The following is a 42,914-nucleotide window of genomic DNA, read 5'->3' as shown; positions in this document are numbered from 1 at the left end:
ACTTCAGGGGCGCGGGGAACTGCGCGATCGGCCCCCACCGGCCCGCGGGGAATCACCGGCCGGTCCGGTACCGCCGGATTCCGCCGTCGTGGCTGGTCGCCGTTGCGGCGGGACTGGGCGGGGCGGTCGGATCGGGGGGAGCGGTGATGGTGGGTGGAGTGGCGCCCGGTTGTGAGCGCCGGGGCGGGTGGCCGACTTCAGGGGCGCGGGGAACTGCGCGATCGGCCCCCACCGGCCCGCGGGGAATCACCGGCCGGTCCGGTACCGCCGGATTCCGCCGTCGTGGCTGATCGCCGTTGCGGGGGGATTGGGGTGCGGCGGGATCCGGTGGAGCGGCGGTGGGTTGTGAGCGCCGGGGTGGGCGGCCGACCTCAGGGGCGCTGGGGGAGGAACTGCGCGACCGGCCACGACGGTGCGCAACCCTTTTCGGCGGCGCGAGCACCCGCAGGGAAGCGCCCCGGTGTCAACCCGGTGTACCGCACTCGAAGTACACGGCAACCCGCCCCTACTCCTCGGGGATGGCCCGCTGTTCAGCCCACCGTCGGCATCGGATGTCGGTGCGGGCCCGTACCGTTGAAGCATGGATCTTCGACCCCCCGGCCTACGAGCACTGCTCGGGCGGCCGCGACGGCTGCTGGCCGCCGCGGCCGTCGTCGTCGTGCTCGTCGGCGCCGGTACGTGGACGGCCGTCGCCTCCGACGACCCGTCCCCGGTGCACCGGACCGACCAGGTCATGGCAGTGGACGGGGTGCGTGTCGACACCTCGTTCTTCACCACGTCCGGCACCGGCCGACGCCCCGCGGTCCTCCTCGCCCACGGCTTCGGCGGCAGCAAGAACGACATGCGCGCCGAGGCCGAGGACCTCGCCCGCGACGGCTACGCGGTCCTCACCTGGTCCGCCCGCGGCTTCGGCAGGTCCACCGGGAAGATCGGCCTCAACGACCCGAAGGGCGAGGTCGCCGACGTCTCCAGGCTCATCGACTGGCTGGCGAAGCAGCCGCAGGTGCAGCTGGACAAGACCGGCGACCCGCGCGTCGGCATGGCGGGCGGGTCGTACGGCGGCGCGATCTCCCTGCTCACCGCTGCCTACGACCCACGGGTCGACGCCATCGCCCCCTCCATCACGTACTGGAACCTCGCGGACGCCCTGTTCCCGAACGGCGTCTTCAAGAAGCTCTGGGCCGGGATCTTCTTCAACACCGGCGGCGGCTGCGCCAACTTCCAGCCGGAGCTGTGCGCGATGTACGACCGGGTCGCCGAGTCGGGCAAGCCGGACGCGGCCGCGGTCAAGCTCCTGGAAGAGCGGTCGCCTTCGGCCGTCGGCAGCCGCATCAAGGTGCCGACGCTGCTCTTCCAGGGGCAGACCGACTCCCTCTTCACGCTCTCCCAGTCCGACGCCGCGGCGAAGGCCATCAAGGCCAACGGCGCCCCCGTCGACGTCGACTGGATCGCCGGCGGCCACGACGGCGGCGACCTGGAGACCAGCCGTGTCGAGGGCCGGGTCACGTCGTGGTTCGACCGGTACCTGAAGGGCGACAAGGCAACAGACACCGGGCCCGCCTTCCGGATCACCCGCACCGGCGGCGTCGACTCCACCGACGGCGCCGCCCAGCTGCGCGGCGCCACCGCCGGCAGCTACCCCGGCCTGGAAGGCGACCGGAAGAACATCACCCTGAAGGGCGGCACCCAGCGCGTCGCCAACCCGGCCGGCGCCAGCCCGCCCGGCGTCTCCGCGCTGCCCGGCCTCGGCGGCTCCGGCGGCCTCGCCCAGCTCTCCTCCCTCGGCGTCGGCATCTCCCTCGACTTCCCGGGCCAGTACGCCCGCTTCGACTCGGCCCCGATGACCGACACCGTGCAGATCACCGGCACCCCCACGGCCACCGTCCACCTCACCTCCACCAGCGACGACGCCGTGCTCTTCGGCAAGGTGTACGACGTCGGCCCGGACGGCACCCAGCAGGTGCTGCCCTCCCAGCTGGTCGCCCCGGTCCGCGTCGAGGGCGCCAAGGCCGCCAAGGACGTCACCATCACCCTCCCGGCCATCGACCACGAGGTGCAGAAGGGCCACCGGCTGCGCCTGGTCCTCGCCTCCACCGACCTCGGCTACGCCTCCCCGACCGCCCCGGCCACCTACACCGTCTCCCTCAAGAGCCCCCTGAGCGTGCCGACGGCACCCCGGGTGGACACGGCCGCCGCACCGCTGCCCGCCTGGGTGTGGTGGCTGCCGCTGGCCGGCGCGGTGGCCGCCCTGGCCCTGCTGCTCACCGGCCGCCGCCGCACCGCCGGCCCGGCCCCCGCCCCGGCGCTCGCCGAAGTCCCGCTTCAGATAACGGACCTGAGCAAGCGCTACGCGGGTTCGACCGACCGGTACGCGGTCCGGGAGCTGTCCTTCCGCGTGGAGAAGGGCCAGGTGCTGGGCCTCCTCGGCCCGAACGGCGCGGGCAAGACCACCACGCTGCGCATGCTGATGGGGCTGATCAAGCCGGACGGCGGCGAGGTCCGGGTCTTCGGTCACGCCATCCGCCCCGGCGCCCCCGTCCTCTCCCGGGTCGGCGCCTTCGTGGAGGGCGCCGGCTTCCTGCCGCACCTGTCCGGCCGGGAGAACCTGGAGCTGTACTGGCAGGCCACCGGGCGCCCGCCGGAGGATTCCCACATCGAGGAGGCCCTGGAGATCGCCGGCCTCGGCGACGCACTGGCCCGCGCGGTCCGTACGTACTCGCAGGGCATGCGCCAGCGCCTGGCCATCGCCCAGGCCATGCTCGGCCTGCCGGACCTGCTCATCCTCGACGAACCCACCAACGGCCTCGACCCGCCGCAGATCCGCGAGATGCGCGAGGTGATGATCCGCTACGCGGCCGCCGGCCGCACGGTGATCGTCTCCAGCCATCTCCTCGCCGAGGTCGAACAGTCCTGCACCCACCTCGTGGTGATGGACCGCGGCCGGCTCGTCCAGGCCGGACCGGTCGCCGACATCGTCGGCTCCGGCGACACCATCCTCGTCGGCACCGGCACCCCCGTGGAGGAGCCGGTCGTGGAGAAGGTGGCCGCGCTGCCCGGCGTGGCCTCCGTGACCGGTACGGACGACGGCCTGCTCGTCCGCATGGAGCCCGGCGGCAGCGCCCCGCGCCTGGTCGCCGAACTCGTCCGGCTCGACGTACCGGTGGCGTCGGTCGGCCCGCACCGCCGTCTGGAAGACGCCTTCCTGACCCTGATCGGAGGTTCCGCGTGAGCACGCTCACCGAGAAGGCCGCGGTCGCCTCCGGCTACCGGGCGGGCCGCACCCTGCCGCTCCGCGTCGAGCTGGTCCGCCAGCTCAAGCGGCGCCGCACCCTGGTGATGGGCGCGATCCTGGCCGTCCTGCCCTTCGTGCTGCTGATCGCGTTCGCCATCGGCGGCCGGCCGGGCAGGGAGAACGGCCAGGTCACCCTGCTGGACACGGCCACCGCGTCCGGCGCCAACTTCGCCGCGGTCAACCTGTTCGTGTCCGCGGGCTTCCTGCTGGTCATCCCGGTCGCCCTGTTCTGCGGGGACACGGTCGCCTCGGAGGCCGGCTGGTCCTCCCTGCGCTACCTGCTCGCGGCACCCGTGCCGAGGGCCCGCCTGCTGTCGTCCAAGCTGGTCGTCGCGCTCGGCCTCAGCCTCGCCGCGATGATCCTGCTGCCGCTGGTCGCCCTGGCCGTCGGCACGGCCGCCTACGGCTGGGGGCCCCTCCAGATCCCGACCGGCGGCTCACTCGACACCACCACCGCCGCCCAGCGCCTCGCGATCGTCGTCGCGTACATCTTCCTGTCCCAACTGGTCACCGCGGGCCTCGCGTTCTGGCTCTCCACGAAGACCGACGCCCCCCTCGGCGCGGTCGGCGGCGCGGTCGGCCTGACCATCGTCGGCAACGTCCTGGACGCGGTCACCGCCCTCGGCCACTGGCGTGACTTCCTGCCCGCGCACTGGCAGTTCGCCTGGGCGGACGCCGTACAACCCCACCTGGAGTGGTCCGGCATGATCCAGGGCACGGCGGTCTCGATAACGTACGCCCTGGTGCTGTTCGCCCTGGCCTTCCGGGGTTTCGCCCGCAAGGACATCGTCTCCTAGGTCACCGGACGATCTCCCTCCGGCCTCGAAACCGCTGGTCCGTGGCCTCTTCGAGATTCATCCGCAACGCATTGGGGCGCACGTTCCGGCCCCCTGCGCCGTCACAGTCGACGACAAGCCAGGAAGTCGACTCCGACCGGCACAGGGGGCACAGCGATGAACCGACACCGGACCCGACGACAGACGTGCGCGGCACTGCTCGCCATCACCACCGCGGGCGCGCTGCTGCTGACCGCCTGCGGCGCGGACGAGAACCACGCGAACGGCCCGAAGTACCCGATCTCCACCGGGGCCCCGGCCCCGGCCCCCACCTCGGCCCAGGGCGACGAGACCGCCCCGCCCTCCGACCACCTCTCCACCTTCGCCCTCGACGTCGACACCGCCTCCTACGGCTACGCCCGCCGCACCCTCGCCGACGGCGGCCGCCCCGACCCCTCGACCATCCGGCCCGAGGAATTCGTCAACAGCTTCCGCCAGGACTACCGCACACCCGAGCACAACGGCTTCACGGTCACCGTCGACGGCGCCCGCACCGGCAAGCCGAACTGGTCCCTGGTCCGCGTGGGCCTCGCCACCCGCCCCGCCGCCGACGATCCCGGCGCCCGCCCCCCGGCCGCCCTCACCTTCGTCGTCGACGTCTCCGGCTCCATGGGCGAACCGGGCCGCCTCGACCTCGCCAAGAAGTCCCTGGACACGATGACCGACCGGCTGCGCGACGACGACTCGGTCGCGCTCGTCACCTTCAGCGAACACGCCGAGACGGTCCTCCCGATGACCCGCCTCGGCGGCCACCGCGCCGAGATCCACGACGCGGTCGACGGCCTCGAGGCACTCTCCTCCACCAACCTCGGCGAGGGCGTCGAGACCGGCTACGCCACCGCCGTCGAGGGCCTGCGCAAGAACGCCACCAACCGTGTCGTCCTGATCTCCGACGCCCTCGCCAACGACGGCGAGACCGACCCGAACGCCATCCTCGAGCGCATCGACGGCGACCGCCGCGCGTACGGCATCACCCTGTTCGGCGTCGGCGTGGGCAGCGACTACGGCGACGCGCTCATGGAACGCCTGGCCGACAAGGGCGACGGCCACACGGTGTACGTCTCCGACACCGCGACCGCCGCCGACGTCTTCTGCCGTCAACTCCCGCAGAACATCGACCTGGTGGCCCGCGACGCCAAGGCCCAGGTGGCCTTCGACCCGCACACCGTCGCCGAGTTCCACCTGATCGGCTACCAGGACCGCAAGGTCGCCGACCAGGACTTCCGCAACGACAAGGTGGACGGCGGCGAGATCGGCCCCGGCCACACGGTCACCGCCCTCTACGCGGTCCGCACCAACCCCGGCACCGACGGCCACCTCGCGACAGCCACGGTCCGCTGGCTGGACCCCAACACCCGCTCACCGCACGAGAACACGGGCTCCATGGAGACCAACGCCCTCCACGACGACGTCTGGTCGGCCTCCCCACGCTTCCAGGTGACGGCAGTGGCGGCCTACTTCGCGGACGCGCTGGCGGACGGGGAGTACGACATGCCGGGAGCACCGAGCCTCACGAAGCTCCGGTCCCGGGCAGCCGCTCTGGCCGAGGTGACCGAAGACAAGGAAGTCGCCGAGTTGTCCACGGCGATCGGCGAGGCAACGCCCCTTTAGGGGCGCTGGGGGTCCCCCGGCCGAAGGCTGGGGGAGGAACTGCGCGGCCAGCCACAACGCACCCGCACCCGGCGCACCACCGCATCCCCTACGCCGAAGCCCATTGACCTCCCCTTACTTCCGAGTAAGTTGACGCCCCATGAGCGTACGCAGCGACCTCAAACGAGCACGTCGACGAACCGACCTGGCCAACCGCGGCAAGGTCGAAGTCATCAAGGACGAGGCCGGGGTCGTGCGGGAGGCGCGCCGCCCGCCCCTCGCCGCCCCGCTCACGACGGGCTCCCTCGCCGACCTCCCCCACACCAACGCGGCGGAGGCCCCCCACGCCACGGCGATCCGCCGCAGCGACGGCCCGGTCACCGTAGAGGCCTTCGCCGCCCAGGTGACCTCCGCCGCAAAGGGCCTGATCGCCGCCGGCCTCGCCGCAGGCGACCGCGTCGCCGTGATGTCCCGCACCCGCTACGAGTGGACGGTCCTCGACTTCGCCGTCTGGGCGGCCGGCGGTGTGACCGTCCCGGTCTACCCCACCTCCTCCGCCGACCAGGTGGAGTGGATCGTCCGGGACTCCGGCGCCCGCCACGTCGTCACCGAGACCGCGCAGAACACCGCCACCGTCACCACCGGCACGGCCTCCCACCCCCGCCCCCCGCGCGTCTGGGAACTCGACGGCGGCGCGCTCGCCGACCTCACCCTCCTCGGCCGGGAGATCCCGGACGAGGAGGTGACCAAGCGCCGTGGCGGCCTCACCCCCGACACGGTCGCCACCGTCTGCTACACCTCCGGCACCACCGGCCGCCCCAAGGGCTGTGTCCTCACCCACGCCAACCTGCACGCCGAGGCCGCCAACACGGTCGAGCTGCTGCACCCCGTCTTCCAGGCGGTCACCGGCCGGACCGCGTCGACCCTGCTGTTCCTCCCGCTCGCCCACATCCTGGGCCGTACGCTCCAGATCGCCTGCCTGCTGGGCCGGATCGAGATGGGCCACTTCCCGAGCGTGAAACCGGACGAACTCCGGCCCGCGCTGCGGGAGTTCCGGCCGACGTTCCTGGTCGGGGTGCCGTACCTCTTCGAGAAGATCCACGACACCGGGCGGGCGACCGCCGAGAAGATCGGCCGGGCCGCCTCCTTCGACCGGGCGGAGCGGATCGGCGTGCGGTTCGCCGAGGCGTATCTCGACAAGTTCCTCGGCACGGGAAAAGGCCCCGGACCCGGCCTGTACGCCGCCTGGGCGCTGTACGACCTGCTGGTCTACCGCCGCATCCGCAGGGAACTCGGCGGCCGGATGCGGTACGCCATCAGCGGCGGCTCACCGCTCGACCGCGACCTGAACCTGTTCTTCCACGCGGCCGGCATCGTCGTCTACGAGGGCTACGGTCTGACCGAGACCAGCGCGGCCGCCACGATCGTGCCGCCGCTCGCGCCGCGCCCCGGCACGGTGGGGCAGCCGATCCCGGGTACGGCCGTCCGGATCGCCGAGGACGGCGAGGTGCTGATCAAGGGCCCGGTGGTGTTCGGCTCGTACTGGAACAACCCGGCCGCCACCGCCGAAGTGCTGCCGGACGACGGCTGGTTCGAGACCGGCGACCTCGGCGCGCTCGACGAGGACGGCTATCTCACCATCACCGGCCGCAAGAAGGACATCCTGGTCACCTCCGGCGGCAAGAACGTCTCCCCGGCCGTCCTGGAGGACCGGCTGCGCAGCCGGTCACCCGTCGGCCAGTGCCTGGTGGTCGGCGACAGCCGGCCGTTCGTCGCCGCGCTGATCACGCTGGACCCCGAGGCGGTCGCCCACTGGCTGTCCGTACGGAAACTGCCGCCGGACACCCCGCTCGCCGAGCTGGTGCGCGACGACCGGATGCGGGCCGAGGTGCAGCAGGCGGTCGACCACGCCAACCTGGCCGTCTCCCGCGCCGAGTCGATCCGCGCCTTCGCCCTGGTGGAGGGCGAGTTCAACGAGGAGAACGGCCTGCTCACGCCGTCCCTGAAAGTCAAGCGGCACGCGGTGACGGCCCGGTACGCGGCCGAGATCGAGGCGCTGTACCGGAAGTGAGCACAAGTCGGCGGGCCACCGGAGGAACCGGTGGCCCGCCGCCCGCGGGGCGTGTCGGCTACTTGTTGCCGACGCCGTTCGCGGACAGGACCGCGATGTCGTCCACGATGTGCGACAGCGGCTCGTCGCCCTTGGCCTGGGTGGAGTTCTCCACGCACTGCTGGTTCTGCGGCGCGGACAGGATCGGCACGTCCTGGGCGACGCCGAGGGCGAGCGCACCGATCAGACCCTGCAGGTTCGCCTTGACCGGAAGGCCGACGCACGGCTTGTTGAGCGAGCCCTGGACCAGCGAGAGCTGCGGGCTCTGGTCGCCGAACGTGGCCGAGTTGCCGAACTCCGACTTGGCGCCGTTGCCGCTGGCCGAGGTGGTGCCGTTGTCGTTGCCGGTGGCCAGGGCCTGGGGAGCGGCCGTGGCAGCGAAACCGGCGACGGTGACGGCGACAGCCGCGGTTGCCCACAGCTTCTTCATGTTCGTTCCCTTTCGAAAGGCGGACTCCGGGGAGGAGCTGCGTGATCGTCAACCTACCCGGATTCGCCAAAGTTGCGTGGTATGCCCCGATTGGCGTAGCGCAGTCGGATCAACCGACCGGCGCCCTCGCGCAGGGGCCCGGAGGGCTTCCGGACTACTTGTTGCCGGTGCCGTTCGCGGACAGCGCGGAGATGTCGTCCAGGATGTGCGACAGCGGCTCGTCGCCCTTGGCCTGGGTGGAGTTCTCGACGCACTGCTGGTTCTGCGGCGCGGACAGGATCGGCACGTCCTGCAGGACGCCGACGGCGCCCAGACCGGCCAGGCCCTGGAGGTTCAGCTTCGCCGGGAGGCCGATGCAGGGCTTGTTGAAGGAGCCCTGGATGAGCGCCAGCTGGGGGCTCATGTTGCCGTACGTGGCGGAGTTGCCGAACGCCTGCTGGGCACCGTTGCCGCTGGCGGAGGTGGTGCCGTGGTCGTTGCCGGTGGCCAGGGCCGGCGAGGCGGCGGCAGCGGAGGCGCCGACGACGGAGGCTGCGACTGCGGCGGCGGCCAGAACCTTCTTGATCACTTGTCAGTTCCCTTCTGAGGACACCCCGTCCACCGGAGCGCACTGGTCAACTGCACGCGCTCCGTTTGGTTGCTCCGCTTCACTCCAATGGCCCACGGTCCGGCAATCCCCGGTTTGTGCGCCGGCCCGGGTTTTCGGGGAATTCCGGGCGACCGTCGGTCCGAACGGGTGACGTGCCGTCCGGTGCCGCAACCATTCCGGATGCGGGCGGTTGATGCCGGGCAGGAACGTCCGTCTTGGCCTGGAGCCAGGGCAGGAAAGGAATAGCGAAATGCTGAAGAAGGCAATGGCCGCGGCGGCGGTCGCCGTGTCCGTCGTAGGCGTGTCGGCGGCGGCAGCCCCCCAGGCGCTTGCCACCGGCAACGACCACGGCACCACCTCCGCCAGCGGCAACGACGCCAAGGAGGCGTTCGGCAACTCGGTGACCAAGGGCAAGATGAGCCCGCAGGCCACCCTGGTCCAGGGCTCGCTCAACAAGCTCTGTGTCGGCCTCCCGGCGAAGGCGAACGCCCAGGGGATCTTCGGCCTCATCGCCGCCGTCGGGGTGGCCCAGGACATCCCGGTCCTGTCCGCGCCGCAGAACCAGCAGTGTGCCGAGAACTCCACCCAGGCCAAGGGCGACGAGCCGCTGTCGCACGTCGTGGACGACATCGCGGTCCTCGCGGCCAACGGCGTCGCCAACCAGTGACCCTGGTCCGGTAGAAGCCCGCCCGGGCAGCGCGTGTTCATGCGCTCCCGGGCGGGCTTTCGTCGTGGCCGCGTAATTCCCGCCGTCGGAAGACGCGTCAAAGAAGCGTTTCCTCTCTTTATGTCAATTCTGCGAGGGCGTTCGAGTGAATTAACCGACAGTGGGCGTTCCGTAGTTTCTTCGGCTGTCTATTCCTCGTTCTACAGCCTGCCGGTCATGGTGCGAGCCGTTCATGCTGTGCTCGCTCGGTTTCGGCCGACATACGGGCATGACCGCAGAGAAGGGAAAGTTCATGAAGAAGACCGCCGCTGTGATCGCCGGCACCATCCTGGCGCTGGGCGCTGCCGTCCCCGCCTTCGCCGACGCCGGTGCGCAGGGCACTGCCTCCACCTCCCCGGGCGTCATCTCCGGCGACGTGATCGAGGTTCCGGTCCACGTCCCGGTCAACGCCTGCGGCGACACCGTCGACGTCATCGGCCTGCTGAACCCGGCGCTCGGCAACCCCTGCGTCAACGACTGACGGCGTCACACAGCGCACCAGCCTCCCGGCTGCGTCATGGCCGGCCTCGGACCGCCGATTCTTCGCATCCGCGGTCCGAGGCCGGCTTTCCACTTCGACGAGCAGGAAGACAACGAGATTGCGACAGACCCTCAGCAGGGGAATGCTCGCGGCCGCCGCCGCGACGAGCATCCTGTCCCTGTACGGCAGTCCCGCGCTCGCCGGCACGGACCCGACCGGGACCGTGGCCGGTTCGGCGGGTGCCGTGCCGGGCGGGGCCGTCCGGACCCCGGCGAGCGCTCCGGCCGACCACTGCGCCGACTCGGCCGACACCGCCACCGCTTCGCACCCGGCGGTCGGCAACTCCTGCGGCGGTGACCGGGGTTCGGACGAGCACACCCGCGACCGCGCACGCGAGGGCTCGGGACACGGCTCCGAGGGGAACTCCGGCGGCGAGACCGGCACCGCTCCGCCGCCCGACAACCGCGAGACGCCTCCGGCCTACGGCGACGACGTGCCGCCGGTCTACGGTGAGGAGACTCCGCCCGCGTACGGCGACGAGACTCCGCCCGCATACGGTGAGGAGACTCCGCCCGCGTACGGCGAAGACACCCCGCCCGCGTACGGCGAAGACACCCCGCCCGCGCCGACGTCTCCGCCTCCGACCACGAAACCGCCGACGTCCCCGCCTACCACCACACGGCCCCCGACATCGCCGCCGCCGGCCACGCAGCCGCCGACGTCCCCGCCGCCGGGCCGGACGCCTCCGCACGGTGGGCAGCACCACGGGACGCCGCCCAGCCTGCCGCACACCGGAAGTGCGGCCATGCTCGCGACCTCGGCCGCCGGCGCCGCGCTCCTCGCGGGTGGGGCGGTCCTGTTCCGCCGGGGACGAGCGGCCTCCCGTCGGCCGTAGCAGAAGCCGGAAGCAGGGTGCCGGAAGCAGGGTGCCGGACGCCCGAAAGGCCCGGCACCCGCCCGTCAGCTCCGTACCGTGTCCGGCGCGGACTCCCGCCGCCCGGCCGGCACGCCCCAGCCGGCCGGCCCCGAGCGCAGCCGCCGCCGTACCCCGCGCACCAGCGTCGGAGCGGTGAAGCCGGCGCCGTGCACGAAGCGCATCGCCGGACCGAAGCCCGCCGCCGTGACCAGACCGGCCAGGAACAGCCCGGGATACGACGACTCGAAGTCCCGGCCCACCTCGGGCGCCCCGTCGGCCCCGGTCACCAGGGTCGTCCGCAGGTCGTCGGCGAGCAGCCCGAGCCGCCCCCGGGTCGCCCTGAACCCGGTGGCCGCGATGACGTGTTCGGTCACCAGGGTGCCCACCCCGCCACCGCGCACCGTGGTGTCCAGGCGCACCCCGCCCGCCGTCGCGCGCGCCGCCGTGACCTCGCGGCCGAGCAGCACCTCCACCCCGGACTCCACCCGTTCCCGCACCCACCAGGCGCCGGCCGGACCGAGGGCGTTCGCCGCGATCCGGGTCCGGGTCGGCTCGGCGAGCCGCCGGTACAGTCCGGGCCGCTCGGAGTAGAACCAGTTGCGCCAGCCGGGACCGAGCCCGCTGTGCGGGGCGCGGACCGACTGCCACCACGGCCGCTGCCAGGGCGGCGGCACCTCGTTCCAGAACAGCTGGTCCGCGCGCACCAGCACCCTTGCCCGGCTGCCCAGTTCGGCGAGGAGCGCGGCCGTCTCCAGGGCCGCCTGGCCGCCGCCGATCACCGTGACGTCCCGGCCCCGGAAGCGGCCCAGGTCGGCGTGGTGGCTGCTGTGCGTGACCAGGTCGGGGGAGAGGCCGCGCACGGCCGCGGGGATCTCGACGAACGGCAGTACGCCGACGGCGAGGGCGACCGTCCGGCCGCGCAGCACCTCGCCGTCCGCCGTCGTCGCCTCGAAGCCGCCGGTGCGCGGCGCGATGCGCGTGACCATGCGTTCGTCGACGGGCGGCGCGGCGTTGCGGGCGAACCACAGGCCGTACTCGGCGAACATCTCCAGCGGGATCGGCTGCCCGTGCCGGGCCGCCACTCCGCGGCCCGCGCAGTAGACGTCCAGCCGCCAACGCGCCTCGGGGTCCGACAGGTTGGAGGCCCAGGGCTCCGACTTCAGGAACATCCCGCGGGGCATGTGGTCGCGCCAGGACGCCATCGGACGGCCGAAGACCCGCACGTTCAGGCCCGCCGCGGAGGCGTGGGACGCGATGGACAGGCCGTACGGGCCCGCGCCCACCACCAGCAGGTCGTACATCAGCAACTGCTCGCTTTCTCGTCGTCGGACCGGTCGGGCTGACCGGAGAGGCTGGAGGCGCCGGGCGAGGCGGGGACACCGGCCACACCGGTGGGTTCCTCGTCCCGGGCGGCGGGCACGAGGGGTTCCACGGGCTGGGCGGCGGGCACGAGGGGCTCCCCGCCCTGGCGGACCACGGGGGTGTGCGGGCGCGGTGCCGGGACCGCGGTCCCGTCGTACAGCCGGTCCAGAAGCCGGCCCGCCACATGCCGGCCCCACAGCCCCCACATCGCGAGGCCCGGCCCCCGGTCGTCCGGCGCGGACCAGGCCAGCTCCCGCCCGCGCGGGGCCGGACGCAGCGCGCTCAGCGGCGCGTAGTTCTCCACCACGAACGCCCGCCCGGCCAGCGGCACCCCGTCCGGCAGCGGACGGTGGGTCAGGTCCAGGTGCAGGGCGCGTACGACGTCCAGGCCCGCGCTGTCGGTGAAGAGCCGGAACTGGGCGCCCGGACGGGGGTTGAAGTCGAGGAGGTGGTAGCGGCCGGTGCTGCCGCAGCGCCGGAAGTCCAGGTCGAAGATGCCCCGGAAGCCCAGCTCGCCGGTGAGCCGCTCGGCCATCGCCTGGACCTGCGGGTTGGGCGTCCACAGGCCGACCGCGGTCAGCCCGGCGGCGCGCGGCCAGGCCTGCTGCTTGCGGCCGGGGCCGCCCGCGCGCACCTGCCCGGTGCGGTCGGCGTAGCCGTGGAAGAACCAGTCGCGGTCCGGGCCCGGCGCCAGGAACTCCTGGAGCAGCAGCCTGCTGCCCGCCTCCTCGCCGCGCAGGTACAGCTCCACCGCCTCCTGCTCCGAGCGCACCACGACCGTGCTGCGCAGCCCGGACCCGGCCGGCAGCAGCCAGGGCCGGCTCCACTTGGCGATCACCGGCAGGCCGAGCCGCCGGACCGCGGCGGCGGTCTCCTCGGCGCTGTCCGGGACCAGGGTCGGCGGGTGCGGGATCCCGGCCGCCGCGCACACCTCGGCCAGCTCGGCCTTGTCGGCGACGCGTTCGGGCAGGGTGCCGGGCTGCTGCGGGAGCAGGTAGGAGGGTGCGAGCTCCGCGCGGAGCCGGCCGGCCGCGATGGCGCTCGCGTCGTCCATCGGGATCAGCACCGCGGGGCGGGCGATCCGCGCCGCCACCCGGCGCAGCACGGCCGCGATCTCGGCGGGCGACGCGCCCGGCGCCGGCGGCGGATGCAGCTGCCGGACGAAGCGGGATCTGCGGACCGGGCTTCCTGCGGAGTCGGCGACCACGTGGACCTCCACCCCGGCTCTGCCCAGCGAGCGCACGGCCCCCAGGGTGCCGTGGTGAAAGGGGTTCCGGTCGATCCGCAGCAGAACCGCGGGAACCCGGATGTCTAGCAGCGACACGGACCTTTTCCTTTGATTCGGTTCACCCGTGCGGGCCTTCGGGGCACCCGAAAGCCGCAACCGCACTGGCGGAATTCATATTGATATGACTGAGTGTCAGTAACTGGCACTTCCTCAGGGGTGCTGCGAATGGACGAGTAACTGGTGGAGAAAGGAGCGGGCATGGCCCCACAGCATCGGGAGCGGAAGCGGTTCTGGTGGTATCGGCCGGCCGTGGCCGCCGCGGCCGTCGTCGTCGCCTCGGCGGCCCTGGCGGCCGGCCCGGGATTCGCCGAGAGCGCGGGGGCGGCACGGACCACCGGCCCACCGGCTCCGTCACCGACGACGGCCGTCCCGACGCCCACGACGTCCGTCCCGGCATCGGCGGCACCCCTGCCCACCCCGACCCCGGCCGCCGACGCACCGGCCGTCGGCGCGTCGGCCAAGGCGACGCCCCCGGCCTTCGGGGCGTTCCTCGACTCCGGCCCGCTCGGCGTCGCCCGCATGGCCCAGCTGAGCAGCTGGCTCGGCGGCACCGAGCTCAAGGTCGCGCACACGTATCTGCCCGGCAACCGCTGGGCCGACATCGAGGGAGCCCCCGGTTTCCTGGACGTCTGGGCGCACTGGCGACGGGAGAAGGCCGACCGGACGCTCGTCCTCAACGTGCCCATGCAGGAGCGCAACGAGGAGGGCATCGGGGACGACGAGGTCCGCTCGCTGCTGCGCCAGGGCGCGGCCGGAGAGTTCGATCACCACTTCCGGGCCCTGGCCGAGCGGCTGGTGGCACTGCGGGTCCCGGACACGGTCATCGTGCTCGGCTGGGAGATGAACGGCATTACCTACACCCATCGTTGCGGGCCCGACCCGGAGGCCTGGAAGACGTACTGGAAAAGGATCGTCACCACCATGCGTGCGGTGCCGGGCCAGAAATTCCGGTTCGACTTCACGTCGAGCCGGGGCCGTGACGCCGTTCCGTGGACGCAGTGCTATCCGGGGGACGACACGGTCGACGTCATCGGCATGGATTCGTACGACCAGCCGACCGGACTTTCCTTCGACCAACAGGTGCGGGAGCCCTACGGACTTCAGCAGCACGTCGATTTCGCCAAAGCCCACGGAAAACCCGTCTCCTATCCGGAATGGGGTCTCTTCCGCAACGGCGACGACGCCGAGTACATGCGGCGGATGCTCGCCTGGATGGACGAGCACAAGCCGCTGTACAACACGCTGACCGACTACTGCCCGCACGGTATCTGGCAGTGCTCGGTCAACCCGCGCTCCGCACACGTCTACCGCGAGGCCCTCTTCGGCCGTACCGACACCACGACGCCGGCCACGACCCCGACACCCAGCCCGACACCGTCCACGACCCCGTCGCCGGACATCTCGTCCCCGGCCGAGACCCCGGCCGCCACGCCCAGCGACGCGCCCGCGTCCGGCTGCACGTCGATGGACCTGGGCTCCTGGATCGAGTCCTGGCTCGGCGGAAAGCTCTGCTTCAGCCTCGACTGACGGACGGGTACGCCCGGCATCCCCTACTCCTGCCGGCGTTCCTTCCACCGTTGCCGCACCTCCTTGATCCGCTGCCGGGCGGCGGCGTCGCACAGCGCCGCCGTCAGCAGCGGGGCGGTGCGCCGCCGGGCCAGCAGCAGCCGCTGGTTGACGACCGGCAGGGGCCGCCAGTGGTGCTTGTACGGCTCGTCGCCGCGCAGCAGACTCAGCGCGCCCCGCTCACCGGTGCCGGTGTGCTGGGTGCAGGCGTCCAGGAGCATCACCGCCACGTCCGCCTTGCGCTCCCGCAGTTGGGGATGCGCCCCGTACAGGTAGCCGCCGGCGAGACTCGGCGCCAGCAGGGTCAGGTCGACGGCGACCACCTCGTCGTCGAGCCGGAACTCGGTGACCACCGCGTCCCCGGACCGCACCATCGGCCCCACCGAGCGCACCAGGTGCTCCTGGAACCGGGACTGGAGGTGCTCGGTGGTCACCTTCCGCTCCTGCCACTGGAGCCGGTGCAGGTCGAGGAGGCGGCGCAGCGCCGCGTCCACGCCGTCGGGCGGTACGACGTCCCGGCGCACCCCGAGCGAGTCCAGCTTGCGCAGCTTCGCGCGGACCCGCTGGGCCTTGTTCGAGGGCAGCCGGCCGACCAGCTCGTCCATCGACACGGCCGGCAGCTCCAGGCAGACCGAGTCCGGCACCTTCCGGCACGGTCCGCGCCAGCGCTCGTAGACCCGCTCCGCCGCGCCGCCGGGCCGTACCTCGCGGAAGTCGATCAGCGCCGTCCGGGCCGCCTCGGCCAGTTCCCGGGTGAGGGTGTCCGCAACCCGGCCGTCGTCGGCGTCGGCGAGCAGCACGTCCGCGTAGTCCGAGATCGCCCCGCCGAGCGGCACCAGCGTGGGCAGCGGCCGGTGCACCAGCGTCAGCGGGGCCGCACCGACCAGCTCACCGCCGTAGCGGACCAGGACGAGACGGAGCCGGCCGGGGGTCCCGTAGGAGCGCCACCAGGAGTGCAGCCAGGCGTGGCTCTGGAAGGGGGTGGCCGTGCCGCACCGCCGGTAGAGGCGGCCCCAGGCGGGGGCCAGCTCGGCGAAGGCGCCCTCGTCGGTGACGAGTTCGGTGGTGTACGCGGCGAGCGTCGGGTGGGCCGTCGTCGTCACAGCTGTCCGTGTACGTCGGCGGCGACGGCCGGGCCGGGCACCGAGGCCTGCCGGGCGGACTCCTCCACCCGGCGCCGAGGCCGTACCAGGAGCACCAGACCGCCCAGCAGCCCGCCCGCGCTCGCGCCCACGAGGCCGGTCACCTTCGAGGACGCGGAGGTCGGCGTGGTCGGCTTCGGGGCCCGGGAGAACGGGAGGAGTTCGACGTTCGTGTCGCTCTTGGTGTCGTTGGCGTGCTGGATGAGCGAGCGGGCCACCGCGTTCGCCATGTCGGTGGCCTGGAGGGCGTGCGGAGAGGTGGCCGAGACGGCGACCATCGGCGCGTCCGGCGAGGTCTCCGTCTGCACACTGCTCTGCAGCGTCTTCAACGGCACCCCGGCCCACATCTGGGCGTCCCCGAGCACCGCGAGCTGGGTGGCGACCCGGCCGTAGGCCTGCGCGAACCCCTGCGCGGACGCGGTGTCGGACTTGTCGGCGGTGACGGCGATGACATAGGCGGTCGCCGTGTAGCTGGGCGGCGTCAGCACGCCGTAGGCGCCGCCCAGCAGCCCGCCGGCGAGGACCCCGGCCGCCAGCAGCGACCAGGGCGGGATGGCGCGGGGGAACGGGCGGGGTGCTCGGACGGTGTTCTCGGTCATGGCGTACTGGCTCCCTGGGGTGTGGTGGCGAGTGCGGCCGCGTAGACGTCCATGAGCTGGGCGGCGCTGCGGGTGATGCAGTAGTGACGGGCGGCGTCCGGCGCGCCGCGCGGGCCGGGGCCGGCGGCGCGGGCGGCGGCCAGCGCCTCGGCGTAGGCGGCGGCGCCGCCCGTGATGCGGCGGGCGCCCGGGGCGGCGGCGGGCGGCAGGTCCTCGACGGCCGGGCAGGAGCTGTAGAGCACGGGCAACCCCGCAGCCAGCGCCTCGACGACCGCGAGGCCGAAGGCCTCCTCGGCGGAGGGTGAGGCGAGCACGTCCATGGCGGAGGTGAGGGCCGGCAGGTCGGGTTCCCGCGCGCTGTCGGAGGCGTAGGGCCGCTCACCGGCGAAGAGCACCCGGCCGTCGACCCCGGCCGTCCGCGCGGTGCGCCGCAGGGCGTCCTCCTCCGGGCCACCGCCCACCAGCAACAGCCTGCAGTCGGCGGGGAGCCGGGCGAGGGCCTCGACCAGGACGCCGAACCGCTTGCCGGGCGCGAGCCGTCCGACGGCGCCGACGACCCAGGCGTCCTGCGGGATGCCCAGGCGGTCGCGGACGAGCCGGCGCCGGGCCGGGTCGAAGCGGAACCGGTCCATGTCGATGCCGTTCGGGACGACCTCGATCCGCGGCCCCGGCACCCCCCACCGGCGCAGCCGCTCGGCGACGGTCGGCGAGACGGCCACGGTGGACCGCCCGAGCCGCTCACCCGCCAGGTACAACGCCCGCACCCCGGCGGTCAGTTCTCGCCCCTCCAGCTGCGAGTCGCCGAGCGAGTGCTCGGTGGCGACGACCGCTCGGACCCCCGCGAGGCGCGCGGCGATCCGGCCGTAGAGACAGGCCCGGTAGAGGTGGGTGTGGACGAGGTCGTAGCGGCCCCGGCGGATCAGCCGGACCAGGCGGGGCAGGGCGGCCAGGTCCCGGTTCCCGGCCATCCCGAGGTGGACCACCCGTACCCCGTCCGCGGCCAGCCCGTCGGCGACCGGCCCAGGGTTGGTGAGCGTGACGACGTCGCAGGCGACCGGCAGGTGCCGCAGCAGCAGCCGCAGCTGCTGCTCCGCGCCGCCGGTCCCGAGGCCTGTGATGACGTGCAGGGCCTTCATTCACAGCCCCTGGACGGGACGGCGGCGCAGCCGGTGCAGCCGGTACTTCAGGAAGAGGCGGGCGGCGTGGTCGTTCTGTCCGACGTGCACGCGGGGCAGGGCGTGCGGGCCTGCCAGCGGGCCCGGGTCGATGGCGCAGGCGTAGCCGTATCCGGCGTCCCGCACGGCGTCGACGGCCCGCCGGTCGACGGTGCCGTAGGGGTAGCAGAAGCCTTCGACGGGGGCCTGGACCAGCTCCTCGAGGAGCGCCCGGCTGTCGGCGGTCTCGGCGCGCAGGGTCTCCGCGTCGGCCTTCGTCAGGTCGACGTGGGTGAGCCCGTGGGACCCGATCTCCACCCCGCTTCCGGCGGCCCGCCGGACGCCGTCGGCGGTCAGCAGCGGCTTGCGCGGGCCCAGCGGGTCCCAGGCGTTGTCGCCGCCGAGCCGTCCGGGCAGCACGAAGAGGGTGGCGCCGCAGCCCCAGCGGTCGAGGAGGGGCAGGGCGTGGTCGAGGAAGTCGGCGTACCCGTCGTCGAAGGTCAGCGCCACCAGCCGGCGCCCCTCGCCGCGGGCCCGGGCGGCGAGCAGCCCGGCGACCGACACCCCGCGCAGCCCGCGCCGGCGCAGCCAGCTCAGCTGTTTCTCCAGACGGCCGGGGGAGACGGTGACGCGGTACGGGTCGTCGGAACAGTCGCCCACGGAGTGGTACATGGCGACCCAGGGGACCGGGCCGGTGACGCGTCCGGCCCTCGCGGCGGACTCAATGGAAGACGGCATGCGCGAGCCTTCGGGTGACGGTGGCTACGGAACGGAGTGCGGGTGCGAAGCCCTGGGCGTCCAGGGCCCGGCCGAGCAGGACGAAGAGGACGGTGACGACGGTGGCGCCGGCGGCCAGACCGGTGAACGGGTCCGCAGGCTGCGCGGCCACGAAGATCCCGACGGTGGTCGCGGCCACCGCCGCCCGCACCGGCCGGCTCAGCTCGACGAGCACCCGCCGGGTACGGATCGGGACGCTGCGCGGGCCCGTGCCGGCCAGCAGGAGCACCGCGGTGGTGGTGATGCCGGTGGCGTTGGCGGCGGCGATGCCGGTGACGCCGTACGAGCCGACCGTCAGGGTGCCGATCCAGGAGGTCACCACGATCCCGGCGGCCATGGCGCCCACCGGGTACCAGGAGGCGCGGCCCGCCGAGAAGTAGGAGCGGACCAGCACCCCGACCAGGCTCTGCCCGAGCAGCCCGAGCGCGTAGACGCGCATCACCCCGGCCGTGGCGGTGGTGTCCGCGGCGGTGAACGCCCCGCGCTGGAACAGCAGGTGGACGAGTTGCGGCGCGCAGGCCACGACCACGGAGGTGCCGAGCAGCACCACGCTCGCGGCCACCGAGAGATCCCGCTCGACCCGGCTCCGGGCCCGCTCGGTGTCGCCCTCGGCCAGGGCCCGGGCCACCACCGGGAAGGTGACCGTGCACAGCATCATCGACATCGTCATCGGGATCTGCGCGACCTTCTGCGCGTAGTTGAGGTGCGAGATGGCCCCGGAGTGCAGGTGCGAGGCGAGGAACCGCTCGATCAGCACCTGCGACTGCCGGCACAGCGCGAACAGCAGCACGGTGGCCATCAGCGCCACGTTGAGGGGCCGCTCCTCGGTGCCGGCCGCACCCTCCTCCCGCGACCCGGGCCGGTGCCGCAGCTGCCGCAGCAGCGACGGAGCCTGTACGACGACCATCAGGGCGCCCCCGGCCGCCACCCCGAACGCCGCCGACCGCACGCCCCAGTGGCCGCCGAGCGCGAACATCGCCGCGATGATGCCGGCGTTGTAGGCGACGTAGATCGCGGCCGGGGCGAGGAAGCGCCGGTGCGCGCGGAGGGCGGCGCTGCAGTACCCGGCCAGCCCGAAGGTCAGCACGCAGGTGGCGGTGAGCCGGGTGCAGCCGACGGCCAGCGCGGGGTCCCGGAGGCCGGGCGCGAGCACCTTCACGAGCTGCGGGGCCCCGCCGATCAGCAGGGCGCCGACACCGGCGAAGGCCAGGGCCAGCTTGGGCAGCGTCCCGGCGACCAGGGCCCGGACGGGATCGCCGGGCGCCCCCTGCGTCCGCCGGGCAAGGGCCACGCTGAACGCGGGGACGAGGGCGAACGCCAGCCCGTCCTCGATGAGCAGCGTCGCCGCGAACTCCGGCACGGTCCACGCGACGAGAAACGCGTCGGTGTCCCGCCCGGCCCCGAACAGCCGCGCGAGGGATTGGTCACGGATCAGCCCGAGCAACGAGCCGAGCGCGGAGAAGACGGCGGTGCCGAGGGCGGCCTTGGCGAGAAAACCACGCGTGGGCGGTGCCCCTTCGACTCCGGCCCCGGCAGTGCCCTGTCCTGGGGCGCGGGGCTGTGACATGTGCGGCTCCGCCGCGTGGGCGCGATCAGCCCCCACCGGCCCGCAGTCGACATCCGACCCTTCCACCCCCGGCGTCACAGTCACCGTGCCGCAGCTTCCTCGTCGTGCTCCGCCCCGGCCAACGCCCACCACGCCACCGCCCCGAACACCACCGCCGTGAGAACCGTCGACGGCCCCCCGATGTCGGCGTACGCGAAATCAACGAGCTGCCAGAGCAGCAGCCCGCACCCCACCAGCGCACAGTCGAGACCGTCACCCGCACGCACCCGCCACAGCCCCCGCACCCCGCACACCAGCAGCGCCAGCCAACTGCCCGCCAGGGCAAGCAGCCCGAGCAGCCCCTGCTCGCTGAGCACCAGCAGGTACATGTTGTGCGGCGACAGCAGCGGCTGCTTCCGGTACGCCGCCCCCGCCCCCTCCGTGTCGCTCCCGGACGACAGCGCCAGCGAGGCGTGCGAGTCCCGGTACGCCGGGAAGTTCTTCAGGCCGACGCCGGTCACCGGGTGCTCCCGCCACATCCCCGTCGCCGCCGCCCACAGCGTGTACCGGTCGACCACCGACTGGTCCGGCGCGTCCGTGACCTGGCCGATGCTGCTGAGCCGCTCCTGGAGCATCGCCGTACCGATCCCGAAGCCGCCCACCAGCACCACGCCGGCCGCGACCGCCACCGCGGCCACCTTCAGCGCCCGCCGCAGCCCGGCCAGGGCGAGCTGCACACCGCAGGTCAGGACGGTCGCGATCCAGGCACCCCGGCTGAAGGAGACGGCGAGCGGCAGCAGCAGCCCGAGCGCGCACGCACCCGCCGCCACCCGCTGCCGTACCGGGGACCGCCCGAGCGCGAGCCCGAGCGCGCAGACCAGGCCGAACGACACCACCGTCGCCATGCCCATCACGTCCTGCGGCCCGAACGTGCCGACCGCGCGGATCTCCTCGCCCTGGTACGACGCCCCCGTCCCGGTGACGTACTGGTGCACCCCGACCGCGCCCTGCCAGACCGCGAGCCCCACGAACGACCAGGCCAGCAGCCGGAAGTCGGCGCGGTCCCGGACCAGCAGCACGACGGCGGCGGGGACCAGGACGAACACCTGGAGGTAGCGGCCGAGGCCGGTCAGCCCGGCGCCCGGTGAGGCCGCGCCCATCGCCGCGACGGCCAGCCCCACGACCGGCATGCCGAGCACCGCCACGGCCGTGGCGGACAGCGGGCGCCGCCGCTCCCGCAGCGTGCGCAGCGCGGCGTACAGCACCACAAGGGCGGAGACCGCATCGGCGGGCCCGGCACCGCCCTCCCCGCCGCCCGGGGCGAGTGGCAGGGCGAGGACCGCGAGTACGGCGACCGCGGCCAGCACCGGCGGCAGCCGCAGCGGCCTGGCCGGTGACAGTGCGAAGCTCATTCTCAGCTCCCCGTCGAGCGCACGAGCGCGGCCGCGGTGCGCAGCAGGATGCAGATGTCCTGCCACAGCGACCAGTTGTCGATGTAGGCGTTGTCGAAGCGGGCCCGGTCCTCGATGGAGGTGTCGCCGCGCAGCCCGTTGATCTGGGCGAGTCCCGTGATGCCGGTCTGCATGCGGTGGCGGGCCGCGTAGCCCGGATAGGCCTGGCTGAACTGGCCGACGAAGTACGGCCGCTCGGGGCGCGGGCCGACCAGGCTCATGTCGCCCCAGAGCACGTTCCACAGCTGGAGCAGCTCGTCCAGGGACGTCTGGCGCAGGAAGCGGCAGAAGCGGCTCATCTTGACCTCACCGGCCACGCTCCAGCGGGTCGCGGCCTCGTGCTCGTCGACCGGCCGGTGGGTGCGCAGCTTCAGCAGGGTGAAGGGGCGGCCGTCCTTGCCGATTCGCTCCTGCCGGAAGACGACCCCCGGCCCGTCGGTGATCCGCAGCACCGTCGCGCAGACCAGCAGCAGCGGCCCGGCCAGCACCAGCGCCGCCCCGGAGACGGCGATGTCCAGGATCCGCTTGCCGATGCTGCCGCGCCGCCGCGGGCCCATCTCCAGGCGGCGGCAGGAGAAACCGGCGAGCTGGTCGCGCATCTCGTACGCCGGTGAGTCCGCGTCGACCTCCCACACCACGCAGCCCGACTCGGCCAGCGCCCGCAGCAGCGGGCCCTGTTCGGTGCGGACGGCGGGGTGGACGGTGAGGACGGCCCGGACCCCGTTCTGGATGAGGGCCCGCTCGACCTCCTCGCCGGTGGTCAGCACGGGCAGGCCGTCGGTGCCCTCGGGGTGTTCGGCGACGACGCCGACCGGGCGCACTCCGCAGCCCCGGTGGCGCAGCACGGCGGCGGCGACCCGCTGGGCGGTGGCGGCCGGGCCGATGACCAGGGCGGCGCGCGGCCGGCGCAGCAGGGCGAGGCGGCGCCGCCAGTGCACCAGGCCGCGGCCCGCGCCGGCCGCCGCCGCGTGCAGGGCGAAGCCGAGCAGCAGGACGCGGAGGGACAGCGCGCGGTCCGGGGCCCAGGCGGCGACGGCCGCGGCCAGGCCCAGCCAGACGACGGCGATCCGGCCGCAGACGGTCGGGAGTTCGTCCAGGATTCCGGTCATCCGCCGGATGGTCTGCGGGCGCAGCAGTATCGCCCCGGCCAGCAGCAGACCGACCAGGGCCGGCCGGCGGGCGGCCTCGTCGAGCGCGGCCGTGCCGAGCAGGGCGGCACACAGGTCGGCGGCGAGCAGCGGTACCGGGGAGGCGGGCCGCGCGGGCGGCCGCCGCAGCGGGAACCGGAAGCCGCCGGCGGTGCGCGGCGGCAGGACGGAGACGGGCGAGAGTCCGTGGTCCCGGGGCTGGGCGCCGGGGGAGGGGACGGTGCTTTCCGCGGTCACGAGTGGATGGACTCCCTGCGCTCGAAGGACACCAGCGGCCGCCCGCCGAGGAGTTCGCGGTACAGCTCCGCGACCGCCTCCGCCGTGCGCCGCACATCGTGCGTGGACAGGACGTGCCGACGCCCCCGGCCGCCGAGCGAGGTGCGCAGCTGCGGGTCGAGGAGCAGCGCGGCGACGGCCCCGGCCAGCGCACCCGGACGCCCCGGCGGGACCAGACAGTGCGCCGCCTGGCCGGGCGGCAGGCTCTCGCGGGCGCCGTCGACATCCGTGACCAGCACCGGCCGTCCGCAGGCCAGCGCCTCCAGCGGGGACAGCGCCATGCCCTCCCAGCGCGAGGGCAGCACCACCAGGTCGGCGGCGCGGTACCAGGGGCGGACGTCCGCGACGGGGCCCACGAACTCGACCGGGGCGGCGCCGGAGGCGGTGGCGGAGGCGGCGGAGGCGGTGGCGGAGGCGGCGGAGGCGGTGGCGGAGGCGGCGGAGACCGAGGCGGCGGCGAGCCGGCGCAGCGCGTCCCGGTCGGGTCCGTCGCCTACCAGGGCCAGCCGGGCGTCCGGCACCCGGCGCAGTACCTCGGGCCAGGCCCGCAGCAGCACGTCCTGGCCCTTCTGTCGGCACAGCCGCCCGACGCAGACGACCAGGGGAGCCCCCGCGGGCCGGTCGCCCGGGGGGACCGGGGCGACCGGCGTGAAGTGCTCGGTGTCGATGCCGTTCGGGACGACCGTGTACCGGGCGCGGATCCCGGCGCGCACGCCGGTCGTGCGCTCGGCCTCGCTGACGCACACCACCCGGTGCGCCCAGCGCGAGCCCCACCGCTCCCACCTCAGCGCCAGCGCGGCGGTGGCGCCGCCGACCGCCTCGAAGGACCAGGCGTGCGGCTGGAACAGGGTCGGGACACGCCCGCGCACGGCGAGCCGTCCGGCGAGGCCCGCCTTCGCGCTGTGCGCGTGCACCAGCGCGGGCCGTACCTCGTCGAGCAGCCGGCCGAGGCGTCGTACCTCGTCCGGGAGACCGGCGCCCGGCGAGCGGTCGGCGCGCCACCCGCGCACCTCGGCGCCCAGGTCCCGCGCGCGCTCGGCCAGTTCACCACCGGGGCAGGCCACCGTGACCCGCAGACCGGCCGTGAGCTGGGCCTTCGCCAGGTCCAGGACGACCCGGGCCACTCCGCCCTCGACGGGTTGCGCCAGGTGGAGGACCCGTGGCCGAGGGTCGGTGGCTGATCGGTGCATACGCGGATTCCTCGCTCACGGGGGGCGCGCTCGGGACTGCGGGCGGGGACGCGGCGTACTACCGCGCGTCCGCGGCGGCGAAGAGCGCGCCCGCCCACGCCGCGTCGCGCTGGGAAACGAGCCGAAAGGTCAGCTGGTCACCGCCCTGGGCGAGACCAGTACCTAGATCGAACACATCCGAGTCGTAGCCGAGCGTGTTGGCGTACGCGGGCTCACGCCGGGCGCGTACCGGGCCGGGTTCGTTGATCGTGGAGTTGAGTACGTCCTCGGCCGGGTCGGCGGGGCCCTGGAGCGGGACGGGTGCGTGCCCGGCGGTGGTGTAGGTGAGCGAGTCGCCGGTGCCGCCCCGGTCGCCGTTGTAGGCCACCAGACCCACCCGGCCGAAGGCGCCACGCGGGGCGTGTAGCCCGTTCAGCCGTACCTCGGCCGGTGTGTCGAGGGAGTCGAAGCCGTCCCAGAGGGAGAGCGTGCGCAGCGGCTGCGCCGGGTTCTCGTACGCCACGACCAGCGTCCAGCCGCCCCAGGCACCGGCCCCGGACCGTCCCGCGGCCGCGTTCACCTGGCCGACCGTCCACAGCCCTGGTCCGCTGGAGCGGACCAGCGCGGTCACGTCCGCGGAGGCCTGGAAGGCGTCGGCACCGCGGCCGGCGCGGTGACCCACGATGGTGTCGGCGAGCAACTCCTTGTAGGCGCCTCCGGGTTCGGCGATCAGCACCCGGCCGTCGTCCGCGGCCGGCTTCTGCTCGCCGGCCAGCAGGTTGCCGCCCCAGTACAGCCGCGCGTACGTCACCCGGGAGCCCTGCGGCAGCCGGAGCTCGGCGCGGGAGGAGTTGTACGTGTCGGGGTCGTCGTCGACGTCGGCATAGAACATGTCGAAGTCACCGTTCACCGCCGGGAGCCGCCCCTCCCGCACGGCCGCGCACGACGGTTCGTACGGCTCGCCGGGCGTCGTACGACAGCTGACGGACGTGTTGGCCGCGCGGGCGAAACCGCCGCGCAGCACCGCGTGGTAGCGCTCGGCGAAGGGGATGCGCGGGGCCTCGGGGGCGGGCGGGGCCGTCGCCCGGGCGGTGCCCGGTGCGCAGACCGAGGCGAGGACGAGCGCGCTCGCCGACGCACGGCACAGCAGCGGGCCCAGGAGATAGCGCATGACCGGCTTCGTTCTTTCAGGGAGGAGGGGGTGACGCGAAGAGTGCGATGTGATGTCAATACGGGTAAGTCGGGAGGCTCACAACTCTAGTCGCTATCCGTATTAATCCGTCAAAACCGGGCAAGTGTGTCGGAGTCGTGAAGGCGGTTCCCCGGAGATCACTCCTTCGGCGGCACAACCCGGGGCGGTGGCGCGCGTTGACACAGCGCTGGGCATCCGCCCGAATGTTTGTTTCGACCCCAAGGAGACCTCTCCATGTCGCGTATCGCGAAGGGCCTGGTCCTGTCCACCGCCGCCGTCGCGGCCGTCGCCGGCGCTGCCGGTGCGGCTGCCGCCGACAGCGGTGCGAACAGCGCCGCCACCCACTCCCCGGGCGTGGTGTCGGGCAACGTGATCGAGGTTCCGATCCACGTGCCGGTCAACGTCTGCGGCGACACCATCGACGTGATCGGCCTGCTGAACCCCGGCTTCGGCAACACCTGCGTCAGCGACTGACGCGGCGGCTGTTCCCTTCGGCCGGCCGTCCGCCCGCGCATCCCGCGGGCGGACGGCCGGTCAGTTTTTCCGGCCGCCCCCCGAACCGTGCCCGGGCGCCCGGTGCGCACGGGATCTCATATGTCTTCCGAAAACGGGGTTTCCGGTCCGCCGGGGCATCGTTGGGCATGACGTCGGAATTCCCCCGGGCGGCTTGCGTTGCCGAAAGTCGCCGAAGAAAGGAACATGATGAAGTCGCTGAAGGCCGTCGCCGTCGCCGCCGGTTCCGTGGCTCTCGTCGGTGTCGCCGCGCCCGCGTTCGCCTACAACACCGCCGACCTCACGCCCACCAGCCTCAACGGCGCCGTGAACACGCTCACCAAGGACGGCCTGGACCTGAACCAGGCGATGCCGCTGCGGCACCAGACGAACGCGCTCGACACCGAGAACAAGCGCTCCCCGCTCAACACGGTCAAGACCGCGGCCGCCGCCCTCAACCAGCACAACCCGCTGCTGGGCGGTCTGCCGCTGCAGAGCTGAGCGGCGACGGGCCGGGCCGGGAGCGTTCGAGGGACACCGAGGGGTGTCCCTCGTTCGTGTGGCCCGGTGGGCGGGTGTCCGCCGACCGGGTGAGCGGGCACCCGGCCGCCGTACGGCCCGTCGGTAGGGTCGCGCGGTGACCTCAACCCCAAGCGAAACCCGCCCCTTCCGCCTCGCCGACCTCGGCACGCTCGTCGTGCTGGCCTGGAGCGGCGAGGCCCCCGACGGCACTGACATGCCCTATCTGCTGGCCTACTCCCTCGGTGACGCCGAGGGCGGTCCCGAGGCCACCGGGGCCGCGATCGAGGCGCTGCTGGCGAACAACGGGGTGCCGGTAGGCGGCGACGTCGTCGACGGCACCGCCCGGCCCAGCCTGCCCGTCACGCTGCTCGTCGAGGCCGGCCAGGCCGTCCTCAGCCTGGCCCCGCTCAACGCCCAGTGCCCCGCGCCCGCGGAATGGCTCGCCGCGGTCGGCGAACGCGGCTACGCCTACCTGGTGTTCACCACCCGCCCGTGGCCCGAGGGCGAGCCCGGCAAGCCCGTCACCCCCGAGGCGCTGAAGGACTTCGCCGGGGCCGAGGAGACCCTGACGGCCGCCGCGCACGTCGTGCTGCCGGCCCGCAGCCTGCGCGGCTGATGACCGGGACCGCGGGCGGCGGGCGGGGGTTCGCGCTGCTGACGCTGGTTGCGGGGGCGGCCGGGCTGCTGGCCTCCTGGGTCATCACCCTCGACAAGTTCAAGCTGCTGGAGAACCCGCACTTCGTGCCCGGGTGCAGCCTCAACCCGGTGGTGTCCTGCGGGAGCGTGATGAAGAGCGCCCAGGCCTCGGCGTTCGGGTTCCCCAACCCGATGCTGGGCCTGGTGGCCTACGGCGTCGTGATCTGTGTCGGCGTGAGCCTGCTGGCCGGTGCCCGCTTCCCCGCCTGGTACTGGCTGACCTTCGACGCCGGCTGTACGTTCGGCGTCGGGTTCGTGTCCTGGCTCCAGTTCGAGTCGCTGTACCGGATCGGCGCGCTGTGCCTGTGGTGCTGCCTGGCCTGGGTCGCCACCATCGTCCTGTTCTGGTACGTCACCTCCTTCGCCGTACGCCATCGGTTCCTGCCCGCGCCGCGCGGGCTGCGGGAGTTCCTCGGCGAGTTCACCTGGGTGCTGCCGGTGCTGCACACCGGGGTCGTCGGCATGCTGATCCTGACCCGATGGTGGGACTTCTGGACCAGCTGAACATCCGAACAACTGCACAAAAGAAAAGCGGAATTCGGGAGAAGTGGATTGCCGATCAGCCGATCAGTGACCATCTGATGAGTGACCAGCTGATGAGTGACCAGTGGATTGGTGAACAGCCGACTAATGCTGCACCCGGGCGAATTGTGAACTGATGCCGACTCCGGCTCGTTACCCGGTACGGACGTCGCTCCTCTCGCATCCCGAAAGGCCCGTACCTGACATGAAGCCGACCACCCGGGTAACCCTTGCCGTCGTCGTCGCGGGCGTCGCCGTCGCCGTGGGCGCCGCCGCCACGCCCGCCGTCGCGGCCGACGGGGTCCCCGTTCCCGTGCCCCTGGACGGCGTCGAGAAGTCTCTCGGCACGCAGATGCCCAAGCTCGGCATGGAGCTGCCGCTGCTGATCCCCGGCGTCCCCGAGGGTCCGCGCTACGTCGAGGGCCGGCTCATCCCGGAGGGGGCGCTGCCGCAGGTGCCGATGAACGGCCGGCTGCCCGGCGTCGACCTCAGCGTGCCACTCCCCCGCGTCCTCGGCGCCGGCGTCGACCACGTCGGTGTCGACATCCCCGCCTCCGACCTGCGCACCCTCACCCCCGGCCTGGAGCTGGACGCCCCCCTCAGCGCACCCGACCCCCAGCACTACGGCCTGCCGCACCTGAAGATGCCCGCGGTCGGGGTGCTCGCCCCGGTCCTGCAGACGGTCCTCGGCGGCGACCTGGGCGCCGGCCCCGGCAAGTAACCCCCCTCGCGCGTACGGTCCTTTCGGCCCGTTCCCGCACCGGGCGGCGGCGCGGCGGTGACCGGGCGGCCCCTCGGACGGTTACCGGTACCGACAGTGGTCGGTGAACCGCACGAGGAGTGAGCATGGTGGTCGGAGTCGGTGGTGTGGCGGTGGGCGCGGAGCCGGGAGCCGGGCAGCCGGGCAGAGCCGGGGCGGGCAGACCGACGCGGCGCGAGCTGACGCGGGGGCTGTTCGCCTCCGTGGTGGCCCTGGCGTTCGCCCCGGTCGTCGCCGCCTCCCGCCCGTCGCCCCGGGCGGACGGGCCGGCCGGCACCTCCTTCGACGAGACCTACCGGGGCCGCCGTATCCGGGGCGCCCTCGTACCGGCGGCCGAGCGGGCCGTCGGCGACGGCGAATGGCAGGTCACCGTGGACGGCCGGCCGCTGCATCTGATGCGGCGGGCCGACGGCAGCTGGCTCAGCATGGTCGACCACTACAGCTCGTACCCGACCCCGCTGGCGGCGACCCGGGCGGCCGTGGACGAGATGGGCCCGGGGCAGCGGCTGCGCGATCCGGCGCCGGGCCCGACGGGCGGGGGACACCTGCACATGGGGGGAGACCATGGCGTACGTGCGTAAGGACGCCGGCAGCCTGACGGCCGCCGAGCGGGGGCGGCTCGTGAAGGCGTTCCTGGAGGTCAAGCGGCGGGGCGAGTACGACGAGTTCGTGCGGACGCACATCGAGTACTACACCCCCGACGGCGAGGACGGACTGCGCGCCGCCCATATGGCGCCCTCCTTCCTGCCCTGGCACCGCCGCTTCCTGCTCGACCTGGAGCAGGCCCTGCGCCGGGTGGACGGGTCGGTGACGGTGCCGTACTGGGACTGGACGAGGGACCGTTCGGCGTCCGGGGTGCCGTGGACGAAGGACCTGCTCGGCGGCAACGGCCGGGCCCGGGACCAGCAGGTGATGACCGGGCCGTTCGCCTACGCGGCCGGGCACTGGACCATCACGGAGGGCATCACCGACGGCGAGTTCCTCGCCCGGGACCTGGGCCGGGCCCGCGACCCGATCGACCTGCCCACCGGGGCCGAACTCGACCGGGCACTTGCCGACCCCGCCTACGACGTCCCGCCGTGGGACTCGACGGCCGCCCGGGGGTTCCGCAACCGGCTGGAGGGCTGGGGAACCGGCAGCGGCAAGGCGTCCTGGCACAACCACAACCGGGTGCACCGCTGGGTCGGCGGGGCGATGCTCGGCGGCGCCTCCGTCAACGACCCCGTCTTCTGGTTCCACCACGCCTTCCTCGACCTCCAGTGGGAGCGGTGGCAGGCCCGGCACCGCGGGCAGCACTACCTGCCGGCGAAGCCGCCGGGCCCCGGCGACCCGCAGCGCGACCGGGTCGTCGCCCGGGGCGGGAAGCTGCCGCCGTGGGACGTCACCCCCGAGTCGCTGGAGGACGTGAGCCGGATCTACCGGTACGCCTGAGGAGCCCCGGACACGGCAGGAGCCCCGGCGCGCCGGGCGCCGGGGCTCCTTGGCAGGCGGTGGCTCAGGAGCCGTAGCCGCCGTTCTTGCTGTCGCCGCTCTTGAGGTGCCCCTCGGTGGTGCAGGTGCCGGCGAACGCCGGGTTCAGCAGACCGATGACGTCGACGGTGTCGCCGCACAGGTTCACCGGGATGTTGACCGGAACCTCGACGACGTTGCCGGACAGCACGCCGGGCGAGCTGACGGCCTCGGCGTTGGCACCCGCGTCGGCCAGGGCCAGGCCGGCCCCGCCGATCACCACAGCGCCGGTACCGAGGGCTACGACGGCGGCCTTCGCGATGCGAGACATCACGTTCTCCTTCTTGTTGCTCGGGGAGTGCGGCGGCAGGACCAGCCGCCGCTCCCCGTTCAACGCCCCTACCTGCGGCTGGTCACGCCGATCACCGGACGATCACTCCAAGGGCCGGGGTCAGGACACCCCCTGAGGCAGCCGCCGTACCGGGGCTCCCGCCAGGTAGGCCCGGATGTTCTCCACGGCCTGGCCGTAGTACGTCGTGTAGTTGGCGTAGGAGACGTAGCCGAGGTGCGGGGTGGCCAGCAGCCGGGGCGCGGTGCGCATCGGGTGCCCGGCGGGCAGCGGCTCGGTGTCGAAGACGTCGACACCGGCGCCCGCGATCCGGCCCTCGTGCAGCGCGGCGAGCAGCGCGTCCTGGTCCACGATGGCCGCGCGGGAGGTGTTGACGAGGTAGGCGGTGGGCTTGAGGAGGGCGAGTTCGGCGGCGCCGAGCAGCCCTCGGGTACGGTCGCCGAGCGCCAGGTGCACCGAGACGAAGTCGCTGGTGGAGAGTAGGTCCTCCTTGCTCGGCGCGAGGTCGACGCCGACCTCCTCGGCGCGCTCCTCGGTGAGGTTCTGACTCCAGGCACCGACCCGCATCCCGAAGGCGAGCCCGACCTGCGCGACCTTGCTCCCGATCTTCCCGAGCCCGAGCAGCCCGAGCCGGCGCCCGTGCAGGTCGGCGCCGACGGTGGACTGCCAGGGCCCGCCGGACCGCAACGCCGTGCTCTCCTGGACCACCCCGCGGGCCAGCCCCAGCAGCAGCGCCCAGGTCAGCTCGACCGGCGGCGTCGAGGAACTCTCCGTACCGCACACCGTGACCCCGTGCGCCTCGGCGGCCGCGTAGTCGATGACGCTGTTGCGCATCCCGGAGGCGATCAGGAGCCGGAGCCGGGGCAGCCGCCCGAGCAACGACCCGGGAAAGGCGACCCGCTCGCGCAGGGTGACGACGATGTCGAAGTCGACGAGAGCGGCGACGAGTTCGTCCTCGCCCCCGAGATGCTCCCGCAACGAGACCACCTCGACCCGATCGGCGAGCGAGGCCCAGTCCCCGAACTCCCCGCACACCCCTTGAAAGTCGTCGAGTAGAGCACAACGAAGACGCATTACTTCACACTACCGGCCACTCCAAGGCGCCCCGTTGGGGGCGCGGGGAACTGCGCGATCCGCCCAGACGCACCCGCAGCCGCCCGACAACGCAACCGCGCAACCCCTTTGGCGCACAACACACCACCGCACGAACAAAAGGCCGCCCCTCAACAGGGCGGCGATGGCAATGGGGTCCGGTGGGTGGGGCCACCGGACCCGGTACCGGGCACAGCGGGTGCCGGGCGGAACGTCAGTTCGGCGCAAGGATCGAGCGGTACCACGGCTCGGCCCGGCCGAACCACGTGGCGAACCCTCCCCCCGGGCACTGACCGAGATCCGACCAGAGGGCGTCGGCCGCGAAGAAGTGGTCCGTCGTGAGGATGTCGAGCGTGCCCGGCGCGACCCCCTTGGCCGCGAGGATCGCCTTGGCCCCCTCGACGGTGAGGTTGTCACGCGGCCAGTCGATCCCCGCACAGTCGGCGACCGCCCGCAACGCACTGCCCACGGTGACCGGCGCCGGATCCGCGGCGTGGTACACCCGCGAGGTCAGGACCCCGTCCGGCACCAGCGCGGTCGCGACCAGTAGCCGGGCCAGGTCCGGCGCACCGATGACCGACGCCCGCGACAGCCAGCCGGCCACCACTCCCGGCAGGGCCCGCAGCAGCCGTGCCAGGGTCGGACCGACCCACAAGTCCCCCTCTCCGAAGACCAGATGGGGCCGGAGCACCACACCGCCGGCCGCGAGGACCGCGTCCTCCGCCGCCGCGCGGGTGCGGGAGGTGACGGAGCCCGGATTGCGGGTGAGCTCCTCGGGGCGGTGACCGCGGAAGGTGCCGCGGCCGTACACCGAGGCCGTGCTGAGCTGGACGATCCGGCGCACTCCTGCCCGCCGCGCCTCGGCGACCAGCGCCGCCGTGCCACGCGCGTTGACCGCCTCGTTGGCCGCGGCGCTGCCGCCGATCTGCGCCGCGCAGTGCAGGAGTACGTCGACCCCGTCGCACACCCCGCGCAGCGAGCCGGGGTCGGTGAGGTCGGCGTGCACGGTCCGTGCCCCGGAGCAGGTCCGCGGCAGGGACCGGCGGTGGCTCATGAGCCTGAGGTCGGCCCGCCGGCGCTGTGCCTCGCGCGTCACATGGGTCCCGACGAACCCGGACGCGCCGGTGATGAGAAGGATGGGCACGGGGACTCTCCCGGGGAGCGGTCGGGGTCAGCGGACACGGGGCCGCAGGACGAGTTCGGCGGTGAAGACCGTCTCCTGGCGCTGGCTGCCGAGCACCCGCACCAGCAGGTCGCCGGAGCCGCCGTACGGTTCGGGGTCGGCCGTGATCCAGCAGGGCGCGTCCAGTTCGGCGTACCGCGTGAACTCGCTGCGCATGCCGAGCAGCAGGGCACAGGGTGCCCCGGTGCGGGCGTGCGCGGCCTGCCGGGCGGCCTCCAGGAGGAACATGCCGGGTATGTGGTCGACCGGGTGGTCGAAGTAGGTCGGGTGCGCGGTGTCGACCCGCAGTTCCCATCTGCCGTACGTGCCGGGCCGGGGTTCGCACAGGACGACGTGCCGGGCGGTGGCGTGGCCCACGGCGGCCGGGTCGAGGGCCGGCGGCGGGGTGCGGTCGGTGGTGGTGGGGCGCTCTCCGCGCATGCGCCGGTAGATCTCCGGGCTCATGCAGCGGAACGCGGCCGAGGCGGTGGCGCGGGCCCCGTTCTCCCGGACCACGGTGACGTCGTAGCGCATCTCCCGCAGCCGGCCCGCGCGGCGGACGACGTCCCGGCAGACCGCGTGCATCTCGACGTCGGTGGGGACCGCGTCCGTGACGAGCAGGTCGGGCTCGGCGGTCACGGACATGTCAGACATGAGGAACTGGTGGCCGAACGGCACGTCGAACTCGGCGTGGGCGAGCAGGGAGCCGATCTGGCGGATCGACTCGATCAGCAGCATCGGGTCCTGGTATCCGCCGTCGGGGGCGAACAGCGCGTGGCTGCGCGGCCATTGGGCCCGGACGACGAAGCCGTCGAAGCCTTCGCCGTGCGGGGACTCGTCGCGCTCCCAGCCGGTGAGCAGGACTTCGGAGACCGCTGCGCGGTGGACGTACTCACGCGGCACAGTGGTGGTCAGTCCGGGAAGCAGCGGCTTCGGGGCGATGGCCCGGTCGGTGAGGTGCGGCATGTGCGGCGCTCCTGTGTCGGTGTGACGGGAAGGAGGGGGCAACAAGCCGTACGTCGGCTGTCACCCCCCGTGGCCGACGTTCTGCACCACAAGATACAGACAGGTCGGTCCGGTTCTGCAAGGGGCGAGGCGATTTCTTGGGCGAGTCGGGAGGGCTTCGGAGTCTGCCATCGATGTCAACCGACCGTTATGTCGGTATTGCAACCATGAAACGTACAAGGTTGTATGGTTCATCGGGAGTGGTCGACCCTTGGTCAAGTCTTTTCATGGGGCGACTTAACGGAGTCCCACCCCCCACTTGTCCGGTATTCCGACGAAATCGCAGCTCACGGTAGGGATGGTGAAAGCCGGTTCGGGCGCCGCGCCCGACGGCCTGGGCGGTTGACAATCAGACAAGTCTGTTTGGTACGGTCTGGTCGTGAACCCGCAGTCCGAGATGACGTGGATGTGCCTCAGGGGGAGCAGATGAACCGCCAGTACGCGGACCTCGTGGCGCCGTCGCCGCGGCGCCACCGCTCGCACGGCCCGCTCGTCCCGGTCGGTCACCCGGCCGGACACCCGGCCCGCCCGGCTCCCGTGTACGGCGCGCCGCGGGCGGGAGCGCTGAACGTCCTGGTCGTCGAGAACGACCCACGGGCCGCCGACCCCCTCCTGCAGGGGCTGGCCCGGCACGGCTACGCGACCCACGGCGCGACCACCGGCGCCCAGGCGCTGCGCGGCCACCGCGAGGCCGACCTGGTGCTGCTCGACCTCGACCTGCCCGACCTCGACGGCCTCGAGGTGTGCCGGGGCATCCGGGCCGTCAGCGACCTGCCGATCATCGCCGTCACCGCGCGCGGCTCGGAGCTCGACTGCGTGCTCTGCCTGCAGGCGGGTTCGGACGACTATCTCGTCAAGCCCTACGGCTTCCGGGAGTTGCTGGCCCGGATGGAGGCGGTGCTGCGCCGGGTGCGGGTCCAGCCGGCCGACGACCCGGCCGCCGGCCGGGTCGTCGCCCACGGGCCGCTGCGCATCGACCCGGGCGCCCGCACGGCCACCCTCGACGGCCGGCCCCTCGACCTGACGCGCAAGGAGTTCGACCTCCTCCACCTGCTCGCCTCGCAGCCCGGCACGGTGATCCCGCGCCGCCAGATCATGGCCCAGGTGTGGGACGACGCGTGGTCGCCGCGCGGCCGCACGGTCGACACCCACGTGGGCACTCTGCGCGGCAAACTGGGCTCCAGTGCCTGGATCGTCACCGTCCGCGGGGTCGGTTTCCGGATCGGCAGTCCCTGAGGCCCTCTCGCGTTCTCCGAGGTCACGCCCGGTTCCGGCGCACGGTCGCGGAACCGCTTTCTGACAACTCCCGCCGCGGTACTGACCGTGGGCCGCCGGTGCGGCTTACAATACAGACCAGTCTGTTGAATTCAGTGGGAGAGCGTAAGGATCTGGCATGGCTCAGCAGGAACGCGGCAAGCGATCACGGCGGTCGATCCTGGAGGCGGCGGCCCAGGTCTTCGACGAGCGCGGCTACGACGCCGCCAGCACCAACGAGATCCTGGCCCGCACCGGCCTCACCCGGGGGTCCCTCTACCACCACTTCCCCTCCAAGGAAGCCATCGCGCTGGCCCTGGTGCAGGCCCACGCCGAGGCCCTGGAAGTGCCCGAACGGCCGGTCAGGCTGCAGTCGGTGATCGACCTGACCCTGGAGTTCGCCCGGCGCCTGCAGCACGACGCGGTGCTGCGCGCGAGCGTACGGCTGACGACGGAACAGACGTCGTTCGACTGCCCGCCGCAGACCACCTACGAGCAGTCCATGGACACCATTCTGACGCTGCTCCAGGAGGCCGAGAAGCGGGACGAGATCCTGCCGGGGGTGGACGTGCGCGAGGTGACCGCGCTGATCGTCGGCTCCTTCACCGGTCTGCAGATCATGTCCCAGGCCTACACCGGCCGCGCGGACCTGCCCGAACGCACCAGCGTCCTGTGGAAGTTCCTGCTGCCCGGCCTCGCCACGCCGGGCCTGGTCGGGCGGCTGCGCACGACGCCGCCCGAGGAGTGAGCGGCCCGCTCTCAGATCCTGCGCTCGCCGCCCCGGCCCGGCGGCCGGTCCCGGTCGAACAGCGGGCGCAGCAGCCGCCACAGGCGCTGGGTGATCTCACCGTCCCACCAGCCCGGGTCGGTGTGCCCGAGGGTCTCGATGCCCGCGGCCATCACCACCGCCAGGTCGGCGAGGTCCTCGGCCGGCTCCTCCGACTCCTTCTGCGCCTCCGCGACCCGCTCGTGGACCGCGGCGAGCAGGTCGTCGCGGAGCCTGGGCGGTCCGGCCGAGCCGTCCGCGGCCAGCTGCATGCCCGCCCGGACGACCTTCTCGGTGCGCATGGCCTCGCCGAGCGCGAACAGAAAGCGTTTGGGCGCGTCCGCCGCCGGCCCCGCGAAGGCCTCCTCGGTCAGCGCCTCCACCCGCGCTCTCGCCTCCTCGTACACGGCCGCGGTCAGCGCGGTGGTGGAGGAGAAGTGGTGGTAGAGCGCCCCCCGGCTGACCCCGGCCCGGCGGCAGATGTTGACCAGTCCCGCGTCGGACAGCCGACCGTCCGCGATGAGCTCGGCGGTGGCATGGACGAGAGCCTGACGCGTGTGCTCGGATCGCGCCTGCATCAGGTCGTACCCGCCTTCCCTGCCAACAGTGTGCCCGGTACATGCACTACCTGCGGGCACCGGTGCCAATGGTGGTAAGAATCATACAACCATGCCTGTTTCATGGGAGGACCCCGGTGTCGGATCACCTCCGCACGATCTGCACAGAACCCCAACGTCCCTGGCTGTGAGGGTGGTTGTCCGGAAACATGCGCGACGGACGAAGACCCTGATGGAGCGTCAATCAGACAGGTCTGTTTGTAAAAGGGCTCAAATCCGGCCACTTGACACAGGTTTGACACTCCGCTGACAGAGCTGCGGAGGATTGTGGGAAGCCTGAACCGCCGGGCGTTGAACCGGCCGCCGGCCCCCCTGAGACTGGATGCAGTTCCACACGGACCGAGGATTCGGGGGATCCGAATGGAAGAGCCGGAGCGACTCACGGACGACCACGTCAGCCGCGACTGCCGCAGGCGCTGCGGCCGGATCTGCGTCCGCTGCCAGGACCGGATCGACGGCGGACTGCGCACCCTGCTCGACCTGTACCGGGAGAGCGACCAGGCACTGGTGCCCGGGGCGCGGGTGCTGCGCGAGCGGGTGAGCGGCAGCCGCGCCACCGTCGGCATCGTGCTCGACGAACGGACGCTGGCCCTGCGGGCCCGGACGGCCGAGGTCATGGCGCTGTGGGCGCGGCTCGTCGTGGACGAGCGCACCGGCGCCCGGCCCGCGGGCCGCGGGGTGGCCGCGCTGGTCGGGTTCCTGCGCGGGCAGCTGCCCTGGTTCGCGGGGCACCCGGCGGGCGCCGACCTCGACGAGGAACTCGCCGAACTCCTCGCCGACTTCCGCCACCTGCTCGGCCCGGGCCCGGTGCGCCGGTTCGCCCTCGGCGCGTGCACCCGGCCGGAGTGCGCCGGGACGCTCTACGGCGTCCTGCCGGCGGAGGGCGGCGACCGGGTGCCGGAGCAGGTCGCCTGCGACGCCGGCCACGCACTGCCGCCGCGCCAGTGGCTGCTGGTCGCGAACCGGGCCCGGGAGGCGGTGACGACATGACGGAGCCGAACCGTCCGGCCGGGCCGGCGAGCGGGACGGCGACCGGAACGGCGAAGCCGCGCACGGTCCCGACGGAGCTGGCGGCCCTGGCGATGGGCGTCACCCCGGCGACCATCCGCAAATGGGCCAGCCGCGGCAAACTCACCCGCCACGGCGGCCCCCGGCGAGCCGAGTACGACCTCGACGAACTCTTCGCACTGGCGCGCCGGAGCGAGACCGAATAGGCGGTACGAGCCCCGGCAACCGCAGCGAATTCGAGTAGCTCCGCGCCGCCGCACGGAATTCACCGACCACCACCCCGCAAGAAAACCGGATCCGTGCGGGGATCCGGTACGAAGCAGCCCCCGCGGCCCATCCCCCCTGCCGCGGGGGCTTCTTCGGTTACCCGATTGATTGTCAACTCGCTTCATTTAAAGGGAAGTTGACGCAACCGAACAGAGGTGTCACACTCTTTTCGGCGCCCCCATGCCCTGACGGCGGTGGCGCTTCTCCCGGGCTTCTGCATTTGAGCCCGTGGCATTCTTCGCGAAATCCGTGCCCCGACCGGGGCGCGGATTTTTTGTTTTCCTTCCGCCCCGACTTGAGGAAGTGTGGTCGATGCCTGTTTCCACCTGGACACCCGTCGGTCAATGGACGGGTACGGTCACGCACGACGGCGAGGTGGACGAGTACACCGTCGCCTTCGCCCCGGACGGCTCGCTCTCGGTCACCACGCGCAAGAGCACCGGCACCGGCGCCTGGACCGTCACCGGCGACGACTCGCTGGAGTTCTCCCTGCGCGAGGACTTCAACCTCGACGTCACCCAGATCAGCCCCAACGGCCACCGGGCCGCGTACATCCAGATCGACATCACCGCGCGGCACGACGGCGACGCGCTCACCGGCGAGGGCAAGGCCGTCGTGCACGGTCCCGACGACGTCGTGATCTACGCGACGGACGCCCGGACCGAAGCGCGCCGGGTGTCATGACGGCCGAGGTCGCCCGGCTCACCGACGTGCTGAGCCTGCGGGACCTGGCCGGGCGCTATCTGGCCGGCCTCGACGAGGGCGGCTTCGACGAGACCTGGGCGAGGTCCCTGTTCACCGAGGACATCGAGATGACGTTCCCGGTCGGCAGCCACCAGGGCCTCGCCGGGGTGTCCGGCTTCACCACCGAGATCATGGCGCGCTGGGGCCGCACCCACCACCACGGCTCGGAGACCCAGGTCGACGTCGACGGCGACCGGGCCGAGCTGAGCTGGAGCCTGATCGCCTCCCACGTGCACCACGGCTCGCCGCTGCCGCCGGACCCCACCCAGTACTTCCAGCTCGGCGGCCGCTTCACCGGCACGGCCCGGCGCACCCCCGACGGCTGGCGGTTCGACCGGCTGCGGCTGCGGATCGTGTGGACCACCGGCGCCGTGCCCAGGGGAGTGACCCAGGTCGACCGACAGACCCTCGACACCCGGGGAAACCAGCCCGCTTCGGCAGCCACTTCGGCAGCCACTTCAGCAGAGGAGAACACACCCATGCCGACCGCACTCACCGCGGACCAGCAGAAGGTACTGATCGAGAAGGTCTTCCACGAGGGCCTGGACCTCGGCGACCTGTCGGCCGCCGACCGCTACCTCACCGCCGACTTCCGCAACCACGGCAGCCACGACGACTCCATGCGCGGCCCGGAGGCGTTCAAGCACACCATCCGGATCCAGCAGTCCGCGTTCAGCGACATCAAGTACGAGATCCTCGACTTCATATCGATGGGCGACAAGGCCGCCATCCGCTGGGTCATGCACGGCCGGCACACCGGCCCGTTCATCGGCATCCAGCCGACCGGGCTGCAGGTGCAGCACCAGGCGATCATCTGGTTCCGCTTCGAGGGCGACCGGATCGCCGAGCGCTGGGGCATCGTCGACAACTTCTCCCTGGAGCGCTTCCTCAAGTCCGGCGGCAGGCCGGCCGGCCCGCTGACCCCGGCCGGCGGTCCGGCCGGCGGTCCGGCCGGCGGTCCGGGTGCGGGCAAGCCCGCGGCCTGATCCGCCGCCCCGGCCGCGCCCGGCCCCCGCTGACGGCGGCGGGGGCCGGGCGCCGTCCGCCGCCCTACCCCAGCACACCCCACAAGACGCCAAGGGCTCGACGGAGCAAGGGACTTGAGACATGCCGATCGACAGGAAAGTCGCCCGCTTCAACCGGCGGTTCGCCAACCATTTCGTCGGGCCGCTGTTCAGCCGGCTGCCCGGTTTCGGGAAGGTGCACCACCGCGGCCGTAAGTCGGGGCGTGAGTTCGCCACGCCCGTCAAGCTGTTCCGGCGCGGCGCGGACATCGTCATCACACTGCCGTACGGGCCCGGCTCCGACTGGGTCAAGAACGTACTCGCGGCGGGCGGTTGCGAGATCACCACGCGCGGCCGCCGGATCCGGGTCACCGGGCCGGTGGTCTTCACCGACGACGGTACGACGAAGATGCCCGCCCTGACCCGGCGGATCCTCTCCCGGGTCGAGGCCACCGAGTTCCTCGCGCTGACACCGGTCGAGGAACCGGCGCGGCTGCGGGTGGCCCGGTCGTGACCGCCGTCGGCCTGGTCACCCGGCCGGTCCGGGCGGCGCTGCTGGTCGGCTCCGCCCGCGACGGGCGGCTCGCCCCGGACGTCGCGGGCTGGTTCGCGCGGGTCGCCGCCCACCGCGACGACCTGGTCCTGGACGTCGTCGACGTCGCCGAGCACCTGCTGCCGGCGAGCCTCGACGAGGCCGACCCGCGGGCGGCGGCGCTGCGGCCCCGGCTGGCCGGGGCGGAGGCGTACGTGGTCGTCGTACCGGAGTACAACCGGAGCGTTCCCGGTCCGCTGAAGACCCTCATCGACAGCTTCCAGAGCGAGTGGGAGGCCAAGCCGGTCGGGTTCGTCGGCTACGGCCTCGGCATGGCCGGCGGAGTGCGGGCGATCGAGCATCTGCGGCAGATCTTCGCCGAGTTCCACTGCGTGGGGATGAAGGACGTCGTGACGTTCCCGCGGGTGCTGGAGCACTACGACGCGGAGGGCCGCTTCGCGGCCGATGCCGACGGGGCCGAGGCCGCGGCCAAGCTGATGCTGGACCAGCTCACGTGGTGGGCGACGGCGCTGCGCGACGCCAAGGCCGCCCGTCCCTACGGGACTTGAAAGTTCCGGCGCCGACAACGCGCCCCTTCAGGGGCGCGGGGAACTGCGCGACGAGCCACATCGGACCCGTGGCCGGTCCACCACGGATCGCGGCACCTTCTGCGCATCCCCGTGCCGGGCGCGGTTGTCGGGCGGCTGCGGCGCCGTCGTGGCTGGCCGCGCAGTTCCTCCCCCAGCCTTCGGCCGGGGGTGCCCCCAGCGCCCCTGACGGGGCGCGTCACCTGATCCCCTCTGTATTAGGAGAACGCGATGGCTGCCGCCGCCCCCGATCCGCTCACCCCTCTTCTCGTCGCCGTGCCCGTGGTGATCCTCGCCTGCAGGGCCGGTGCCCAGTTGCTCAAACGGCTTGGGCAACCCCCCGTCGTCGGCGAGATACTCGTCGGCATCCTGTTCGGCCCGTCCCTGCTGGGCTGGCTCTGGCCCGGTGCCCAGGCGTGGCTGTTCCCGCAGTCGGCGCTGCCGTACATCGGCGTGCTCGGGAACTTCGGCCTGCTCGTCTTCATGTTCCTCGTCGGACTCGAACTCGACCTCAAATCCCTGCGCGGCAACAGCAGAACGGCCGTCGCCGTCTCCCAGGCCGGGATCGCGCTGCCGCTGCTGCTCGGCACGCTGCTGGCCCTCGGCATGTACGGCGACTTCGCGCCGCCCGGCACCGAGAGGCTGCCGTTCGTGCTGTTCATCGCGGTGTCGATGAGCATCACCGCGTTCCCGGTGCTGGCCCGGATCCTGACCGACCGGGGCCTGTACCGGACCCGGGTCGGCGCGCTCGCCATGGCCAGCGCGGCCGTGGACGACGTCAGCGCCTGGTGCCTGCTGGCAGCGGTGGTGGCGGTGACGAAGAGCAACTCGCCCATGGAGGCCCTGACCACCGCCGGGTACGCGCTCGTCTTCACCGCCGTGATGTTCCTCGTCGTACGGCCGCTGCTGGCCAGGTGGGCCGCGCGGGCGGAGCGCCGGTACGCCGACGGTGTCGTGCTGGTCGTGCTGTTCAGCGGGCTGAGCGTGGCCGCGTTCGCCACCGACCGGATCGGGGTGCACGCGCTGTTCGGCGCGTTCCTGTTCGGGGTGGTCACCCCGCGCGGCAGCCGGCGGATCGAGGTCACCGCGGCGCGGATGCGGGCCTTCGCCGTGCCGGTGCTGCTGCCGCTGTTCTTCGTCAGCACCGGGCTGAAGACCGACGTGGGGCTGCTGGGCGGCAGCGGTACCCAGTGGCTGTGGGCGGGGGCCGTGCTCGCCGTCGCCGTGGTCGGCAAGTGGGGCGGCGGCACGCTCGCGGCACGCCTCTCCGGCCGCGACTGGCGGGACTCCATGTCGCTGGGCGCGCTGATGAACTGCCGTGGCCTGACCGAGCTGATCGTGCTCAACATCGGGCTCGGGCTGGGTGTCATCGGGCCGGAGCTGTTCACCGTCCTCGTGCTGATGGCGCTGCTCACCACGGCCATGACCACCCCGGCGCTGGCCCGGATCCGCAAGGGGATCGACGAGGAGCTCGGACGGGAGACGGCCGGAATCGGACAGGACGAGCCCGCCCTGGAGATCGCGAGAACCCGCTGACCTGCGCCTACGGGCGTGACAGCGGGGTCAGCCGCCGACCGGCGAACAGTTCAAGCCCTGATGGTTGGAAGGTTGCTAGTTGGAAGCTTGATAGATAAGCAGGTTGACGATACTCTCGCAGTACGACGCAGCAGTGAGGGAGAGAACGATGAGCCAGGACTTCAAGAACCTCGACATGACGATGATGTTCGCGATCCACGACGCGCTCCGCCGTGAGCTGGAGCGGATCGCCCGGATCACCGCGCGGGTCGACGAGGACCCCCGGCACGTACTGAGCACCGCGGTCGGCTGGGAGCTGTTCAAGAAGTTCCTGACCGTCCACCACACCTCCGAGGACGTGAAGATCTGGCCGGTCATGGAGGCCGCGCTGGTGGGCAAGGACGCCGAACTGGCCCTGCTCGCCGACATGGAGGCCGAGCACGGGGTCATCGACCCGCTGCTCGCCGACATCGACGCCGCCCTCGCCGACCGCGACTCCGGCCTGGAGCGCCTGACCGGCCTGACCGACACCCTCTACACCCGGCTCGGCGGCCACCTCGACCACGAGGAGCGGGACGCCCTGCAGCTCATGGACATCACGCTCTCCCAGGGGCAGTGGCAGGACTTCTCCGCCGAGCAGCGCACCCGGATCGGCGACGACTCCGCCCGCTACCTGCCCTGGATGCTCGACGACATCGACGCCGCGAAGGTCGCCCACATCCTCGGCAAGATGCCCGAGCCGTTGCGCAACGCCTACGAGAACGACTGGCGCAAGGCCTACGAGGACCTCGCCATCTGGACCCCGAAGACCGCCACCACCACCCGCTGACCGGACCCCGAGGGTTCCGCTCGACACCCCCCAACCCTGAGACAGACACGGAGACATCCCATGTCGCTGCAAGACCGCACTCAGGCCGTCCCCAAGGCCGCGGCCCCGCCGCAGCAGGACGG

45 protein-coding genes (1 of these 45 cut by a window edge) are annotated in these 42,914 nt (G+C 72.8%); 27 read left to right on the top strand and 18 right to left on the bottom strand.

All coding sequences use genetic code 11. The annotated features are described in order from the left end of the window. The first annotated feature begins 580 nt into the window (after window positions 1–580). The 4 genes from ACZ4UV_RS06105 to ACZ4UV_RS06090 all read left to right on the top strand — a co-directional run bounded on the left by ACZ4UV_RS06105 (window position 581) and on the right by ACZ4UV_RS06090 (window position 7,789). Entirely contained in the window at window positions 581–3,229 is a 2,649-nt protein-coding gene (locus tag ACZ4UV_RS06105; protein WP_467835982.1) for a CocE/NonD family hydrolase, read from the top strand. Then, window positions 3,226–4,089: an ABC transporter permease gene (locus ACZ4UV_RS06100; protein ID WP_467835980.1), complete on the top strand. Its 864-nt coding sequence runs from the start codon at window positions 3,226–3,228 to the stop codon at window positions 4,087–4,089. The genes ACZ4UV_RS06105 and ACZ4UV_RS06100 overlap by 4 nt, the downstream gene beginning before the upstream one ends. Before the next feature lie 156 nt (window positions 4,090–4,245). Next, complete coding sequence (locus ACZ4UV_RS06095; RefSeq protein WP_451016989.1) at window positions 4,246–5,739, top strand: vWA domain-containing protein; 1,494 nt, start codon at window positions 4,246–4,248, stop codon at window positions 5,737–5,739. A 139-nt stretch (window positions 5,740–5,878) separates the two neighbouring features. Then, window positions 5,879–7,789, top strand: coding sequence for an AMP-dependent synthetase/ligase (locus tag ACZ4UV_RS06090; RefSeq protein ID WP_467835978.1), 1,911 nt, complete (start codon window positions 5,879–5,881; stop codon window positions 7,787–7,789). Between the two features lie 58 nt (window positions 7,790–7,847). Here the strand turns inward: ACZ4UV_RS06090 and ACZ4UV_RS06085 are convergent, their stop codons facing one another. Further along, window positions 7,848–8,258 carry a rodlin gene (locus ACZ4UV_RS06085; RefSeq protein ID WP_451016991.1) on the bottom strand — a complete coding sequence of 137 codons (411 nt, stop codon included), beginning with the start codon at window positions 8,256–8,258 and terminating at the stop codon, window positions 7,848–7,850. Window positions 8,259–8,412: 154 nt separating this feature from the next. After that, a complete protein-coding gene (locus ACZ4UV_RS06080) occupies window positions 8,413–8,826 on the bottom strand; it encodes a rodlin (RefSeq protein ID WP_294002033.1) in 414 nt (137 codons plus the stop codon). A 271-nt stretch (window positions 8,827–9,097) separates the two neighbouring features. Here ACZ4UV_RS06080 and ACZ4UV_RS06075 point away from each other — a divergent pair, with 271 nt between their 5' ends. The 3 genes from ACZ4UV_RS06075 to ACZ4UV_RS06065 all read left to right on the top strand — a co-directional run bounded on the left by ACZ4UV_RS06075 (window position 9,098) and on the right by ACZ4UV_RS06065 (window position 10,929). Continuing rightward, a complete protein-coding gene (locus tag ACZ4UV_RS06075) occupies window positions 9,098–9,514 on the top strand; it encodes a rodlin (RefSeq protein WP_451016992.1) in 417 nt (138 codons plus the stop codon). Between the two features lie 268 nt (window positions 9,515–9,782). Beyond that, a complete protein-coding gene (locus ACZ4UV_RS06070; protein ID WP_390039838.1) occupies window positions 9,783–10,034 on the top strand; it encodes a chaplin in 252 nt (83 codons plus the stop codon). Between the two features lie 118 nt (window positions 10,035–10,152). Then, window positions 10,153–10,929: an LPXTG cell wall anchor domain-containing protein gene (locus ACZ4UV_RS06065; protein WP_467835976.1), complete on the top strand. Its 777-nt coding sequence runs from the start codon at window positions 10,153–10,155 to the stop codon at window positions 10,927–10,929. Between the two features lie 65 nt (window positions 10,930–10,994). On the opposite strand, the gene ACZ4UV_RS06060 is transcribed toward ACZ4UV_RS06065, so the two are convergent. Both ACZ4UV_RS06060 and ACZ4UV_RS06055 read right to left on the bottom strand, forming a co-directional pair. Beyond that, entirely contained in the window at window positions 10,995–12,251 is a 1,257-nt protein-coding gene (locus tag ACZ4UV_RS06060) for an FAD-dependent oxidoreductase (RefSeq protein ID WP_451016994.1), read from the bottom strand. Continuing rightward, window positions 12,251–13,636: a carboxylate--amine ligase gene (locus tag ACZ4UV_RS06055; RefSeq protein WP_467835974.1), complete on the bottom strand. Its 1,386-nt coding sequence runs from the start codon at window positions 13,634–13,636 to the stop codon at window positions 12,251–12,253. Before ACZ4UV_RS06055 ends, ACZ4UV_RS06060 begins: the two co-directional genes overlap by 1 nt. A 162-nt stretch (window positions 13,637–13,798) precedes the next feature. Between ACZ4UV_RS06055 and ACZ4UV_RS06050 the strand changes: the two genes are divergently transcribed. After that, entirely contained in the window at window positions 13,799–15,127 is a 1,329-nt protein-coding gene (locus ACZ4UV_RS06050) for a glycoside hydrolase family 26 protein (protein ID WP_467835972.1), read from the top strand. A gap of 23 nt (window positions 15,128–15,150) precedes the next feature. On the opposite strand, the gene ACZ4UV_RS06045 is transcribed toward ACZ4UV_RS06050, so the two are convergent. The 9 genes from ACZ4UV_RS06045 to ACZ4UV_RS06005 form a co-directional block, all read right to left on the bottom strand. After that, window positions 15,151–16,269, bottom strand: coding sequence for a GNAT family N-acetyltransferase (locus tag ACZ4UV_RS06045; RefSeq protein WP_451016997.1), 1,119 nt, complete (start codon window positions 16,267–16,269; stop codon window positions 15,151–15,153). Further along, window positions 16,266–16,907, bottom strand: coding sequence for a YveK family protein (locus ACZ4UV_RS06040; protein ID WP_467835971.1), 642 nt, complete (start codon window positions 16,905–16,907; stop codon window positions 16,266–16,268). The genes ACZ4UV_RS06045 and ACZ4UV_RS06040 overlap by 4 nt, the downstream gene beginning before the upstream one ends. After that, window positions 16,904–18,043: a glycosyltransferase gene (locus ACZ4UV_RS06035; protein WP_451016998.1), complete on the bottom strand. Its 1,140-nt coding sequence runs from the start codon at window positions 18,041–18,043 to the stop codon at window positions 16,904–16,906. Before ACZ4UV_RS06035 ends, ACZ4UV_RS06040 begins: the two co-directional genes overlap by 4 nt. Beyond that, window positions 18,044–18,799 carry a polysaccharide deacetylase family protein gene (locus ACZ4UV_RS06030; protein ID WP_390039854.1) on the bottom strand — a complete coding sequence of 252 codons (756 nt, stop codon included), beginning with the start codon at window positions 18,797–18,799 and terminating at the stop codon, window positions 18,044–18,046. After that, on the bottom strand, window positions 18,783–20,405 hold the full coding sequence (gene murJ / locus ACZ4UV_RS06025) for a murein biosynthesis integral membrane protein MurJ (protein WP_467835969.1): 1,623 nt from the start codon (window positions 20,403–20,405) through the stop codon (window positions 18,783–18,785). Before murJ ends, ACZ4UV_RS06030 begins: the two co-directional genes overlap by 17 nt. A gap of 80 nt (window positions 20,406–20,485) precedes the next feature. Then, a complete protein-coding gene (locus ACZ4UV_RS06020; protein ID WP_390039858.1) occupies window positions 20,486–21,796 on the bottom strand; it encodes an O-antigen ligase family protein in 1,311 nt (436 codons plus the stop codon). Window positions 21,797–21,798: 2 nt separating this feature from the next. Next, window positions 21,799–23,220: an exopolysaccharide biosynthesis polyprenyl glycosylphosphotransferase gene (locus tag ACZ4UV_RS06015; RefSeq protein WP_451017000.1), complete on the bottom strand. Its 1,422-nt coding sequence runs from the start codon at window positions 23,218–23,220 to the stop codon at window positions 21,799–21,801. Further along, window positions 23,217–24,449: a glycosyltransferase gene (locus ACZ4UV_RS06010; RefSeq protein WP_467835966.1), complete on the bottom strand. Its 1,233-nt coding sequence runs from the start codon at window positions 24,447–24,449 to the stop codon at window positions 23,217–23,219. The genes ACZ4UV_RS06015 and ACZ4UV_RS06010 overlap by 4 nt, the downstream gene beginning before the upstream one ends. Before the next feature lie 58 nt (window positions 24,450–24,507). After that, window positions 24,508–25,599 (bottom strand): DUF3344 domain-containing protein, encoded by a 1,092-nt coding sequence (locus ACZ4UV_RS06005; protein WP_451017002.1) that lies wholly within the window; start codon window positions 25,597–25,599, stop codon window positions 24,508–24,510. A 255-nt stretch (window positions 25,600–25,854) separates the two neighbouring features. Between ACZ4UV_RS06005 and ACZ4UV_RS06000 the strand changes: the two genes are divergently transcribed. From ACZ4UV_RS06000 to ACZ4UV_RS05965, 8 genes are all read left to right on the top strand, one after another. Next, a complete protein-coding gene (locus ACZ4UV_RS06000; protein WP_390039866.1) occupies window positions 25,855–26,094 on the top strand; it encodes a chaplin in 240 nt (79 codons plus the stop codon). A 228-nt stretch (window positions 26,095–26,322) separates the two neighbouring features. After that, entirely contained in the window at window positions 26,323–26,613 is a 291-nt protein-coding gene (locus ACZ4UV_RS05995; protein WP_390040430.1) for a hypothetical protein, read from the top strand. A gap of 136 nt (window positions 26,614–26,749) precedes the next feature. Then, window positions 26,750–27,250 (top strand): DUF5949 family protein, encoded by a 501-nt coding sequence (locus ACZ4UV_RS05990; protein ID WP_451017003.1) that lies wholly within the window; start codon window positions 26,750–26,752, stop codon window positions 27,248–27,250. Next, a complete protein-coding gene (locus tag ACZ4UV_RS05985) occupies window positions 27,250–27,834 on the top strand; it encodes a vitamin K epoxide reductase family protein (RefSeq protein ID WP_451017004.1) in 585 nt (194 codons plus the stop codon). The genes ACZ4UV_RS05990 and ACZ4UV_RS05985 overlap by 1 nt, the downstream gene beginning before the upstream one ends. Further along, window positions 27,810–27,989, top strand: coding sequence for a hypothetical protein (locus ACZ4UV_RS05980; protein WP_451017005.1), 180 nt, complete (start codon window positions 27,810–27,812; stop codon window positions 27,987–27,989). Before ACZ4UV_RS05985 ends, ACZ4UV_RS05980 begins: the two co-directional genes overlap by 25 nt. 68 nt (window positions 27,990–28,057) lie before the next feature. Next, window positions 28,058–28,573, top strand: coding sequence for a hypothetical protein (locus ACZ4UV_RS05975; protein ID WP_451017006.1), 516 nt, complete (start codon window positions 28,058–28,060; stop codon window positions 28,571–28,573). 125 nt (window positions 28,574–28,698) lie between these two features. Continuing rightward, window positions 28,699–29,193 carry a tyrosinase cofactor gene (locus ACZ4UV_RS05970; RefSeq protein ID WP_451017007.1) on the top strand — a complete coding sequence of 165 codons (495 nt, stop codon included), beginning with the start codon at window positions 28,699–28,701 and terminating at the stop codon, window positions 29,191–29,193. Beyond that, window positions 29,177–30,043, top strand: a complete 867-nt coding sequence (locus tag ACZ4UV_RS05965; protein ID WP_390039876.1) for a tyrosinase family protein — start codon at window positions 29,177–29,179, stop codon at window positions 30,041–30,043. Before ACZ4UV_RS05970 ends, ACZ4UV_RS05965 begins: the two co-directional genes overlap by 17 nt. Window positions 30,044–30,107: 64 nt before the next feature. Here the strand turns inward: ACZ4UV_RS05965 and ACZ4UV_RS05960 are convergent, their stop codons facing one another. The 4 genes from ACZ4UV_RS05960 to ACZ4UV_RS05945 all read right to left on the bottom strand — a co-directional run bounded on the left by ACZ4UV_RS05960 (window position 30,108) and on the right by ACZ4UV_RS05945 (window position 33,630). Then, on the bottom strand, window positions 30,108–30,392 hold the full coding sequence (locus tag ACZ4UV_RS05960) for a chaplin (protein WP_390039878.1): 285 nt from the start codon (window positions 30,390–30,392) through the stop codon (window positions 30,108–30,110). 120 nt (window positions 30,393–30,512) lie between these two features. After that, entirely contained in the window at window positions 30,513–31,484 is a 972-nt protein-coding gene (locus ACZ4UV_RS05955; protein ID WP_467835964.1) for a D-2-hydroxyacid dehydrogenase family protein, read from the bottom strand. Window positions 31,485–31,716: 232 nt separating this feature from the next. Then, window positions 31,717–32,646: an NAD-dependent epimerase/dehydratase family protein gene (locus ACZ4UV_RS05950; protein ID WP_451017008.1), complete on the bottom strand. Its 930-nt coding sequence runs from the start codon at window positions 32,644–32,646 to the stop codon at window positions 31,717–31,719. A 27-nt stretch (window positions 32,647–32,673) separates the two neighbouring features. Continuing rightward, entirely contained in the window at window positions 32,674–33,630 is a 957-nt protein-coding gene (locus tag ACZ4UV_RS05945) for a ScbA/BarX family gamma-butyrolactone biosynthesis protein (RefSeq protein ID WP_451017009.1), read from the bottom strand. A 465-nt stretch (window positions 33,631–34,095) separates the two neighbouring features. Here ACZ4UV_RS05945 and ACZ4UV_RS05940 point away from each other — a divergent pair, with 465 nt between their 5' ends. After that, window positions 34,096–34,905, top strand: a complete 810-nt coding sequence (locus ACZ4UV_RS05940; RefSeq protein ID WP_467835962.1) for a response regulator transcription factor — start codon at window positions 34,096–34,098, stop codon at window positions 34,903–34,905. Between the two features lie 157 nt (window positions 34,906–35,062). Next, the gene (locus ACZ4UV_RS05935; protein WP_351502834.1) at window positions 35,063–35,671 is read left to right on the top strand and encodes a ScbR family autoregulator-binding transcription factor; all 609 of its coding nucleotides are present in this window, start codon (window positions 35,063–35,065) and stop codon (window positions 35,669–35,671) included. A gap of 11 nt (window positions 35,672–35,682) precedes the next feature. Here ACZ4UV_RS05935 and ACZ4UV_RS05930 read toward each other — a convergent pair whose 3' ends face one another. Continuing rightward, window positions 35,683–36,267 (bottom strand): TetR family transcriptional regulator, encoded by a 585-nt coding sequence (locus ACZ4UV_RS05930; RefSeq protein ID WP_390039889.1) that lies wholly within the window; start codon window positions 36,265–36,267, stop codon window positions 35,683–35,685. 399 nt (window positions 36,268–36,666) lie between these two features. Here ACZ4UV_RS05930 and ACZ4UV_RS05925 point away from each other — a divergent pair, with 399 nt between their 5' ends. The 9 genes from ACZ4UV_RS05925 to ACZ4UV_RS05885 all read left to right on the top strand — a co-directional run. Further along, window positions 36,667–37,296, top strand: coding sequence for an OvmZ protein (locus ACZ4UV_RS05925; protein WP_451017011.1), 630 nt, complete (start codon window positions 36,667–36,669; stop codon window positions 37,294–37,296). Continuing rightward, complete coding sequence (locus ACZ4UV_RS05920; RefSeq protein ID WP_451017012.1) at window positions 37,293–37,520, top strand: MerR family transcriptional regulator; 228 nt, start codon at window positions 37,293–37,295, stop codon at window positions 37,518–37,520. Before ACZ4UV_RS05925 ends, ACZ4UV_RS05920 begins: the two co-directional genes overlap by 4 nt. A 373-nt stretch (window positions 37,521–37,893) precedes the next feature. Beyond that, window positions 37,894–38,265, top strand: coding sequence for a dehydrogenase (locus ACZ4UV_RS05915; RefSeq protein ID WP_256215980.1), 372 nt, complete (start codon window positions 37,894–37,896; stop codon window positions 38,263–38,265). After that, window positions 38,262–39,311, top strand: coding sequence for an ester cyclase (locus ACZ4UV_RS05910; protein ID WP_467835959.1), 1,050 nt, complete (start codon window positions 38,262–38,264; stop codon window positions 39,309–39,311). Before ACZ4UV_RS05915 ends, ACZ4UV_RS05910 begins: the two co-directional genes overlap by 4 nt. Before the next feature lie 121 nt (window positions 39,312–39,432). Continuing rightward, complete coding sequence (locus tag ACZ4UV_RS05905) at window positions 39,433–39,843, top strand: nitroreductase family deazaflavin-dependent oxidoreductase (protein WP_351500630.1); 411 nt, start codon at window positions 39,433–39,435, stop codon at window positions 39,841–39,843. Beyond that, window positions 39,840–40,430 carry an NADPH-dependent FMN reductase gene (locus tag ACZ4UV_RS05900; RefSeq protein WP_451021739.1) on the top strand — a complete coding sequence of 197 codons (591 nt, stop codon included), beginning with the start codon at window positions 39,840–39,842 and terminating at the stop codon, window positions 40,428–40,430. Before ACZ4UV_RS05905 ends, ACZ4UV_RS05900 begins: the two co-directional genes overlap by 4 nt. A gap of 249 nt (window positions 40,431–40,679) precedes the next feature. After that, complete coding sequence (locus ACZ4UV_RS05895; protein ID WP_451021738.1) at window positions 40,680–41,984, top strand: cation:proton antiporter; 1,305 nt, start codon at window positions 40,680–40,682, stop codon at window positions 41,982–41,984. A gap of 148 nt (window positions 41,985–42,132) precedes the next feature. Then, the gene (locus ACZ4UV_RS05890) at window positions 42,133–42,792 is read left to right on the top strand and encodes a hemerythrin domain-containing protein (protein WP_451021737.1); all 660 of its coding nucleotides are present in this window, start codon (window positions 42,133–42,135) and stop codon (window positions 42,790–42,792) included. 60 nt (window positions 42,793–42,852) lie between these two features. After that, window positions 42,853–42,914, top strand: partial view of an MFS transporter gene (locus ACZ4UV_RS05885; RefSeq protein ID WP_451021736.1) — the 5' end (the start) only. The gene runs 1,408 nt beyond the window's last position; only the first 62 of its 1,470 coding nucleotides appear in the window; its start codon is at window positions 42,853–42,855; its stop codon lies beyond the right edge, outside the window.

Source organism: Streptomyces sp. NPDC028289 (genome assembly GCF_055565975.1).
This window is presented reverse-complemented; position numbering and strand designations above follow the sequence as displayed.

What these genes read in the sequence shown, in the direction of transcription:
- ACZ4UV_RS06105 (WP_467835982.1), top strand. Translation starts at nt 581, where the DNA reads ATGGATCTTCGACCCCCCGGCCTACGAGCACTGCTCGGGCGGCCGCGA.
- ACZ4UV_RS06095 (WP_451016989.1), top strand. Translation starts at nt 4,246, where the DNA reads ATGAACCGACACCGGACCCGACGACAGACGTGCGCGGCACTGCTCGCC.
- ACZ4UV_RS06090 (WP_467835978.1), top strand. Translation starts at nt 5,879, where the DNA reads ATGAGCGTACGCAGCGACCTCAAACGAGCACGTCGACGAACCGACCTG.
- ACZ4UV_RS06085 (WP_451016991.1), bottom strand. Translation starts at nt 8,258, where the DNA reads ATGAAGAAGCTGTGGGCAACCGCGGCTGTCGCCGTCACCGTCGCCGGT.
- ACZ4UV_RS06075 (WP_451016992.1), top strand. Translation starts at nt 9,098, where the DNA reads ATGCTGAAGAAGGCAATGGCCGCGGCGGCGGTCGCCGTGTCCGTCGTA.
- ACZ4UV_RS06070 (WP_390039838.1), top strand. Translation starts at nt 9,783, where the DNA reads ATGACCGCAGAGAAGGGAAAGTTCATGAAGAAGACCGCCGCTGTGATC.
- ACZ4UV_RS06060 (WP_451016994.1), bottom strand. Translation starts at nt 12,251, where the DNA reads ATGTACGACCTGCTGGTGGTGGGCGCGGGCCCGTACGGCCTGTCCATC.
- ACZ4UV_RS06050 (WP_467835972.1), top strand. Translation starts at nt 13,799, where the DNA reads ATGGCCCCACAGCATCGGGAGCGGAAGCGGTTCTGGTGGTATCGGCCG.
- ACZ4UV_RS06040 (WP_467835971.1), bottom strand. Translation starts at nt 16,907, where the DNA reads ATGACCGAGAACACCGTCCGAGCACCCCGCCCGTTCCCCCGCGCCATC.
- ACZ4UV_RS06035 (WP_451016998.1), bottom strand. Translation starts at nt 18,043, where the DNA reads ATGAAGGCCCTGCACGTCATCACAGGCCTCGGGACCGGCGGCGCGGAG.
- ACZ4UV_RS06030 (WP_390039854.1), bottom strand. Translation starts at nt 18,799, where the DNA reads ATGCCGTCTTCCATTGAGTCCGCCGCGAGGGCCGGACGCGTCACCGGC.
- murJ (WP_467835969.1), bottom strand. Translation starts at nt 20,405, where the DNA reads ATGTCACAGCCCCGCGCCCCAGGACAGGGCACTGCCGGGGCCGGAGTC.
- ACZ4UV_RS06020 (WP_390039858.1), bottom strand. Translation starts at nt 21,796, where the DNA reads ATGAGCTTCGCACTGTCACCGGCCAGGCCGCTGCGGCTGCCGCCGGTG.
- ACZ4UV_RS06010 (WP_467835966.1), bottom strand. Translation starts at nt 24,449, where the DNA reads ATGCACCGATCAGCCACCGACCCTCGGCCACGGGTCCTCCACCTGGCG.
- ACZ4UV_RS06005 (WP_451017002.1), bottom strand. Translation starts at nt 25,599, where the DNA reads ATGCGCTATCTCCTGGGCCCGCTGCTGTGCCGTGCGTCGGCGAGCGCG.
- ACZ4UV_RS06000 (WP_390039866.1), top strand. Translation starts at nt 25,855, where the DNA reads ATGTCGCGTATCGCGAAGGGCCTGGTCCTGTCCACCGCCGCCGTCGCG.
- ACZ4UV_RS05995 (WP_390040430.1), top strand. Translation starts at nt 26,323, where the DNA reads ATGAAGTCGCTGAAGGCCGTCGCCGTCGCCGCCGGTTCCGTGGCTCTC.
- ACZ4UV_RS05985 (WP_451017004.1), top strand. Translation starts at nt 27,250, where the DNA reads ATGACCGGGACCGCGGGCGGCGGGCGGGGGTTCGCGCTGCTGACGCTG.
- ACZ4UV_RS05980 (WP_451017005.1), top strand. Translation starts at nt 27,810, where the DNA reads ATGGTGGGACTTCTGGACCAGCTGAACATCCGAACAACTGCACAAAAG.
- ACZ4UV_RS05975 (WP_451017006.1), top strand. Translation starts at nt 28,058, where the DNA reads ATGAAGCCGACCACCCGGGTAACCCTTGCCGTCGTCGTCGCGGGCGTC.
- ACZ4UV_RS05970 (WP_451017007.1), top strand. Translation starts at nt 28,699, where the DNA reads ATGGTGGTCGGAGTCGGTGGTGTGGCGGTGGGCGCGGAGCCGGGAGCC.
- ACZ4UV_RS05965 (WP_390039876.1), top strand. Translation starts at nt 29,177, where the DNA reads ATGGCGTACGTGCGTAAGGACGCCGGCAGCCTGACGGCCGCCGAGCGG.
- ACZ4UV_RS05960 (WP_390039878.1), bottom strand. Translation starts at nt 30,392, where the DNA reads ATGTCTCGCATCGCGAAGGCCGCCGTCGTAGCCCTCGGTACCGGCGCT.
- ACZ4UV_RS05955 (WP_467835964.1), bottom strand. Translation starts at nt 31,484, where the DNA reads ATGCGTCTTCGTTGTGCTCTACTCGACGACTTTCAAGGGGTGTGCGGG.
- ACZ4UV_RS05945 (WP_451017009.1), bottom strand. Translation starts at nt 33,630, where the DNA reads ATGCCGCACCTCACCGACCGGGCCATCGCCCCGAAGCCGCTGCTTCCC.
- ACZ4UV_RS05940 (WP_467835962.1), top strand. Translation starts at nt 34,096, where the DNA reads ATGAACCGCCAGTACGCGGACCTCGTGGCGCCGTCGCCGCGGCGCCAC.
- ACZ4UV_RS05935 (WP_351502834.1), top strand. Translation starts at nt 35,063, where the DNA reads ATGGCTCAGCAGGAACGCGGCAAGCGATCACGGCGGTCGATCCTGGAG.
- ACZ4UV_RS05930 (WP_390039889.1), bottom strand. Translation starts at nt 36,267, where the DNA reads ATGCAGGCGCGATCCGAGCACACGCGTCAGGCTCTCGTCCATGCCACC.
- ACZ4UV_RS05925 (WP_451017011.1), top strand. Translation starts at nt 36,667, where the DNA reads ATGGAAGAGCCGGAGCGACTCACGGACGACCACGTCAGCCGCGACTGC.
- ACZ4UV_RS05920 (WP_451017012.1), top strand. Translation starts at nt 37,293, where the DNA reads ATGACGGAGCCGAACCGTCCGGCCGGGCCGGCGAGCGGGACGGCGACC.
- ACZ4UV_RS05915 (WP_256215980.1), top strand. Translation starts at nt 37,894, where the DNA reads ATGCCTGTTTCCACCTGGACACCCGTCGGTCAATGGACGGGTACGGTC.
- ACZ4UV_RS05910 (WP_467835959.1), top strand. Translation starts at nt 38,262, where the DNA reads ATGACGGCCGAGGTCGCCCGGCTCACCGACGTGCTGAGCCTGCGGGAC.
- ACZ4UV_RS05905 (WP_351500630.1), top strand. Translation starts at nt 39,433, where the DNA reads ATGCCGATCGACAGGAAAGTCGCCCGCTTCAACCGGCGGTTCGCCAAC.
- ACZ4UV_RS05895 (WP_451021738.1), top strand. Translation starts at nt 40,680, where the DNA reads ATGGCTGCCGCCGCCCCCGATCCGCTCACCCCTCTTCTCGTCGCCGTG.
- ACZ4UV_RS05890 (WP_451021737.1), top strand. Translation starts at nt 42,133, where the DNA reads ATGAGCCAGGACTTCAAGAACCTCGACATGACGATGATGTTCGCGATC.